The 54,952-nt window shown below is 72.9% G+C and carries 52 protein-coding genes (1 of these 52 cut by a window edge); 22 read left to right on the top strand and 30 right to left on the bottom strand.

All coding sequences use genetic code 11. From position 1 onward, the window contains the following. A protein-coding gene (locus tag ACFOY6_RS07895) for a monovalent cation:proton antiporter-2 (CPA2) family protein (protein WP_379650005.1) crosses the window boundary here: on the top strand, positions 1-853 show its 3' portion. The gene continues 926 nt to the left of window position 1, outside the view; only the last 853 of its 1,779 coding nucleotides appear in the window; the start codon falls outside the window, past its left edge; the stop codon is at positions 851-853. A 43-nt stretch (positions 854-896) separates the two neighbouring features. On the opposite strand, the gene ACFOY6_RS07890 is transcribed toward ACFOY6_RS07895, so the two are convergent. Beyond that, positions 897-1,259, bottom strand: coding sequence for a DUF1428 domain-containing protein (locus ACFOY6_RS07890; protein WP_379632656.1), 363 nt, complete (start codon positions 1,257-1,259; stop codon positions 897-899). A 71-nt stretch (positions 1,260-1,330) separates the two neighbouring features. Between ACFOY6_RS07890 and ACFOY6_RS07885 the strand changes: the two genes are divergently transcribed. Next, entirely contained in the window at positions 1,331-1,783 is a 453-nt protein-coding gene (locus ACFOY6_RS07885; protein ID WP_109516773.1) for a MarR family winged helix-turn-helix transcriptional regulator, read from the top strand. 26 nt (positions 1,784-1,809) lie between these two features. On the opposite strand, the gene ACFOY6_RS07880 is transcribed toward ACFOY6_RS07885, so the two are convergent. Continuing rightward, on the bottom strand, positions 1,810-2,907 hold the full coding sequence (locus ACFOY6_RS07880; RefSeq protein ID WP_379650003.1) for a M20 family metallopeptidase: 1,098 nt from the start codon (positions 2,905-2,907) through the stop codon (positions 1,810-1,812). 54 nt (positions 2,908-2,961) lie between these two features. Between ACFOY6_RS07880 and ACFOY6_RS07875 the strand changes: the two genes are divergently transcribed. Genes ACFOY6_RS07875 through ACFOY6_RS07865 form a run of 3 tightly spaced genes read left to right on the top strand, consistent with a single transcriptional unit; the run spans position 2,962 to position 6,709 of the window. Then, entirely contained in the window at positions 2,962-4,098 is a 1,137-nt protein-coding gene (locus ACFOY6_RS07875; protein WP_379650001.1) for a threonine synthase, read from the top strand. Then, the gene (locus ACFOY6_RS07870) at positions 4,095-5,609 is read left to right on the top strand and encodes a M81 family metallopeptidase (protein WP_379649999.1); all 1,515 of its coding nucleotides are present in this window, start codon (positions 4,095-4,097) and stop codon (positions 5,607-5,609) included. The genes ACFOY6_RS07875 and ACFOY6_RS07870 overlap by 4 nt, the downstream gene beginning before the upstream one ends. After that, entirely contained in the window at positions 5,606-6,709 is a 1,104-nt protein-coding gene (locus ACFOY6_RS07865; protein WP_379649997.1) for an alanine racemase, read from the top strand. The genes ACFOY6_RS07870 and ACFOY6_RS07865 overlap by 4 nt, the downstream gene beginning before the upstream one ends. A gap of 34 nt (positions 6,710-6,743) precedes the next feature. Here the strand turns inward: ACFOY6_RS07865 and ACFOY6_RS07860 are convergent, their stop codons facing one another. The 7 genes from ACFOY6_RS07860 to ACFOY6_RS07830 all read right to left on the bottom strand — a co-directional run bounded on the left by ACFOY6_RS07860 (position 6,744) and on the right by ACFOY6_RS07830 (position 12,761). Beyond that, entirely contained in the window at positions 6,744-7,397 is a 654-nt protein-coding gene (locus ACFOY6_RS07860) for a trimeric intracellular cation channel family protein (protein WP_379632665.1), read from the bottom strand. A 1-nt stretch (position 7,398) separates the two neighbouring features. After that, entirely contained in the window at positions 7,399-8,658 is a 1,260-nt protein-coding gene (locus ACFOY6_RS07855; protein WP_109516778.1) for an MFS transporter, read from the bottom strand. A 76-nt stretch (positions 8,659-8,734) separates the two neighbouring features. Further along, positions 8,735-9,583: a LysR family transcriptional regulator gene (locus ACFOY6_RS07850; RefSeq protein ID WP_109516779.1), complete on the bottom strand. Its 849-nt coding sequence runs from the start codon at positions 9,581-9,583 to the stop codon at positions 8,735-8,737. A 113-nt stretch (positions 9,584-9,696) separates the two neighbouring features. Further along, positions 9,697-10,440 (bottom strand): DUF2076 domain-containing protein, encoded by a 744-nt coding sequence (locus tag ACFOY6_RS07845; RefSeq protein ID WP_379632668.1) that lies wholly within the window; start codon positions 10,438-10,440, stop codon positions 9,697-9,699. A 170-nt stretch (positions 10,441-10,610) separates the two neighbouring features. Beyond that, positions 10,611-11,042 carry a CoA-binding protein gene (locus ACFOY6_RS07840; protein WP_379649994.1) on the bottom strand — a complete coding sequence of 144 codons (432 nt, stop codon included), beginning with the start codon at positions 11,040-11,042 and terminating at the stop codon, positions 10,611-10,613. Between the two features lie 16 nt (positions 11,043-11,058). Then, positions 11,059-11,541 (bottom strand): hypothetical protein, encoded by a 483-nt coding sequence (locus tag ACFOY6_RS07835; protein ID WP_379632672.1) that lies wholly within the window; start codon positions 11,539-11,541, stop codon positions 11,059-11,061. 110 nt (positions 11,542-11,651) lie between these two features. Then, complete coding sequence (locus tag ACFOY6_RS07830) at positions 11,652-12,761, bottom strand: S-(hydroxymethyl)glutathione dehydrogenase/class III alcohol dehydrogenase (RefSeq protein WP_379632674.1); 1,110 nt, start codon at positions 12,759-12,761, stop codon at positions 11,652-11,654. 84 nt (positions 12,762-12,845) lie between these two features. Between ACFOY6_RS07830 and ACFOY6_RS07825 the strand changes: the two genes are divergently transcribed. Next, positions 12,846-13,652: a S49 family peptidase gene (locus tag ACFOY6_RS07825; RefSeq protein WP_379649992.1), complete on the top strand. Its 807-nt coding sequence runs from the start codon at positions 12,846-12,848 to the stop codon at positions 13,650-13,652. An 84-nt stretch (positions 13,653-13,736) separates the two neighbouring features. After that, positions 13,737-14,261 (top strand): GNAT family N-acetyltransferase, encoded by a 525-nt coding sequence (locus ACFOY6_RS07820; protein ID WP_379632678.1) that lies wholly within the window; start codon positions 13,737-13,739, stop codon positions 14,259-14,261. 26 nt (positions 14,262-14,287) lie between these two features. Here ACFOY6_RS07820 and ACFOY6_RS07815 read toward each other — a convergent pair whose 3' ends face one another. Further along, a complete protein-coding gene (locus tag ACFOY6_RS07815; protein ID WP_379649990.1) occupies positions 14,288-15,115 on the bottom strand; it encodes a carbonic anhydrase in 828 nt (275 codons plus the stop codon). Between the two features lie 230 nt (positions 15,116-15,345). Between ACFOY6_RS07815 and ACFOY6_RS07810 the strand changes: the two genes are divergently transcribed. From ACFOY6_RS07810 to ACFOY6_RS07800, 3 genes are all read left to right on the top strand, one after another. After that, a complete protein-coding gene (locus ACFOY6_RS07810) occupies positions 15,346-16,506 on the top strand; it encodes a DUF2252 family protein (protein WP_379649988.1) in 1,161 nt (386 codons plus the stop codon). A 156-nt stretch (positions 16,507-16,662) separates the two neighbouring features. Then, positions 16,663-17,922 carry an aminopeptidase gene (locus tag ACFOY6_RS07805; RefSeq protein ID WP_379649986.1) on the top strand — a complete coding sequence of 420 codons (1,260 nt, stop codon included), beginning with the start codon at positions 16,663-16,665 and terminating at the stop codon, positions 17,920-17,922. 155 nt (positions 17,923-18,077) lie between these two features. After that, positions 18,078-19,562 (top strand): argininosuccinate lyase, encoded by a 1,485-nt coding sequence (locus ACFOY6_RS07800; protein ID WP_379649984.1) that lies wholly within the window; start codon positions 18,078-18,080, stop codon positions 19,560-19,562. 120 nt (positions 19,563-19,682) lie between these two features. Here the strand turns inward: ACFOY6_RS07800 and ACFOY6_RS07795 are convergent, their stop codons facing one another. Beyond that, positions 19,683-20,279, bottom strand: coding sequence for a DsbA family protein (locus tag ACFOY6_RS07795; protein WP_109516789.1), 597 nt, complete (start codon positions 20,277-20,279; stop codon positions 19,683-19,685). Next, positions 20,279-20,890, bottom strand: a complete 612-nt coding sequence (locus tag ACFOY6_RS07790) for an NAD(P)-dependent oxidoreductase (RefSeq protein WP_379649982.1) — start codon at positions 20,888-20,890, stop codon at positions 20,279-20,281. Before ACFOY6_RS07790 ends, ACFOY6_RS07795 begins: the two co-directional genes overlap by 1 nt. Positions 20,891-20,998: 108 nt before the next feature. Between ACFOY6_RS07790 and ACFOY6_RS07785 the strand changes: the two genes are divergently transcribed. Beyond that, positions 20,999-21,472 carry a winged helix-turn-helix transcriptional regulator gene (locus tag ACFOY6_RS07785; RefSeq protein ID WP_379632687.1) on the top strand — a complete coding sequence of 158 codons (474 nt, stop codon included), beginning with the start codon at positions 20,999-21,001 and terminating at the stop codon, positions 21,470-21,472. On the opposite strand, the gene ACFOY6_RS07780 is transcribed toward ACFOY6_RS07785, so the two are convergent. After that, entirely contained in the window at positions 21,361-22,020 is a 660-nt protein-coding gene (locus tag ACFOY6_RS07780) for an HAD hydrolase-like protein (RefSeq protein WP_379649980.1), read from the bottom strand. The genes ACFOY6_RS07785 and ACFOY6_RS07780 overlap by 112 nt on opposite strands. Next, complete coding sequence (locus ACFOY6_RS07775; protein WP_109516793.1) at positions 22,013-22,417, bottom strand: ketosteroid isomerase-related protein; 405 nt, start codon at positions 22,415-22,417, stop codon at positions 22,013-22,015. Before ACFOY6_RS07775 ends, ACFOY6_RS07780 begins: the two co-directional genes overlap by 8 nt. A 90-nt stretch (positions 22,418-22,507) precedes the next feature. On the opposite strand from ACFOY6_RS07775, the gene ACFOY6_RS07770 reads away from it, so the two are divergent. From ACFOY6_RS07770 to ppdK, 3 genes are all read left to right on the top strand, one after another. Beyond that, positions 22,508-23,410: a glycine--tRNA ligase subunit alpha gene (locus ACFOY6_RS07770; protein ID WP_379632691.1), complete on the top strand. Its 903-nt coding sequence runs from the start codon at positions 22,508-22,510 to the stop codon at positions 23,408-23,410. Between the two features lie 87 nt (positions 23,411-23,497). Further along, positions 23,498-25,669 carry a glycine--tRNA ligase subunit beta gene (glyS, locus tag ACFOY6_RS07765; RefSeq protein WP_379649978.1) on the top strand — a complete coding sequence of 724 codons (2,172 nt, stop codon included), beginning with the start codon at positions 23,498-23,500 and terminating at the stop codon, positions 25,667-25,669. Positions 25,670-25,681: 12 nt separating this feature from the next. Continuing rightward, positions 25,682-28,351, top strand: a complete 2,670-nt coding sequence (ppdK, locus tag ACFOY6_RS07760; protein ID WP_109516795.1) for a pyruvate, phosphate dikinase — start codon at positions 25,682-25,684, stop codon at positions 28,349-28,351. A gap of 58 nt (positions 28,352-28,409) precedes the next feature. Here ppdK and ygfZ read toward each other — a convergent pair whose 3' ends face one another. Next, positions 28,410-29,231 carry a CAF17-like 4Fe-4S cluster assembly/insertion protein YgfZ gene (gene ygfZ, locus ACFOY6_RS07755; RefSeq protein WP_379649975.1) on the bottom strand — a complete coding sequence of 274 codons (822 nt, stop codon included), beginning with the start codon at positions 29,229-29,231 and terminating at the stop codon, positions 28,410-28,412. Positions 29,232-29,323: 92 nt separating this feature from the next. Between ygfZ and ACFOY6_RS07750 the strand changes: the two genes are divergently transcribed. Continuing rightward, positions 29,324-30,262: a glycosyltransferase family 9 protein gene (locus ACFOY6_RS07750; RefSeq protein ID WP_379632697.1), complete on the top strand. Its 939-nt coding sequence runs from the start codon at positions 29,324-29,326 to the stop codon at positions 30,260-30,262. A gap of 17 nt (positions 30,263-30,279) precedes the next feature. Here the strand turns inward: ACFOY6_RS07750 and ACFOY6_RS07745 are convergent, their stop codons facing one another. Next, a complete protein-coding gene (locus tag ACFOY6_RS07745) occupies positions 30,280-31,320 on the bottom strand; it encodes a glycosyltransferase (protein ID WP_379632699.1) in 1,041 nt (346 codons plus the stop codon). Positions 31,321-31,384: 64 nt separating this feature from the next. Next, positions 31,385-32,671: an O-antigen ligase family protein gene (locus ACFOY6_RS07740; protein WP_379649972.1), complete on the bottom strand. Its 1,287-nt coding sequence runs from the start codon at positions 32,669-32,671 to the stop codon at positions 31,385-31,387. A 289-nt stretch (positions 32,672-32,960) separates the two neighbouring features. Here ACFOY6_RS07740 and asnB point away from each other — a divergent pair, with 289 nt between their 5' ends. Further along, positions 32,961-34,718, top strand: coding sequence for an asparagine synthase (glutamine-hydrolyzing) (gene asnB, locus ACFOY6_RS07735; protein ID WP_379649970.1), 1,758 nt, complete (start codon positions 32,961-32,963; stop codon positions 34,716-34,718). A gap of 99 nt (positions 34,719-34,817) precedes the next feature. Here asnB and ACFOY6_RS07730 read toward each other — a convergent pair whose 3' ends face one another. Continuing rightward, positions 34,818-35,459 (bottom strand): TenA family protein, encoded by a 642-nt coding sequence (locus ACFOY6_RS07730; protein WP_109516801.1) that lies wholly within the window; start codon positions 35,457-35,459, stop codon positions 34,818-34,820. A 121-nt stretch (positions 35,460-35,580) separates the two neighbouring features. On the opposite strand from ACFOY6_RS07730, the gene ACFOY6_RS07725 reads away from it, so the two are divergent. The 5 genes from ACFOY6_RS07725 to ACFOY6_RS07705 all read left to right on the top strand — a co-directional run bounded on the left by ACFOY6_RS07725 (position 35,581) and on the right by ACFOY6_RS07705 (position 41,957). Then, positions 35,581-36,900, top strand: coding sequence for a dihydroorotase (locus ACFOY6_RS07725; RefSeq protein WP_379632709.1), 1,320 nt, complete (start codon positions 35,581-35,583; stop codon positions 36,898-36,900). Between the two features lie 121 nt (positions 36,901-37,021). Then, on the top strand, positions 37,022-37,696 hold the full coding sequence (locus ACFOY6_RS07720; protein ID WP_379649967.1) for a tetratricopeptide repeat protein: 675 nt from the start codon (positions 37,022-37,024) through the stop codon (positions 37,694-37,696). Continuing rightward, complete coding sequence (locus tag ACFOY6_RS07715; protein WP_379649965.1) at positions 37,696-39,036, top strand: outer membrane protein assembly factor BamB family protein; 1,341 nt, start codon at positions 37,696-37,698, stop codon at positions 39,034-39,036. Before ACFOY6_RS07720 ends, ACFOY6_RS07715 begins: the two co-directional genes overlap by 1 nt. 121 nt (positions 39,037-39,157) lie before the next feature. Beyond that, complete coding sequence (gene der, locus ACFOY6_RS07710) at positions 39,158-40,495, top strand: ribosome biogenesis GTPase Der (protein WP_109516804.1); 1,338 nt, start codon at positions 39,158-39,160, stop codon at positions 40,493-40,495. A gap of 109 nt (positions 40,496-40,604) precedes the next feature. Then, positions 40,605-41,957 carry a hemolysin family protein gene (locus ACFOY6_RS07705; RefSeq protein ID WP_379632716.1) on the top strand — a complete coding sequence of 451 codons (1,353 nt, stop codon included), beginning with the start codon at positions 40,605-40,607 and terminating at the stop codon, positions 41,955-41,957. Between the two features lie 51 nt (positions 41,958-42,008). Here ACFOY6_RS07705 and ACFOY6_RS07700 read toward each other — a convergent pair whose 3' ends face one another. Then, a complete protein-coding gene (locus tag ACFOY6_RS07700) occupies positions 42,009-43,070 on the bottom strand; it encodes an aspartate-semialdehyde dehydrogenase (protein WP_379649962.1) in 1,062 nt (353 codons plus the stop codon). A gap of 268 nt (positions 43,071-43,338) precedes the next feature. Between ACFOY6_RS07700 and ACFOY6_RS07695 the strand changes: the two genes are divergently transcribed. Beyond that, a complete protein-coding gene (locus tag ACFOY6_RS07695; protein ID WP_379632724.1) occupies positions 43,339-43,818 on the top strand; it encodes a GNAT family N-acetyltransferase in 480 nt (159 codons plus the stop codon). Positions 43,819-43,842: 24 nt separating this feature from the next. Here ACFOY6_RS07695 and ACFOY6_RS07690 read toward each other — a convergent pair whose 3' ends face one another. The 11 genes from ACFOY6_RS07690 to ACFOY6_RS07640 all read right to left on the bottom strand — a co-directional run. Then, positions 43,843-44,562: an SDR family NAD(P)-dependent oxidoreductase gene (locus ACFOY6_RS07690; protein WP_109516996.1), complete on the bottom strand. Its 720-nt coding sequence runs from the start codon at positions 44,560-44,562 to the stop codon at positions 43,843-43,845. Positions 44,563-44,570: 8 nt separating this feature from the next. Beyond that, on the bottom strand, positions 44,571-46,058 hold the full coding sequence (gene purF, locus ACFOY6_RS07685; protein ID WP_379649959.1) for an amidophosphoribosyltransferase: 1,488 nt from the start codon (positions 46,056-46,058) through the stop codon (positions 44,571-44,573). A gap of 28 nt (positions 46,059-46,086) precedes the next feature. After that, a complete protein-coding gene (locus ACFOY6_RS07680) occupies positions 46,087-46,671 on the bottom strand; it encodes a CvpA family protein (RefSeq protein WP_379649957.1) in 585 nt (194 codons plus the stop codon). A 37-nt stretch (positions 46,672-46,708) separates the two neighbouring features. Further along, positions 46,709-48,157 carry a DNA repair protein RadA gene (radA, locus tag ACFOY6_RS07675; RefSeq protein ID WP_109516810.1) on the bottom strand — a complete coding sequence of 483 codons (1,449 nt, stop codon included), beginning with the start codon at positions 48,155-48,157 and terminating at the stop codon, positions 46,709-46,711. Between the two features lie 58 nt (positions 48,158-48,215). Next, on the bottom strand, positions 48,216-48,989 hold the full coding sequence (locus ACFOY6_RS07670; protein WP_379649955.1) for an ABC transporter ATP-binding protein: 774 nt from the start codon (positions 48,987-48,989) through the stop codon (positions 48,216-48,218). Next, a complete protein-coding gene (locus ACFOY6_RS07665; protein ID WP_109516812.1) occupies positions 48,986-49,771 on the bottom strand; it encodes an MlaE family ABC transporter permease in 786 nt (261 codons plus the stop codon). Before ACFOY6_RS07665 ends, ACFOY6_RS07670 begins: the two co-directional genes overlap by 4 nt. A gap of 15 nt (positions 49,772-49,786) precedes the next feature. After that, entirely contained in the window at positions 49,787-50,914 is a 1,128-nt protein-coding gene (alr, locus tag ACFOY6_RS07660) for an alanine racemase (protein WP_379649953.1), read from the bottom strand. Further along, complete coding sequence (locus tag ACFOY6_RS07655) at positions 50,895-52,412, bottom strand: replicative DNA helicase (RefSeq protein WP_109516814.1); 1,518 nt, start codon at positions 52,410-52,412, stop codon at positions 50,895-50,897. The genes alr and ACFOY6_RS07655 overlap by 20 nt, the downstream gene beginning before the upstream one ends. Before the next feature lie 132 nt (positions 52,413-52,544). Further along, positions 52,545-53,861: an SAM-dependent methyltransferase gene (locus tag ACFOY6_RS07650; protein WP_109516815.1), complete on the bottom strand. Its 1,317-nt coding sequence runs from the start codon at positions 53,859-53,861 to the stop codon at positions 52,545-52,547. Positions 53,862-54,036: 175 nt separating this feature from the next. Continuing rightward, on the bottom strand, positions 54,037-54,606 hold the full coding sequence (gene rplI / locus ACFOY6_RS07645) for a 50S ribosomal protein L9 (RefSeq protein ID WP_109516816.1): 570 nt from the start codon (positions 54,604-54,606) through the stop codon (positions 54,037-54,039). Between the two features lie 16 nt (positions 54,607-54,622). Next, on the bottom strand, positions 54,623-54,952 hold a 330-nt coding region (locus tag ACFOY6_RS07640; protein WP_456316932.1), incomplete at its 5' end, for a hypothetical protein.

The following is a 54,952-nucleotide window of genomic DNA, read 5'->3' as shown; positions in this document are numbered from 1 at the left end:
GAAGGCGCTGGCCACCTATGGCGCGGCGCGTGCCTTCGGCCACCCGCCGGCCACCGCGCTGCGCGTCGGGCTGGTGCTGGCGCAGGGCGGCGAGTTCGGCTTCGTGCTCTATTCGGCGGCCGCGGCGGCGGGCGTGATGGCGCCCTCGCTCGCCAGCCTGCTGGTGGCGCTCGTCACCCTCTCCATGGCCACCACCCCGCCGCTGCTGCGGCTGGCGCCGCGCCTGCTGGCGCTGTGCCGCCGCCCGATGCCGGAGGAGGACTACTCCGACGCGCGCGGCAGCGTGCTGGTGGTGGGCTTCGGCCGCTTCGGCCAGCTTGTCTCGCAGGTGCTGCTGCGCCAGGGCCTCTCGCTCACCCTGCTCGACAACGACACCCACCGCATCCAGGAGGCGGGCCGCTTCGGTGCCCGCGTGCACTACGGCGACGGCACGCGGCTCGACGTGCTGCGCGCCGCCGGCGCCGGGCGGGCGCGGATGATCGTGGTCTGCACCGACCGGCCGGAGGTGACCGACCGCGTGGTGGCCGTGGTGCAGGAGGCCTTCCCCGAGACGCCCTGCCTGGTGCGTGCCTATGACCGGGTGCACGCCCTGGCGCTGATGGCGCGCGGCATCGAGGCCCCGGTGCGCGAGACGGTGGAATCGGCGCTGCTGCTGGGGCGGGAGGCGCTGCTGGCGCTCGGCCTGCCGCGCGAGGAGGCGCAGACAGCGGAGCACGCGGTGCGGCTGCGCGACCGCGAGCGGCTGGCGGCTCAGGCGATGGGCGGCCCGTTCATCGGGCCGGAGCCGCTGACGCCGCCGCGGCCGCAGCACGCCCCCGGGCAACCGGCCCCCGAGGCCGTGCCGGGGGAGTGAGGCGCCCGCGCGGCCCCGGCAGGCCTGCCGCCGGAGGGCGGCCTCAGCTGTCGAGGAGGGTGGTGAAGCCGCCATAGATCATGCGCTTGCCGTCGAAGGGCATGGGCGTCTCGCCGCTCATCATGGCCTTCATGCGCGGGTCGGACATGACGCGCGCATGCACCGTGTCGCGCACCGCCTTGCTCGGGAACTCCATCCAGCTGAAGACAACGGTCTCGCCCGCCTCCGCCTTCACCGCGCCGCGGAAGTCGGTGACCTTGCCATCCGGCACGTCGTCGCCCCAGCATTCCACCACGCGGGTGGCGCCGAACTCGCGGAACAGCGCCGCCGCCTCGGCGGCGTGGCGGCGATAGACCTCCCTGTTGCCGGCCGGCACGGCCAGGACGAAACCTTCCACATACTGCATGCCTGCTTTCCTTCCCTGCTCTCCGGGCGTTGCGCCCTTGATTTTTACGTTGATATCAACATAAACACCGCATGTCAAAACATGTGCCCTACGCAACGACGCTGGAGGTGCGGGATGCCTGCCTCTGCCTGCATACGCAGCGCGCGGCGCGCGCCCTGGCCCGCCGCTTCGACGAGGCGCTGCGCCCGCTGGGGCTGACCAGCGGCCAGTTCTCCCTGCTGATGGCGCTGAACCGGCCGGAGCCGCCGCCCCTCGGCCCGGTGGCGGCGCTGCTGGCCATGGACCGCACCACCCTGACCGCAGCACTGAAGCCGCTGGAGCGGAACGGGCTGGTGGCCATCGGCACCGACCCGCAGGACCGCCGCAGCCGCCGCCTCTCGCTGACGGAGCAGGGGCAGGCGGTGCTGGCCCGCGCCGTGCCGGCCTGGCGCGCGCTGCATGGGGTGGTGGAGGCGGAGCTGGCCGCCGCGCCGGCGCCGGTGCCGCCCGATGCGCTGCGCGCGGCGCTGCGCGCGCTGTCCTGAGGCCCCAGCCGCCCGTCAGCCGCCCGTCAGCCGCCCATCAGCCGGTGGAACACCGGCACCGCCGCCGCCAGCCGCGCCAGGTGGGCGCGCTCGCGCGGGGAGTGGGCGGTGTCCATCACATCCGGGCCCAGGATCACGCAGGGGGCGATCTCCTGCAGCTCGCTGGCATCGGTGCCGAAGGGGCGGGTCTCGGCGGCGTGGCCGGTGGCGGCCTCGGCGGCGCGGATGAAGGGGTGGTCGGCAGGCGTCTCGGGCGGGCGGCCCTGGCGGATGACGTCGAGCGTCACGCCGGCCCGCGCGGCGGCCGCCTCCACCGCCGCCACGATGGGGCTGGGGTCGATGCTGCGGCTGTAGCGGAACTTGATGCGCGCGGTGGCCTTCGGCACCGTCACGTTCATCGCCGCGCCGTGGTTGTCGAGCACCAGGTTGAAGTCGCTGAAGGGGGGCGCGTAGGCGGCGTCGTGCAGGCTGGCGTCCGCGCGCAGCCGCTCGGCCAGCGCCTGCATCTCCACCAGGAAGGGGATCAGCGCCCAGTTGGCGTTGCGGCCCACGCCGAGCGAGGAATGCGCCTGCACCCCCTCCGCCACTGCGATGAAGTCGATGTTGCTGCGGTGGCCGCGCACCGGCAGCATCCCCGTGGGCTCGGCCACCACGATGCCGCGTGGCGCCGCCTGGCGGGCGAGCGCGGAATGGTCGGCGATGCGGCGCGCGCCCATCTTGGTGGTCTCCTCGTCGGTGGTGATGAGGAGGGTGGCGGGCAGGTGCGCCGGCAGGGTGCGGGCGGCCACGATGCAGGCGGCGAGCGGCCCCTTCATGTCGGCCGCGCCGAGGCCGTGCAGCACGCCTTCCGCGTCGATGCGGCCCGAGAAGGGGTCGTCCGTCCAGCCGGTGTCCGGCACCGTGTCCATATGGCCGGACAGCGCCACCCCGCCGGGCGGGCCGCGATGCGCGACGATCACCTGCTTGGCCACGCCGGCGGCGTCCGCATAGTCGAGCCGCTCCAGCGCGAAGCCCTCCAGCTCGGCCGCGATGCGGTCGGCCACCGCGCGGTTGGAGACAAAGCTGCGGCTGTCCAGGCGGACGAGGTCGGCGGCGAGGCGGGCGACGGCATCGGCGTGTTGCATGGGGCAAGGGGGTACCCTTGCCGGGCGCGCCTGCGCAAGCCAGGGTGTCTCATCATGCCGAACGCCGCCTATCTCGACCCCCGCTCCGGCCGCACCTGGCCGCTCGACACCCCCCGCTGGTGTGGCCCCGAGGGCCAGCCCCTGCTGCTGACCGACCTGCCCGGCATCACCCGGGCCGACATCGCCGGCGGGGAGCGCAGCCTGTGGCGCTATGCCGCCGCGCTGCCCTTCATGCCCGCGGCGCCGATCAGCCTGGGCGAGGGCTGCACCCCCCTGCTGCAAGGGGAGTGGGCCGGCGCGCCGGTGCGCTTCAAGTGCGAGTGGTTCATGCCGAGCGGCAGCTTCAAGGACCGGGGCGCCTCGGTGATGCTCTCGCTGCTGCGCGACCAGGGCATCGAGGCGGTGCTGGAGGACAGCTCCGGCAATGGCGGCGCCGCCATCGCCACCTATGCCGCCGCCGGCGGGATGCGCGCCAAGATCATGGTGCCGGCCTCGACCAGCCCGGCCAAGACCGTGCAGTCCCGCGCCATGGGCGCCGGCATCCAGCTGGTGCCGGGCAGCCGGCAGGATTGCGCCGACGCGGCGCTCGCTGAGGGCAGCGACCCGGCGGCGGAGATCTTCTACGCCAGCCACAACTGGCACCCCTTCTTCCTGCACGGCACCAAGACACTGGCCTACGAGCTGTGGGAGGATCTCGGCTTCCGCGCGCCGGACAATGTCATCGTCCCCTGCGGTGCCGGCTCCAACGTGCTGGGCTGCGGCATCGGCTTCGGCGAGCTGATGCGGGCGGGGGAGATCGGACGCCTGCCGCGCATCTTCGCCGCGCAGCCGGAGAATTGCGGCCCGATCGCCCGCGAATGGCTGGGCGAGGACGCCGCCGACCCGATCCCCACCATCGCCGAGGGCACCGCCATCGCCCAGCCGCTGCGCCGGGCCGAGGTGCTGGCGGTGCTGCGCGAGAGCCGGGGCGGCGCCGTGCTGCTGAGCGAGACCGAGATCGTCCGCGCCACGCGCGGCTTGGCGCGGCGCGGCCTCTACGTCGAGCCGACCTGCGCCCAGGCCGCCGCCGCCTTCGGCCGGCTGCTGGAGGACGGCACCATCCGCGAGGAGGAGACCACCGTGGTGGTGCTGACGGGCAGCGGCCTGAAGGCCACGCAGCGCCATGCCGAGCTGGCGGGGGTGAGCCTGTGACCGCCGCCCCGCGCATCGCCCTGCTGGGCTTCTCGATCGAGTGCAACCGCTTCGCCCCCGTGGCGCGGCGGGAGGATTTCCGCTGCTGGCTGGAGGGGGAGGCGATCCTGGAGGATGCCCGCTCCGCCACCCCCGTGGCGCTGGCCGAGATGCCGGGCTTCGTGGCGGAGATGGACGCCGCCGGGCCGTGGCGGCCGCTGCCCCTCCTGCTCGCCATGGCCGAGCCGAACGGGCCGGTGGAGCAGACGCTGTTCGACGCCATGCTGGCACAGTGGCGCGCCGGGCTGGAGGCGCTGCGCGGCGCGGTGGATGGCGTCTATTGCGTGATGCACGGCGCCGGCCTCGCCACGGAGATGGACGACCCCGAGGGCGCGCTGCAGGCGCTGATCCGCGACGTGCTGGGCGAGGGCGTGCCGCTGGTGTGCAGCTACGACCTGCACGCCAATGTCTCGGACGGCATGGTGCGCGACTGCGACGCCTTCGTGGGCTACCGCACCAACCCGCATCTGGACATGCGCGAGCGCGGCGCCGAATCCGCGCAGCTGATGCGCCGGCTGCTGGCGGGCGAGCGCTTCCACCGCGCCTTCCGCCGGCTGCCCATCGTGGCGCCCACCGTCAGCCTGCTGACCGCCCACGGCCCCTATGCGGAGGTGATTGACCTCGGGCAGGAGCGGCTGGCGGAACTGGGGGCAGAGCGCGTGGCCAATGTCTCGGCCATGGCGGGCTTCGCCTATGGCGACACGCCCGTCAACGGCTTCGCCGTCATCGTCACCGGCCCGGACGCGGCGGCCTGCGAGGCGCTGGCCACCGAGCTGGCCGAGGCCGCCTGGGCGCGGCGCGACCGCTTCGTGGCGAAGCTGACCTCGCTGGCCGAGGCGGTGGAGCGCGCGCAGACCTCCGAGGTGCCGCTGGCCTTCGCCGATGTGGCGGACAACCCGGGTGGCGGCGGTGGCGGCAACACCATGTTCATCCTGCGGGCCTTCCACGAGGCGGGGGTGCAGGGCGCGATCTTCGGCGTCATCCACGACCCCGCGCTGGCCGCCGAGGCGCATGCGCTGGGGCAGGGCGCCCGCTTCACCGCCCGCTTCAACCGGGGCAAGGCGGGCGAGGGCTTCGCCCACCCCTTCACCGCCGAGGCGGAGGTGGTGGCGCTCTCGGACGGGCGGGTGACAGGGCGGCGCGGCATCTTCGCCAACACCGCCATGCGGCTCGGCCCCACCGCCGCGCTGCGGATGGGCGGCATCACCGTGGTGGTCATCAGCCGCCGCACGCAATGCGCGGACCCGGCCTTCCTCGAGCATCTGGGCCTCGACATCGGCGCGGCGCGGGCGGTGGTGGTGAAGTCGCGCGGGCATTTCCGCGGCGGCTTCGACGAGTTCTTCTCCAGCAGCCGGATCGTCGAGGTGGACGCGCCCGGCCTGACCTCTCCCATCCTCGACCGCTTCGCCTGGACCAGGCTGCCGCGCCCCGTGCTGCCGCTGGACCCCGAGACGCGCTGGAGCCCCGCATGACCACGCTCGACGACCTGCCCACCCCGGCCCTGGTGCTCGACCTCGGCATCCTGAAGCGCAACCTGGCGCGCATGGCGGCGGCGGTGGCGCGCCACCCCGGCGTGGTGCTGCGCCCGCACATGAAGACCGCCAAGAGCCTGGAGGTGGCGGCGCTCGCCGCCCCCGGCCACGGCCCCATCACCGTCTCGACGCTGGCCGAGGCGCGCTACTTCGCGGAAGGCGGCTACCGGGACCAGATCTACGCCGTGGGCGTCACGCCGCGGAAGCTCGATGCCATCGCCGCGCTGAACGCCGCCGGCGCCGCCGTGAAGGTGATCCTGGACGATGCCGAGGTGGCGCGCGCCGTGGCCGCGCATCCCGGCCCGCTGGCGGCGCTGGTCGAGGTGGATGTGGGCGAGGGCCGGGGCGGCGTGGCGCCTGATTCCGCCCTGCTGCCGGAGCTGGCGGCGATCCTCGGCCCGCGCCTGGCCGGCGTGATGACCCATGCCGGGCATTCCTATGCCGGGCGTTCGGCGGCGGAGATGGCGCGTATCGCCGAGACGGAGCGGGCGGGCGTCACCGGGGCGGCGGAACGGCTGCGCGCGGCCGGGCACAGGGTCGGCATCGTCTCGCTCGGCTCCTCCCCCACGGTGCTTTATGCCGAGCGGCTGGATGGCGTGACCGAGGTGCGGGCGGGCGTCTACATGTTCGGCGACCTGTTGCAGATGCAGCTCGGCGTGCATGAACCGGAGGACATCGCGCTGACGGTGCTGGCCAGCGTCACCGGCCGCAAGCCGGAGCGGCAGGCGGTGCTGCTCGATGCCGGGGCGCTGGCGCTGTCGAAGGACCGCAGCACCCAGGCCGCACCGCGCGACTACCAGTTCGGCCGGGTACTGGGCGCGGATGGCACGCCGTGCTTCGGCGAGGCGCTGGTGGTGCGCACCCACCAGGAGCATGGCGAGGCGCGCGGCGGCGAGGGCCTGCTGGACCTGCACCTGGGCGACCTGGTCCGTGTTGCCCCCAACCATGCCTGCCTGACGGCGGCGGCCTTCGACCGCTACCACGTGGTCGATGGCAGCCGGCAGGTCGTGGCGGTATGGAACCGCATCAATGGCTGGTAAAAACTGACAGAAAAAAGAAGGGGTCCAGGGGAATTCATTTCCCTGGCCTTTGGTCCGGATAATCCCGCCCCGCCCTGGATTTATAGGTGGGCAGCGACCAGCTCCGCCGCAGCGCCGCCGCCCGGATGAGGAAGGCGGCGCCCATGCCCGCGCACACCGCCAGGGCGCGGTCGGTGCCGGCCAGGGTGAGCGCCACGAACAGCGCGGCCCCCGCCGCCGCCGCCGTGGCGTAGATTTCCTTCCGCAGGATCAGCGGCAACTCGCCGCAGATCACGTCGCGCAGGGCGCCGCCGAAGGTGGCGGTGATCATGCCGAGCAGGATGGCCGCCCAGGGGCTGGCGCCCGCGCCGAGCGCCGCCTCCGCCCCCAGCACGGCGAAGAGCGCCATGCCCACCGCATCGGCCCAGAGCAGCGGCACGAAGCGCCGCTCCACCCGGTGCGCGGTGAAGAACACCGCCAGCGCCAGCAGCGCCACCATCAGCGCCAGCCCCGGCGTGCCGAGCCAGGCCGCGGTGCGGCCCAGCAGCACGTCCCGCACCGTGCCGCCGCCGAAGGCGGTGGTGGCGGCGATCAGGATGAACCCCACCGGGTCCAGCTGCTTGCGCGAGGCCACCAGCGCGCCGGAGATGGCGAAGGCCGCCGAGCCGGCCCAGTTCAGCACCTCCAGCAGGAGGCCGAGGCCGGACACGCTACTCGGCGGGGGCGGCGGTGGGGGCGCGGCTGGCGCGGACGCTGCCGCGCGCCCCGCCCATGCAGAGCAGCGAGAGGCCGAGCAGCACCGCCACCAGCGGCAGCACCAGATGCGGCAGCCCGGCATCGAGCAGCAGGCCGAAGGGCACCGGCGTCAGCGCGCCGCCCAGCGGCAGGCCGGCGGAGATGAAGCCGAACACCTTGCCGATCTGCCCGGGCGGCGCCGCGTCCTTCACCATGACGTCGCGCGGGGTGCGGCTGGCGCCCAGCGCGAGGCCCGCGCCGAGGGCCAGCGCCACGGCCAGCGGCCCGGGGATGGGCAGCGCGCCGAGCGCCAGGATCAGCGTCATCGCCACCAGGGTCAGGCCGATGACGAAGGCGCCGTGCCGCGTGTAGCGGTCGGCGAACCAGCCGCCCACCAGCACGCCGCCGGTGGCGCCCATCATGTAGCCGGTGAGCGCCATGGAGCCCATGGCGATGGGGATGCCCCAGAGCTGGTCCAGCACCGTGATGACGAAGGCCTGGATGCCCGAGCCCGCCATGGAGGAGAGCAGGAAGAAGGCGAAGAACAGCAGCATGGGGCGGGAGAGCAGCACCGCCGCGCCGCCCTCGGCCGCCTTGGCCCCGCGCGCCTTCGGCTGGTCGGCCAGGATGCGGCTCTGCAGCAGGATGGCGCCCACCACCGGCAGGCCGAGCAGCCCCACCAGCATCAGCCCCCAGCGCCAGCCCATGGTGGCGGCCAGGGCCACGATGATGGGCGGCGCCAGCGCGAAGCCGAGATTGCCCGTCAGCGTGTGCCAGGCGAAGGCGCGGCCCATGCGCGCCTTGTTGATGGAGCCGGCGAGGATGGCGTAGTCGGCCGGGTGGATGACGCTGTTGCCGATGCCCGAGAGCATGGCCAGCCCCAGGATCACCCAGTAGCTGGGCGCGAAGGCCATGGCGGAGATGGAGAGCGTCATCAGCAGCGTGCCGCCGATGAGGTAGGGGCGCGCCCCGTGCCGGTCCACCAGGAAGCCGACCGGCGTCTGCAACAGGGCGGTGACGCCGCTCATCAGCGCGACCGACAGGCCGAGCGCCGCGTAGGAGACGCCGAACTCCTCGCGCCAGATGGGGAAGAGCGGCGCCAGGCACAGCATGTAGAAATGCGACAGGAAATGGCCGGTGCCGATCAGGCCGATGATGCGCCAGTCCCGGTCGGGCGGCGGCGGGAGAGGCTCTCCGGGGCGTGGATGCGACGTGTCGGGGCCGGGCGTGGCCATGGTGTTTCCTCGGGCGCGGACTGCCGGGCAAGGCTGCGCCCGGGCCGCGTGGCCTGTCAAACCGGCGGGGCGCCGTTCAGCCGCCCAGGCTCTCGCGGATCAGCGCGATCAGCGGCTCGACGAGCTGTGTCTGGTTGGTGGCGTCGCCGAACACCGCCATCTCGGCCACGCCGAGGCCGGGCAGGCCGGAAAGCTCGGCCAGCCCCTCCGGCAGGCCGGAGCGGCCGAGCACCGTGGCGGCCAGCCCCGCCTGCGCCGCCGCCGCCACGCCGAGCAGGCTGGCCGAGACATAGACCACCTCGAAGGCCAGCCCGGCGCGGGCCAGCGCGGCCAGCGCCCGGTCGCGGAACATGCAGCCCTGGGGCAGCATGGCCACGGGGAGCGGGCGGCCCTCGGGCGGCATCCAGCCGGGCGGCGCCACCCAGACGATCGGCTCAGTCCAGATCGGGCGGCCCTCCGTCTCGCCCTCGCGCCGCTTGCCCAGCACCAGGTCCAGCGCGCCGCGCTCCTGCGAGGCGCGCAGCTCGTGGCTGCGGCCCACCTCGATCTCCAGCCGCAGCTCGGGGAAGGTGCGGGCGAAGCGGGCCAGGATCGGCGCCAGGTTGCGCGGCACGAAATGGTCCGCCACGCCGAGCCGCAGCCGGCCCGTCACGGGCGGTGCCACCAGCCGGCGCACCGCCTCGTCGTTCAGCGCCAGCATGCGGCGGGCATAGGCCAGCAGCGTCTCGCCCTCCCGCGTGAGCGCGATGCTGCGGCTGGTGCGCTCCAGCACGCGCTTCTGCAGCAGCTCCTCCAGCCGCTTCACCTTCAGGCTGACGGCCGATTGCGTCAGGCCCAGCGCCGCGGCGCCGGCGGTGAAGCCGCCGCGCTCGGCCACCTGCACGAAGCAGCGCAGCAGGTCGAGGTCGAGATCGGGGATGCGCATGGCGCCAGCTTTCGCCCGTGCCGGCGCCGGCGGCAAGCGGGCATGAAAAAAGGCCGGGGGATCGCTCCCCCGGCCCCATCGTTCCTCCGAGGCCGCGCCGCGCGGGGCGCGGCTCAGATCTCGTCGTCGAACCCGCTATCCTCGGCGCCGGCATCGTCGGCATAGCCGCCCGTGTCGCCATAGGCGTCATTGCCGTAGCTGTCGCTGGCCGGCGCGGCATCCTGCGCGGCCGGGTCGGTCCAGGGGCTGGAGGTCGGCACGGCATCCTGCGCGAAGCTGCCGGCCGCGTCCGTCGCGGCGGTGGCCGCCTCGGCCGCGCCGCCGGAGAAGGCACCCATCAGCATGTTGCCCAGCACCATGCCGCCGGCGACGCCCGCCGCCGTGGTCAGCGCCGAGCCGAGGAAGCCGCCGCCGCGGCTCTGCTGCATGGCGCCCGGCGGCACGTATTGCGGCGGCTGCACCGGCTGCGGGCGGGGGCTCATCGGCACCGGGCGCGGCTGGCCGCCGCCGAACATGCCGCCGAACAGGCCGCCCCGGCCCTGCTGCTGCGACGCCTCGGCCTGGCGCTGGGTGTTCTCCAGCTGCCACTCCAGCTCCTGGATGCGGTTCTGCGCCTGTACCAGGGCGTGCTCCTGCACGAAGGCGGTCTGCGTGAGCCGGTAGCGCGCCTCGGGGTAGCGGGCGAACAAATCGGCGATCAGGCGGTCGGCCTCCGGGTCGACCGGTGGCAGGGGCGGGCGGGACTGGGTGGCCGGCACGCTGCTGCCGCCCCAGGGCGAGGGCGCCGGCTGCGGGGCGGAGACCCCGGCCATGCGCTCCACGAAGGCGGAAATGATGCGGCGTTCTTCTTCGGTCATGTCCGATCCCCGAGGCGGGGCCTTTCCAGACGGGTTGTCATCCGCACCCGGCACATATGCACAGGGCGCGAGGCAGGCATCTGGCCTGCCGGGGGCTGGCTTTCAAGCGGAATTAAAAACCGGACATGTTTTGTCACGAAACGCCGCGCCCGCGCTATGCCCGGAACCGCTCAGGCGGCGGTGGAGAGCCGCAGGCGCGCCCATTCGATCACCGGGCAGCGGTCCATCACCGCCACCAGCCCGGCAGCGCGCGCCCGTTCCGCCGCCGCCTGGTCGACGACGCCGAGCTGCATCCACACGCAGCGCGCGCCGAGGCGGATCGCCTCGTCCACCACCGCGCCGGCTTCCTCGCTGCGGCGGAAGATGTCCACCATCTCGAGCGGCCCCGCCGCCTCCAGCGAGGCGGCGACGGTGCTGCCGTGCAGCACCTGCCCGGCCAGGCCGGGGTTGACCGGCGTCACCTCGAAGCCGCGCCCCACCAGGAAGCGCGTTACCTCGTTGGAGGGGCGGGCCGGGTTTGCCGAGGCACCCACCACGGCGATGCGCCGCGTGTTCAGCAGCACCTCGCGGATCGTCTCGTCGCTCAGTCCGTCGATGGCCATGGCGGCCTCCTTTGCTTCAATCCGCGTCCTCGCGGTGCAGGATGCGCAGGCTGTCCTGCTCCAGCGTCAGCGTATAGTCCTGTCCGTCGCTGGCGCGGGCGCGCGCCACGCGCCACAGCCCGTCCTCCAGCGCGACGCGGCCGAAATCCGTGTAGCCGAGGTGGCGCAGCGCCGCGCCGATCTCCGCCCTCTCCTCCGCGCCCGCCGGCCGGTTTTCGGGATCGGTGGCGATGCTGCGCAGGGCGTCGGGCGTCAGGCGCAGATCGCGGCGCGTGCCGTCGCCGGCCACGGCGCCTTCCACCGTCCAGACGCCATCCTCCAGGCCGACCCTGCCCCAGTCCTGGTAGCCCTCGGCCCGCAGCGCCGCCTCCAGCCGGGCGCGCTCGGCTCCGGTGGGGTCGCGGGCCAGGGCAGGGGCCGCGCACGGCGCCAGGGTCAGGAGCGGTGCCAGGAACAGGGCCAGGAGCAGGGCCGGCGGGGCGGCGGGGCGGTGGGTCACGGGGCGCGGCTCCTCGGGCTCGGGACCAGTGCAACGCGCGGCCGCCCCGGCCGGTTGAGCCGCGCGGGGCAGGCACCCGCCCCGCGCGGCCCGCTTCACTAGACCCCGCCTCAGTAGATGACGACGCCGCGGATGCTCTCGCCCCGCGTCATCAGGTCGAACCCCTCGTTGATGCGCTCGAGCGGCATGGTGTGGGTGATCAGGTCGTCGATGTTGATCTTGCCGTCCATGTACCAGTCGACGATCTTCGGCACGTCCGTCCGCCCGCGCGCGCCGCCGAAGGCGGAGCCGATCCAGCGCCGGCCGGTGACGAGCTGGAAGGGCCGGGTGGAGATCTCCTGCCCCGCCGCCGCCACGCCGATGATGGTGGAGACGCCCCAGCCCTTGTGGCAGCATTCCAGCGCCTGGCGCATCAGCGTGGTGTTGCCGACGCACTCGAAGGAATAGTCGGCGCCGCCCTTCGTCAGCTCGACGAGGTGGCCGACCAGGTCGCCCTGCACCTCCTTCGGGTTGACGAAGTGGGTCATGCCGAACCGGCGGGCCATCGCCTCGCGCTCGGGGTTGATGTCCACGCCCACGATCATGTCGGCCCCCACCATCCGCGCGCCCTGGATGACGTTGAGCCCGATGCCGCCGAGGCCGAACACCACGACATTGGCGCCCGCCTCCACCTTGGCGGTGAACAGCACGGCGCCGAGCCCGGTGGTGACGCCGCAGCCGATGTAGCAGACCTTGTCGAACGGCGCGTCTTCCCGGATTTTCGCGAGCGCGATTTCCGGCACCACGGTGTGGTTGGCGAAGGTCGAGGTGCCCATGTAGTGGTGGATCGGCTTGCCGTTGCAGGAGAAGCGGCTGGTGCCGTCCGGCATCAGCCCGCGGCCCTGGGTCACGCGGATCTTCTGGCAGAGGTTGGTCTTCTGGCTGAGGCAGTAGTCGCACTCGCGGCATTCCGGCGTGTAGAGCGGAATGACGTGGTCGCCCTTGCGGAGCGACTTCACCCCGGGGCCCACATCGACGACGACGCCCGCCCCCTCATGGCCGAGGATGCTGGGGAAGATGCCCTCCGGGTCGGCGCCGGAGAGGGTGTACTTGTCGGTGTGGCAGAGGCCGGTGGCCTTCACCTCCACCAGCACCTCGCCCTCGCGCGGGCCTTCGAGGTCCACCTCCTCGATGGACAGCGGCTTGCCGGCTTCCCAGGCAATCGCGGCGCGGGTCTTCATGGGCGGCTTCTCCTCAGGCCGTGGGTGGGGCGCGCGTTCGTCGCACTTCTTGCCCCGGCGGAAAAGGTGGTCATCTCTTGGCCCATGCAAATCCCCTTTCTGAGCCGCCCCCCGCAGGTGGCGCTGGTCCGCCTCTCGGGCGTCATCGCCGCGCGGGGCGGCCTCGGCCCGGGCGGGCTGAGCCTCGAGGGCATCGCGCCCGTGCTGGAGCGCACCTTCGGGCTGAAGCGCCTCGCGGGCGTGGTGCTGGCCATCAACTCGCCCGGCGGCTCGCCGGTGCAGTCCAGCCTGATCGGCCAGCGCATCCGCGCCCTGGCCGAGAAGCACAAGGTGCCGGTCGTCGCCTGCGTCGAGGACGCGGCGGCCTCGGGCGGCTACTGGATCGCCTGCGCGGCGGACGAGATCGTGGCCGACCCGTCCTCGATCGTGGGCTCCATCGGTGTCATCTCGGCGGGCTTCGGGCTGGAAGGGCTGGCGGAGAAGCTCGGCGTCGAGCGGCGGCTGACCACGGCGGGGGGGCAGAAATCCTTCCTCGACCCGTTCCGCCCCGTCGAGCCCTGGCAGCAGGCGCGGCTGGAGGCGCTGCTCTCGGCGCTGCACGCCGAGTTCGCCGGTTGGGTAAAGGCCCGGCGCGGCGCCCGTCTGGCGGCGCCCGAGGACGAGCTGTTCACGGGCCGCTTCTGGACCGGGCGGGAGGCGCTGCCGCTCGGCCTGATCGACCGGCTGGGCGACGCCAGGGGCGAGATCCTGCGCCGCTTCGGCGAGAAGGCGCGGGTGGTGCCGCTCGGCCAGCGCCGGCCGCCGCTGCCGCTGCGCCTGCTGCGCGGCGCCACGGCCGAGGGGCTGGCCCTGGTGGAGGAGCGCGCGGCCTGGGCGCGGCTCGGGCTGTAGGCCCGGGACCTTCCCGGAACCCTCGCTGGACCGGGAGGCCGGGCCGCGCGTAACGACGCCCTCCACCCTGTCCCGGAGTCTCCCATGTCCGGTTCCGCGATCCCGACCCTGACGACGCCCCGCCTGATCCTGCGCCCGCCGGTGGCAGCGGATTTTCCGGCCTATGCGCGGCTGATGGCCTCGCCGCGCGCGGCCGGCATGGGCGGCCCCTTCGGCCCCCGGGCAGCCTGGGGCCTGTTCTGCCACGACGTGGCGCAGTGGGCGCTGTTCGGGCACGGGGCGCTGATGCTGGCGCTGCCCGGCTCGGGCGAATGCGTCGGGCAGGTGGGCATCAACCATGGCCCGCTCTTTCCGGAGAAGGAGCTGGGCTGGCTGCTCTATGAGGGGCAGGAAGGCCGGGGCTACGCCACCGAGGCGGCCCGCGCGATGCGCGACTGGGCCTTCGGCACGCTCGGCCTTGCCACCCTCGTCAGCTATGTCGGCCCCGGGAACCGCCGCTCCGCCGCGGTGGCGGAGCGGCTGGGGGCCGCGCTGGACCCGCTGGCGCGGCGGCCGGAAGCGGGCGACCTCGTGTACCGCCATTCCGCCCCGCTCCGGATGCCGGGCTGAGGCCGACTGGGGATGGCCGGGGGCGCTCAGAGATCCTCGAACCAGCTGACATCGCCATCATCCAGATCGTAGCGCGCGGCGACGATCTTCAGCCGGCCCGAATGCGAGGCCGCCTGCAGCACCGGGCTCTGCGTCTTCAGCCGGGCGGCGACGCGGCGGGCATTGGCCTCCACCGCCGCGTCCAGCCCCACCGTGCCGTCCGCCGCGCGCGCGGCGAGGATGGCCGGGATGATCGGCTGCACCATCTCGCCGATCACGCCGGGGAAGGTGGCGTTGCGCGCCACCACCTCCAGCGCGGCGGCGACGGCGCCGCAGCTTTCATGCCCCAGCACGACGACCAGCGGGCAGCCCAGCACCCCCACGCCATACTCGATGCTGCCCAGCGCCGCCGTGTCCACCGTGTTGCCGGCGTTGCGGACGATGAACAGCTCGCCCAGGCCACGGCCGAACAGAAGCTCCGGCGACACGCGGCTGTCGGAGCAGCCCACCAGCACGCAGAAGGGCGCCTGCCCCACCGCCAGCTTCACCCGGTCCTCGCGGCCCTGGGCGGAACGGTAGGGGGCGTCGGTGCGGAACTGGTCGTTGCCCTGCTTCATCAGCTCGAGCGCCTGCTGGGCGGTCAGGCTCGTCTGCGGCATGGCGCCGGCGGCGCGGGGCCGGCCCGGCAGGGCGCCGGCGACCAGCCCGGCGGTGGCGGCCAGCAGGCCGCGCGGCGCCAGCCCACCCGCCGCCCGCGGCGGGAACGGGCCTGAGGGGAACGGGCTTGGCGGGAACGGGCTTGGCGGGGAGGAAGCGGCGGGAAGGCCGGGGTGGCAGGTGCATCCGGGCCGGTTGCGGGGGGTGTGGGGCGGCATGGCGCTGGCTCCGTAGGGGAGGGGGTAGGGGGCGGCCGGCGCTTGCACCTCCTGCCCGCCCGGTGGCCCCCATGAAGGACCACGCGGCGAGCAGCCGGTTCCCGTCGGCGCGCCGGCTTTTTCGCTTGCCGGAGGCGGCGGCCGGCCCGACCCTCGGCCCGGCGCCCCCTGCCCTCTGATTCCTGCCCCCTGACCCCCGCCCCTTGGCCTTGCCCTTGTGAGGAGCCTGCATGGACATCCTGGCCTCGAACGCCGCCTACGAAGCCTTTCTGCGCCACGAGCTGGGGCATGAGCTGGTGGAGGAGGGACTGGCCGAGAAGCGGCGCGAGATGGCGGGGGATGCCTTCGGCTTCCTGCGCGCCACCTATTTCCGCTGGGCCGAGACGGCGCTGGCGCTGTTCCCGGAACTGGCCGATGCCCCCACCGTGCTGGCGGTGGGCGACATCCACCTGGAGAATTTCGGCACCTGGCGGGATGCCGAGGGCCGCCTCGTCTGGGGCGTGAACGACTATGACGAGGCGGCCGAGATGCCCTATGCGCTCGACCTGGTGCGGCTGGCCACCAGCGGACTGCTGGCCAGCCCGGAGCCGGACTGGCGCGAGGCGGAGCCGATCGCCGCGCATCTGCTGGCCGGCTACCTCAAGGGAGTCCGCAAGCCCGGCCCCACCCTGCTGGACCGCGACCACCGCTGGCTGCGCCGCACCGTGATGGTACCCGACGAGCACCGCGACGCCTTCTGGGAGAAGCTGAAGCGCAAGCGCCGCCGCTTCGAGAAGCGCGACGGGGCGGAGCGCCCTGTTTTCTTCCCGCGCTACGAGGCCGCGCTGCGCGCCGCCCTGCCGCAGGGCGCCACTGAGCCGCGCTTCTGGTACCGCAGCGCCGGGCTCGGCAGCCTCGGCCGGCCGCGCTGGGTGGCGCAGGCACGGTGGCGCGGCGACTGGGTGCTGCGCGAGGCCAAGGCGGTGCTGCCCTCCGCCTGGGTGCGGCTGCACGGCCGGCATGGCCGCGCCGTGCGCTGCCTGGAGATCGCCACCGGCCGCCACCGGGCGCCAGACCCGTGGTACCGCGTGACGGATGGCGTGGCCGTGCGGCGCCTTTCCCCGAACAACCGCAAGATCGAGACCGACCGCCCCATCTCGCCCGACTGGGACCACGGGCCGGACGAGACGCTGGGCCGCGAGGTGCTGCTGGGCGAGAAGATGCTGAAGGCGATGGGGCGGGAGATGGCGGCCATCCATCTCGGCACCGGCGACCACGCGGCGGCGATCCGCGCCGACCTGGCGCAGCGCCCCGAGGGCTGGCTGCGCGAGGCCGCGCTGCGCGCCGCCCAGGCCATGACGGCCGAGCACCGGCAGTTCGCCAGCCACATGGAGGCGCAGGCGGAGAGCTGAGCCGCGCCCCTTGACAGCCGGCCCCGCCGGGGCCGCATTGGCGGGAGCCGCGCCCCTCCCAGCGGGGCGGCGCATCGCCGATCCGGTTTTCCCCGGGCCGCGCGCCGGGCCAGCCCTTCTGCCCCGCGCGCGCCCCAACCGCCGAGGACCCGCCGCATGGACCAGCCTGTGCCAACCACCGCCTCCCTGGCCGAGGACCCGCGCCTGGACCGTCTGGCGGAGCTCGCCGTGCATGTCGGCCTCGGCGGCATGAAGCCGGGGCAGGAGCTGGTGATGACCGCCTCCATCGAATCCCTGCCCCTGGTGCGCCGCATCGTGGCCGAGGCCTACAAGGCCGGCGCTTCCCTCGTCACGCCGCTGCTCTCGGATGACGAGACGGCGCTCGCCCGCTACCGCCACGCCGCGCCCGAGAGCTTCGACGTGGCGGCGGGCTGGATGTACGAGGGCATGGCCGCCGCCTTCCGCGGCGGCGCCGCGCGCCTGGCCGTGGTGGGGGATGACCCCAACCTGCTGGCGGGCCAGGACCCCGAGAAGATATCCCGCGCCAACCGCGCCCGTTCCAAGGCCTACCGGCCGGCGCTGGAGCTGATCACGGCGTCCGCCATCAACTGGACGCTGGTGCCCTTCGCCTCCGCCGCCTGGGCGCGCACCGTCTTCCCCGAACTGCCGGAAGCGCAGGCGGTAGCGAAGCTGTGGGACGCGATCTTCGCCGCCACCCGCGCCGACACGCCGGACCCGCGCGCCAACTGGGCGGCGCACAACGCCGCGCTGATGACGCGCCGGAAGATGCTGAACGAGCGCCGCTTCCGCGCGCTGCGCTTCCAGGGGCCGGGCACCGACCTCACCGTGGGCCTGGCCGACGAGCATTCCTGGATGGGCGGCTCCTCCAAGGCGCTGAACGGCATCACCGGCAACCCCAACATCCCGACGGAGGAGGTGTTCACCACCCCCCACGCGGCGATGACCGAGGGCACCGTCGCCGCCACCAAGCCGCTCGCCCATGCCGGCACGCTGATCCGCGACATCCGCGTGCGCTTCGAGGGCGGGCGGATCGTCGAGGCGCAGGCCAGCAGCGGGCAGGACGTGCTGCAGAAGATGATCGGCACCGACGAGGGCGCGCGGCGGCTGGGCGAGGTGGCGCTGGTGCCGCATTCCTCGCCCATCTCGCAGACCGGGCTGCTGTTCTTCAACACGCTGTTCGACGAGAACGCGGCCAGCCACATCGCCCTCGGCCAGGCCTACAAGAAGTGCTTCACCGACGCCGAAGGCATGAGCGACGAGACCTTCGCGGCGCGCGGCGGCAATTCCAGCCTGATCCATGTGGACTGGATGATCGGCTCGGCCGAGGTGGATGTGGATGGCATCGGCTTCGATGGCGCCGCCACGCCGGTGATGCGCAAGGGTGAGTGGGTGTAAGGGAAATCTTCTTTTTCTGAAGAAAAAGAAGCAAAAAGACTTTGTCAGTCTGGCGTCCCGCCTCTCCCCGGAGTGCGCCAACCGACAAAAGTTTTTTGGTTCTTTTTTCCAAAAAAGAACAACTTCCCTGACATGCAAAAATCGGGAGAAACACCATGAAGGTATGGCTCGGGGCCGTGCTGGCCTGCGCCATCGCGCTGCCGGCGGCGGCGCAGACGCGGCGCGACGAATTCTACTGGCTGGGCGAGATCAACAAGGCCAGCGCCGTCATCAACAGCCAGGAAGGGCTGCTCGACCCGGCGGCCGCGCCGCGCATTGCCGCCGGGCTGCGGACGGTGCTGCAGGCGGGGGAGCAGCCGGGCGGCAAGCGGCCCACGACCGTCATCACCTTCGAGCCGCTGCTGATCGAGGCCGCCGGCGTCGAGGCCACGCTGCTGCATGCGGGGCGCTCCAGCCAGGACATGCTCTCCACCGTGCGCGCCGCCATCCTGCGCGACGAGCTGCTGAAGCTCGCCACCCAGCTCCACAAGACCACCGCCGCCATGCTGCGCCTGGCCGAGCGCAACACCGGCACCATCGTGCCCAACTACACCAATGGCGTCGCCGCCCAGCCTAACAGCTACGCGCACATGCTGCTCGGCCACATCGCCGGGCTGGAGCGGGACGCGGAGCGGCTGCGCCAGGCCTATGCGCGGCTGGACCGCTCGCCCATGGGCACCACGGTGCTGAACGGCACGAGCTGGCCGCTGAACCGCGAGCGCATGGCGCGCTATCTCGGCTTCCCCGCGCTGGTGGACAATGCCTACGACGCCGCGCAGATCACCGCCGCCGAGATGCCGGTGGAGATCGGCGCCGTGGCCGGCAGCATCGCCATCCATGCCGGCGCCTTCGTCGAGGACGTGATGACGCAGTATGCGCAGCCACGCCCCTGGATCCTGCTGCGCGAAGGGGATGGCAATACCTATGTCTCCAGCGCCATGCCGCAGAAGCGCAACCCCGGCCTGCTGAACGACACCCGCGCCGAGGCCTCGCGCGCCGTCTCGCTCGGCATCGGGCGGCTCATCCAGGCGCACAACATCCCGCCCGGCATGAGCGACCCGAAGGCCGTGCGCGACAACACCGCCGTCGTCGCCGCCGCGCTGCGCACGCTGGCGAGCTGGGAGCGGGTGCTGAACGCCGTGGTCATCAGCCCCGAGCGCGCGCTGGAGGAGCTGAACAGCGACTGGACCGCCTCGCAGGAGGTGGCGGACGTGCTGATGCGGAAATACCGGCTGCCCTTCCGCGTCGGCCACCACTTTGCCTCCGAGGTGGTGGACCATGCCAAGGCGCATGACATCCGCCCCAGCGACTTCCCCTATGCCGAGGCGCAGCGCATCTACGCGCACACGCTTCAGGAGATGAAGGTGGAGGGCGGTGCCCTGCCGATGAGCGAGGCGGAGTTCCGCGCCGCGCTGGACCCGGTGGCGATCATCCGCGACCGCGCCACCTCCGGCGGCCCGCAGCCGGCCGAGCTGACGCGGATGCTGGAGGCGGCGAAATCCTCCCTCGCGGCGCAGGAGGGCTGGATCGTCGAGCGGCGCGGCGCGATCGACGCGGCGCTGTCCGCTCTGGACAAGGACTTCGCGGCGTTGATGAAGTGACCTTCTTTTTCTGAAGAAAAAGAAGCAAAAAGACTTTGTCAGTTTGGCGTCCCGCTTTGTGTTGGCGCACCCCAAACTGACAAAAGTTTTTTGGTTCTTTTTTCCAAAAAAGAACGTCTCCTACAGCCTTGCCACGAATGCCGCCGGATCCTCGTAGCAATCCATGTGCGGCACGATCTCGATGTTGCCGTCCCGCTCCGCCAGGAAGGTGGGGAAGCTGGTGGCGCCCACGCGCTGCATCAGCCGGCGGGTGGTGTTGATGTGCGCCTCCACCGGCGCGGCGGCGAGGCTGGCGCGGAACTCCGCCTCATCGAGCCCCAGCTCCATGGCGAGGGCGGCGAGCACGCCATCCTCCACCACCCGCAGCCCTTCCACATAGTGCGCGCGCTGGATGGCGCGCAGCATGGCCGGCGCCAGCGGCTCCGGCACCGCCAGCAGGGCGGCGATGGTGGGGCGGGAGTGGAACACCGTCTCCGGGTCCGCCAGCAGCGCCCGGTAGCCCGGCCCGAAGACTTGGCCGGTCAGGGCGCCGATGCGCGCATCGGCTTCCAGGATGTGCTGGCGCTGCCCCTCCCGCAGCCGGGCGGCGGGGTGCCAGAGGCCCCCGCCATGCATGCGCAGCCGGATCTCGGGCCGCGCGCGGGCGGCCTCCAGCAGGGCGGTGGCCGCGTAGCACCACCCGCAGAGCGGGTCGTGGATGTAGTGCAGGATGGTCATCAATATCCCACGGTGAAGCGTCGGCGCCGGTGGGCCGGGTGCTCGATTTCGTCGGCGAGGGCCACGGCGTAGTCCTCAAAGGAAATGGTGCTGCTGCCGCTTGCGTCCAGCAGCAGCCGGTCGGCGCCGAGCCGGAACCTGCCTGTGCGCTCGCCGGGGACGAACATCGCGGAGGGGGAGAGGAAGGTCCAGTCGAGCAGCGCCTCCTGCTTCAGCCGCTCCAGGAAGGCGCCGCCCCGGCGGGCCTCCTCCCGGTAGATGGCCGGAAAATCGGGCGTGTCGAACAGCTTGAGGCCGGGGGCCACCTCCAGGCTGCCGGCGCCGCCCACCACCAGGTAGCGCGCCACGCCGGCCTGCTTCACCGCGCCGATCAGCGCCTCGGGGTCGCTGGCGGTGAAGTGGACGCTGCTGATCGCCACATCGTGTCCGGCGAGCCGGGCGGCGAGGGCCGGGATGTCGTGCAGGTCGGCGGCGCGCGGGGTGACGCCGGGCAGCGCCGCGATCCTGCCGGCGTCGCGGGCGATGGCGGTGACGGCGTGGCCACGCCGGGCCAACTCGGCCAGGATGCGGGAGCCGGCCTGGCCGGAGGCGCCGATGAGGGCGATACGCAAGGTCGAGGTTCCTTCGGGAATGTGGTATCCGTTGGAAACCAGATAGGCTGAGGACACGCCGGGGCGGAAGAAGGCACTTTCCGCCCATCTGGTGACCGTGAGGTAACCATGGCCGATGACGACACCGCCGGGCCCTGCCCGGGCGACCTGTTCAACCCCGACTGCCCGACCCGGCTGGTGCTGGACCGAATCGCCGACAAATGGACGGTGATGCTGCTGGTGCTGCTCTCCCGCGGCCCCTGGCGCTTCGGCGCGCTGCGCCGGGCCACCGGCATCTCGCAGAAGGTGCTGGCCCAGGCGCTGCGCCGGCTGGAGCGGGACGGGCTGGTGAGCCGGCGGGTCTTCGCCACCATGCCGGTGACGGTGGAATACGCCATCACCCCGCTCGGCACCGACCTCGCCCGTGCGCTGGAGACGCTGCGCCACTGGGCGGAGGCGCATATCGGCGAGGTGCTGGCCGCCCAGCGCCGCTACGATTCAGCCGAGGAAGCGGCGCTGCCCGCACAGAACGGGGCGATCTCCGCCACCGAGCGGAACAGCGCCAGCGGTGCGGTGGCGGCCAGGGCCTCGGGCCGGGCATAGCCCCAGGAGACGGCGGCGAAGCCCATGCCGACGGCACGGGCCGCCTCGGCGTCCCGCAACTCGTCGCCGATATAGAGGGCCTGGGCGGGGGCGAGCCCCGCCTGCCGCAGCAGGCCGCGCAGCCGGGGCGGCTTGCCGAAGAGCGAGGCGCCGCAGGCATAGGCGCCGATCCGCCCCGCCTCCGGCCCCAGCGTCATGCGGATGGAAGCCTCCGAATCGGAGCTGGCGATGGCCACGGGCAGGCCGGCCAGCCGCAGCGCCGCCAGCATCTCCGGCACGCCCGGGAACAGGGGAATCTCGCCCGCCGCCGCCCGCTTGCGCGCGCGCAGATGCGCCACGATGGCCGGCAGGCGCCAGGCCGGCACTGCCAGCCGGCGCAGGATCTCCCGCGAGTCGCAGCCGCGCAGCGTCTCCAGTTCCGACGCCGCCGGGCTGTGGAAGCCGAAGCGGGCGGCGGTCTCCGGCAGGGCGGCGCGGAACCAGGGGAAGCTGTCGGCCAGCGTGCCGTCGAAGTCGAAGACCGCCAGCCGCCAGCGGGCCTCAGCCACCGACCTGGGCGATCCAGTCTGCCAGGTTGTAGGTGTTCGACACGCGGGCGATCTTCTCCCCCCGCACCTCGAAGAAGGCGCCGGCGGGCAGCACATAGGTCTGGCCGCGCGCCTCCGGCAGGCCGGCATCGGTGGCGAGATAGGTACCGTGCACGGTGAACTCGGCCGCCGCGCGGGCGCCGCTCTCGCCCACCATCACCACGATGTCCTTCAACTCCTCGCGGTAATGCGCGTTCATCCGGGCCATGAAGGCGCGGAAGGCGGGGATGCCGGTCTCCCGCGCGCCCTGGTTGATGTCATGCGCCACATCCTCGGCGAGCAGGGCCAGCATGCCCTCCACGTCCCCCGCGTTGAAGGCGGCGTAGTAGCTGCGGATCAGGGTCTCGGTGGCGGCCATGATGGTGTGCCCTTCCTTGCCGGGGGGGTGTGGCGGGTCTTATGGTGCGCCGCGCAACACGGCCGCAAGCCCCAGGCACGCCCAGAACAGATGACCGAGACGCAGCAGATCACACACGCCCCCGCGCCGCCTCCCGCCGGGAAGCCGCTCAGCTTCCAGGACATCATCCTGACGCTGCACCGCTTCTGGAGCGCGCAGGGCTGCGTGATCCTGCAGCCCTACGACATGGAAATGGGCGCCGGCACCTTCCACCCGGCCACCACGCTGCGCGCGCTGGGGCCGAAGGACTGGAAGGCGGCCTATGTGCAGCCCTCCCGCCGCCCCTCGGATGGCCGCTACGGCGAGAACCCGAACCGGCTGCAGCACTACTACCAGTACCAGGTCATCCTGAAGCCGAGCCCGGCCGACCCGCAGGCGCTGCTCATCGAGAGCTACAAGGCGCTCGGCATCGACCCCGCCCTGCACGACATCCGCTTCGTCGAGGACGATTGGGAGAGCCCGACGCTGGGCGCCTGGGGCCTCGGCTGGGAGGTGTGGTGCGACGGGATGGAGGTGACGCAGTTCACCTATTTCCAGCAGGTGGGCGGCATCCCGGTGGAGAAGCCCTGCGCCGAGCTGACCTACGGGCTGGAGCGGCTGGCCATGTACATCCAGGGCGTCGAGAATGTGTACGACCTGGATTTCAACGGCCAGGGCGTCACCTATGGCGATGTGTTCCTGCGCGCCGAGAAGGAATTCTCCGCCTACAATTTCGAGCACGCCGACACCGCCCTGCTGTTCCAGCACTTCCGGGACGCCGAGGCGGAGTGCGCCGCGCTGGTGGAGAAGGGGCTGGCCCTGCCGGCCTATGACCAGTGCATCAAGGCCAGCCACGCCTTCAACCTGCTCGATGCCCGCGGCGCCATCAGCGTGACGGAGCGGGCGGCCTATATCGGCCGGGTCCGGGCGCTGGCGAAGCGCTGCTGCGAGACCTGGATGGCCCCCGGCGGCTGAGCCGCCCATCCGCCCCGCCGAACTGCCATGCTGGCGCCCGAATTCCGCGCCAGCCTTCCTTCCGGCCCTTTCCCCGCAAGGCCCACGATGCCCGAACTCCTGCTCGAACTCTTCTCCGAGGAAATCCCCGCCCGCATGCAGGCGCGCGCGGCCGAGGACCTGGCGCGCCTGCTGGGCGAGGCGCTGAAGGGCGCGGGCCTGCCGGCGGAGGGGCTGCGCACGCTGTACGGCCCCCGCCGCCTGGCGCTGGTGGCCGAGCTGCCCGCCGGCACCAAGGCCGTGGAGGAGGAGCGCCGCGGCCCGCGCGCCGACGCCACCGGCCCGGCGCTGGAAGGCTTCCTGCGCTCCACCGGCCTGACGCGGGAGCAGCTGGAGGCGCGCGAGGGCAAGGGCGGCACTTATCTGTACGCTGTCATCCGCCGGCCCGGGCGGCCGACGCCGGAGGTGCTGGCGGAGATCATTCCTGGTCTCCTGCGCCGCTTCCCCTGGCCGAAGTCGATGCGCTGGGGTGGCACCAGCACCTTCGTCTGGGTGCGGCCGCTGAAGCGTATCCTCTGTCTGTTCGATGGCGCGGTGGTGCCCTTCACCCTTGTGCAGGGGGAGGATGACGGGCACGGGCTGGCCAGCGCCGACCGCACCGAGGGGCACCGGATTCTCTCGCCGGGTGACTTTTCGGTTAGAAATTTCTCGGATTATGCGACGCAACTCGCCGCACGGCACGTTGTTATCGACCCCGTTGAGCGCGCCAGGCTTGTGCGTGACGGTATCGCGGCGCTGGCCGCGCGGGAGGGGGTCGAGGTGGTGCCGGATGAGGGGCTGGTGGCGGAGGTGGCGGGGCTGGTCGAATGGCCCGTGCCCCTGCTCGGCCGCATCGACGACGCCTTCATGGACCTCCCCCCCGAGCTGATGCGCACCACCATGCGGGTCAACCAGCGCTACTTCGCGCTGCGCCGGCCGGAAGGCGGGGCGGCGCCCTGCTTCGCGGTGGTGTCCAACATCGCCGCCCATGATGGCGGCAAGGCCGTGGTCGGCGGCAATGAGCGCGTGCTGCGCGCCCGCCTGTCGGACGCCCGCTTCTTCTGGGACCTCGACCGCAGGCAGGCGCTGGAAGCCTTCCTGCCGAAGCTGGAGAGCGTGGTGTTCCACGCGAAGCTTGGCACCCAGGGGCAGCGCGTGGCGCGGCTGGCACGGCTGGCCGAGTGGCTGGCGCCGCGCGTCGGCGCCGAGCCGGCGCTGGCCGCCCGTGCCGCGAAGCTGGCCAAGGCCGACCTCGCCACCGGCCTCGTGGGCGAGTTCCCCGAATTGCAGGGCATCATCGGCCGCTACTACGCGCTGAAGGATGGCGAGGATGCGCGGGTGGCCGAGGCCATCGCCGCGCATTACCGCCCCATGGGCCCGGGCGACTCGGTGCCCGACGAGCCGGTGGCGATCGCCGTGGCGCTGGCCGACAAGCTGGACCAGCTCGCCGGCTTCTTCGCCGCCGATGAACGCCCCACCGGCTCGGGCGACCCCTATGCGCTGCGCCGCGCGGCGCTTGGCGTCATCCGCATCCTGCGCGAGAACGGGCTGCGGCTGGACCTGGCGGACGCGCTGGCCGAGGCCTTCTTCGGCTACCCGCAGGCCGTGGGCGCCACGGCCGAGCCTGAATTCGGCATGGCGGTGGCGCAGGAGGCGATGAAGGCCGGCTTCCAGCCCGGCCCGAAATCCGCCCACCCGCCGATGGTGGCCGCCTTCGCCGCCGGGCTGCTGGACTTCCTGGCCGACCGGCTGCGCGTGCAGCTGCGCGCCGAGGGCGAGCGGCACGACGTGCTGGCGGCCACGCTGGGAGCGGGTGGCGGCGCCGATCTCGTCCGGGTGCTGGCCCGCGCCGCGGCGCTGCGCGCCTTCCTGGAAGGGGAGGATGGCGCCAATCTGCTGGCCGCCTACCGGCGCGCCGCCAACATCCTCCGCATCGAGGACAAGAAGGACGGGCCGCACCGTCCCGAGACCGACCCCGCCCGCTTCACCGCGGCGGAGGAGGCGGCGCTCTCCGCCGCGCTGGACGGCGCGCTGCCGGAAGCGCAGGCGGCGCTCGCCGCCGAGAACGACATGGCCGCCATGGAAGCCCTGGCGCGCCTGCGCGCGCCGGTGGACGCCTTCTTCGAGAAGGTGGTGGTGAACGATGCGGATGCGCAACTCCGGCGCAACCGTCTAGGTTTGTTGGCCCGACTCCGGGCCGCGATCGACCAGGTGGCCGATTTCTCCAAGATCGAAGGCTGAGGAAGACCCGAGATGCAGAAGTGGGTGTATGGTTTCGGCGCCGGCCGCAATGACGGCAAGGCCGAGATGCGCAATCTGCTGGGTGGCAAGGGGGCCAACCTGGCGGAGATGGCCTCGATCGGCCTGCCCGTGCCGCCGGGCTTCACCATCACCACCGAGGTCTGCACCTACTACTACGACAACGGCAAGCAGTACCCCGCCGAGCTGGAGGCCCAGGTGGCCGAGGCGCTGGCGCGCATCGAGCAGGCCGTCGGCCTCTCCTTCGGCGACGAGGCGAAGCCGCTGCTGGTCTCCGTCCGCTCCGGCGCCCGCGTCTCCATGCCGGGCATGATGGACACGGTGCTGAACCTCGGCCTGAACGACCGCACGGTGGAGGGGCTCGCCACCGCCTCGGGCGATTCGCGCTTCGCCTGGGACAGCTACCGCCGCTTCATCCAGATGTACGGCTCCGTGGTGCTGGGCGTGGACCACCACCGCTTCGAGGAGATCATCGAGGACGCCAAGCTGGACAAGGGCGTCTCCGAGGACACGCAGCTGACCGCCGAGGACTGGAAGCAGGTCGTCGCCCACTACAAGGCGATGGTGGAGGAGGTGCTGGGCAGTCCCTTCCCGCAGGAGCCGAAGGCGCAGCTCTGGGGCGCCATCGGCGCCGTGTTTGGCAGCTGGATGAACCAGCGCGCCAACACCTACCGCCGGCTGCACGACATCCCGGCCAGCTGGGGCACGGCGGTGAACGTGCAGGCCATGGTGTTCGGCAACATGGGCGAGGATTGCGCCACCGGCGTCTGCTTCACCCGCGACCCCTCCACGGGCGAGAACATCTTCTACGGCGAGTACCTGATCAACGCCCAGGGCGAGGATGTGGTGGCCGGCATCCGCACGCCGCAGCCCATGTCCAAGGCCCGCTCCAAGCCGGGCGAGCGCAGCATGGAAGAGGCCATGCCCGCCGCCTATGCCGAGCTGGTGCAGGTCCGGCAGACGCTCGAGCAGCACTACACGGACATGCAGGACATCGAGTTCACCGTGCAGCAGAACAAGCTGTACATGCTGCAGACGCGCAACGGGAAGCGCACCGCCGCCGCCAGCCTCAAGATCGCCGTCGACATGGCGCGCGAGGGGCTGATCGACGAGCGGGAGGCGGTGAAGCGCGTGGCCCCCGGCTCGCTCGACCAGCTGCTGCACCCGACGCTGGACCCCAAGGCGCCGCGCAACCTGATCTCGAAGGGCCTGCCGGCCTCGCCCGGCGCCGCCTGCGGCACGGTGGTGTTCTCGGCCGACGAGGCGGAGACGCGCGCCGCCAAGGGCGAGAGCGTCATCCTGGTCCGCATCGAGACCAGCCCCGAGGACATCCACGGCATGCACGCCGCCAAGGGCATCCTCACCACGCGCGGCGGCATGACCAGCCACGCGGCGGTGGTGGCGCGCGGCATGGGCCGGCCCTGCGTGGCCGGTGCCGGCGGCGTGGTGGTGGACTACAACAGCCAGCAGCTCCGCGCCGGCGGCCAGACCGTGCAGGCGGGCGAGACCATCACGCTGGACGGCGCCACGGGCGAGATCTTCCTCGGCGCCGTGGCGATGGTGGAGCCGCAGCTCTCCGGCGACTTCGCCACGCTGATGGGCTGGGCCGACAAGGTGCGCCGCCTGAAGGTGCGCGCCAACGCCGAGACGCCGCTGGACGCCGACACCGCCCGCAAGTTCGGCGCCGAGGGCATCGGCCTCTGCCGCACCGAGCACATGTTCTTCGACCCCGAGCGCATCGGCGCCGTGCGGCAGATGATCATGAGCGAGAGCGAGGGCGGGCGGCGCGACGCGCTGGCCAAGCTGCTGCCCTTCCAGCGCGCCGACTTCATCGAGCTGTTCCGCATCATGGCCGGGCTGCCGGTGACAATCCGCCTGCTCGACCCGCCGCTGCACGAGTTCCTGCCCCACCGGGAGGAGGAGCTGGCCGAGGTGGCGGCGAGCCTGGGCGCCGACCTCGCCACCATGCAGCGCCGTGCCGCCGACCTCTCGGAAGCCAATCCGATGCTCGGCCACCGTGGCTGCCGCCTCGGTGTGACCTTCCCCGAGATCTACGAGATGCAGGCGCGCGCCATCTTCGAGGCGGCGGTGGCCACCGCCCAGGAGACGGGCAAGGCGCCGGTGCCGGAGATCATGATCCCGCTCGTCGCCGCGAAGAAGGAGCTGGAGATCACCCGCGCCCAGGTGGACAAGGTTGCGAAGGAGGTCTTCGCCGAGGCCGGGCTGGAGATCGAGTACCTGGTCGGCACCATGATCGAGCTGCCGCGCGCCTGCCTGACGGCCGATGCCATCGCCGGCACGGCGGATTTCTTCTCCTTCGGCACCAACGACCTGACGCAGACCACCTTCGGCCTCTCGCGCGACGATGCCGGCAAGTTCCTGCCCTACTATGTCGAGAAGGGCATCCTGCCGAAGGACCCCTTCGTCTCGATCGACCCGGAGGGCGTGGGCGCGCTGGTGCAGATCGCCGCCGAGAAGGGCCGTGGCGTGAAGCAGGACCTGAAGCTCGGCATCTGCGGCGAGCATGGCGGCGACCCTGCCTCGATCCAGTTCTGCGAAAGCGTCGGGCTGGACTACGTCTCCTGCTCGCCCTACCGCGTGCCGGTGGCGCGGCTGGCGGCGGCCCAGGCCGCCCTGGCCGGCGGCACCGATCGCACCGCGTAAACAGACAGAAAAAAAGATGGGGGCCCGGGGGAATTCCTTCCCCCGGCCTTTTCTTTTTCTACGGCGCCGCCTTCTCCGGCAGCCGCATCCAGTGCGGAATACGCGGCATGAGCGTGGCCTCGCCGCAGGTCAGCGCCTCATCCCCCAGGATGGGCAGCCGCAGCAGCGCCAGCCCCAGCCCCTCGGCATGGCCGGAGCGCATCTCCCCCACCTCCGCCTCGCCGCGCCGGATGGGCGTGCCCGGCGCCGGCAGCGGCCCCTGCACATCGACCGGCACCAGCCGCCGCTTCAGCAGGCCGCGATACTTGGTGCGGGCCGTCAGCTCCTGACCCATGTAGCAGCCCTTGCTCCAGGAGATTCCGTCCAGCTCGTCGAAGCCGGCCTCCAGCAGCACGGATTTCTCCGGCTCCAGGTCCGGCGCGCCGTCCGGCAGGCCAAGGGCGAGGCGGTGGCGGGCATAGTCGCCATTCCCGGCGGGCAGGTCGGCGGCGGGCAGGATGGCGCGCCAGCCGGCCTCCGGCAGGCGCGGGTCGGGCGCCGCGATGGCGCCTTGCGGCACGGCCGCGCCGCCCCAGCCGGCCAGCACGCCGAGATCGGGCCGCGCCGCCAGCGCCACCTTCGCGCGCAGGCGGAAGCGGGAGAGGCGCTGCGCCAGCATCTCCGCCTGGGCGGCGGCGCAGTCGAGCAGCAGGGCCTCCGGCGTGGCGAGGATGAAGAAGTCGGCCAGCCACTTGCCTTGCGGCGTCAGCAGCGCGGCCCAGACCGCATGGCCGGGGGTGGCGCGCGCCACGTCGTTCGAGACGAGGCCCTGGAGGAAGCTGACACGGTCCTCGCCGGTCAGTTCCACCACGGCGCGGTCGGGGAGGGGGGCGATGGGCATGATATGAGATTTGGCGTTCCGGCGGCCCGAGGCAAGCGGCGGCATGTCCCTCTGCGCGCGGCGCGGAAACCGTGCTAGAGCCGCGCCCGACCATGCGCATCCTGTTCGTGACCGCCACCCGGATCGGGGATGCGGTGCTCTCCACCGGCCTGCTGGACCATTTGCTGCGGACCTATCCCGGCGCGCGGATCACCGTGGCCTGCGGGCCGGTGGCCGAAGGCGTGTTCGCCCGCATGCCGAACCGGGAGGCCACCATCCTGCTCGCCAAGCAGCGCTTCTCGGGGCACTGGTTCTCGCTCTGGGGGCAGGTGGCGCGGCAGCGCTGGGACCTGGTGGTGGATCTGCGCGGCTCCGCCCTCTCCTGGCTGGTGCGGACGCGGCGCCGCGCGGTGATGCGCGGCGGGCGGCGGCCCGGCCACAAGCTGCTGCAACTGGCGGGCGTGCTGGGGCTGCACCCGGCGCCGCGCCCGGTGGCCTGGTTCGGCCCGCAGGATGCGGCGAAGGCCGCGGCGCTGCTGCCGGGGGAGGGGCCCTATCTCGCCCTCGGCCCCAGCGCCAACTGGGCGGGCAAGGTGTGGCCGCCGGAGCGCTTCGTGGCGTTGTTCCAGGCGCTGACGGCGCCGGGCGGGCGGCTGGAGGGCGCGCGCCCCGTGGTGCTGGCCGGACCCGGCGCCACCGAGGCCGCCATGGCGGCGCCCGTGCTGGCCGCGCTGCCGCAGGCGGTCGACCTGGTGGGGCGGCTGGAACTGCCGGAGGCGGCGGCGCTGCTCTCCCGCTGCGCGCTGTTCGTGGGCAATGATTCGGGGCTGATGCACCTCTCGGCGGCGGCGGGCACGCCCACGCTGGGGCTGTTCGGCCCCACCCCGGCGGCGGAATACGCGCCGGTGGGGCGGCGGGCGCGGGCGGTGCTGGCGCGTGGCCTGCCGGGCCGGGCGCCGATGGAGGCGCTCGGCGTCGAGGCGGCGCTGGCGGCGGCGGTGGCCCTGCTGGACACACCAGGGGACGCACCAGGGGAACCGCCGGAAGGCTGAGACCGGAAGCCGGGGCCTCAGCCCGCGCCGGGCGAGACCCGGCGCAGGAAATCCTGCCACTGCGCCACCACGGCGGTCTCGGAGAAGCTGGCCTCGTAGGCGGCGCGGCCGGCCGCGGCCAGCGTGGCGCGGCGCCCGGGGTCGGCCAGCAGGGTAGCCAGGGCGCGGCCCAGCGCCTCCGGCTGGTCGCGCGGCACCAGCAGGCCCGTCTCGCCGTCGCGGATCAGCTCGGCGGGGCCATCGGCATCGGTGGCCACCACGGGGCGGGCGGCGCTCCAGCCTTCCAGCACCACATTGCCCAGCGGCTCGTGGCGGGAGGGGCAGACCATCACATCGCAGGCCGCCAGCAGCGCCGCCGTGTCCTGCCGCCAGCCGAGGAAGCGGACGCGCTCCGCCACGCCCAGTTCGCCGGCCAGGCGGGTGAGGGTCTCGCGCTCCGGCCCCTCGCCGGCCAGCAGCAGCACGGCGCCCGGCACATGCGGCAGGGCGCGCAGCAGCGTATCGAAGGCCTTGTTGGCGTGCAGCCGGCCGAGCGCCAGCAGGCGCGGCGCGCCCTCCGGAACCGCCGGCTCGGCGGGCAGCTCGGCGGGCAGGGCGCCGGCCATGTCCTCGGCGAAGTTGGGCAGGTGGTGCACCCGCGCCTCCGGCCAGCCCTGCTCCAGCATCCAGCGGCGCAGGCCGCGCGTGTTGCCCACCAGGTGGTCGCAATGGCGGTAGTGGCGCAGGTCGTAATAGCCGCCGAGGCGGCCGACCAGAGTCCAGGGGCCGCGCGGGGTGAAGCCGGCGGCGCGGTTCATCCAGGCCACCACCGCCTGGGGCTGGAAGGCGTGCAGGTGGCGGCGCATCTGGAGATGGGTAGGCAAGTCCAGCCAGCGCTGGCCGAAGCGCAGCTGCACCGGCGTGAGTCCCCGCACCGAGAGCCGCGCCGCGCGGGCCGGGTTGGCGCGGATGAGCGGCAGCACCTCCTCCCCCGCGGCGTGCAGGGCGCAGCAGAGGCGCTCATAGAAGCTCTCGGCGCCGCCCATCGGGGCGCCCGCCATCACCTGGGCCAGCCTCATGCCATTCTCCCGGGAGGTTCCGGCGGGGACAATGCGCCGCCGCGGCCACCGTTGCCGCCGGGCCTCACGGCGTGGCGCGCAGCCGGGCGAGGGCGGTGAGGCCCACCGCCAGCAGCAGCAGCACGCCGATCCACCAGGCCTGCCACACGCCGTAGCTGAGCATGCCCACCACCCCGCCCGATGTCAGCAGCCCGGCGGCGGCGGGGGCGTGCAGCGCCGCGCCATGCCAGCCCAGCCACAGCAGCAGCCCCGCCGCCAGCAGCGCGCCCACCGCGCCCAGCTCCAGCCAGATCTGCAGCGGGGCGTTGTGCGGGTGCAGCGGCAGGCGCTGCGCCCGCACCCCCTCGAACCAGGCGCGCGACACGGCGCCGCCGAGGCCGAAGCGTTCCAGCGCCTCGGGCGTGAAGGTGTCCCGCCCGCCGGGCAGGCTGCGGCTGGACTCGCCGCCCCAGCCGAGCAGCGGCCGCTCGCCGATCCGCTCCAGCACGAACTCCCAGATCAGCACGCGGTGCGCGGCGGAGGGCGGGATGGCGTCCAGCGCCGGCAGGCGGGGCAGTGCGGCGCTGAACATCAGCGGCGCCGCCAGCACGGCAACGGCCAGCAGGGCACCGGCGGCGCGCGCCACCCAGGCGCCCAGCAGCCAGGCCGCCGCCATCGCCGCCAGCCCGGCCAGCACGGCGATCTTGGCGGATTCGGCCGGCAGCCACAGCACGGTGAGCAGCCCCGCCGGCAGCAGCGCCCAGCGCAGCGCGCGCGGCAGCACCGCCGGGTGGGCATGGGGCAGGCACAGCGCCAGCGGCAGCAGCACGGCAATGATGGAGACCGCCGGCTTCAGCCCGAAGGGCAGGTTGGGCGGCGCCTCGGCCGGGCTAATGCCGCGCACCGCCGCGCGCAGCCAGTTGCCGCTGGCATGGTCGAGCAGGGCCAGGGCGATGCCCGCCGCCAGCCCCCAGCCCAGGCAGCGCAGCACGGCGCGCAGCCGGTGCGGCGGCTGTTCCGCCACCGCCCGCGCCGCCATGGCGCCGAGCAGGATGTAGAGGCCCAGGGTGAGCGCGGTGGTGGCGGCGCGGCCCGGCTCGATGGACCAGGCGGCGCTGGCCAGCAGCCAGCCCATCGGCAGCAGGACCGGCGCCAGCACGGCGGGGCGCGGCCAGGGCAGCAGGCCGGGGCCGCGCGCGCCCGGCAGGCGCCGCCGCTCCCATCCATGCAGCGCCACGGCGGCGAGGAAGCCCAGCACGGTGAGCAGCGCCACGGCGCGGAACTGGAGCACCGCCACCGCGGGGGCTATGGCCAGCATCAGCCCGATCGGCAGGCTCGCGCCGCGCAGGCCGCGCGTGTCGGAAGGGGGCATGGGCGGGGCAACTCCCGGCGGGGGCGGCAAGAAGGGCGCGGGAAAGAACCATGCCGCCCCGGGCGAGGCAAGAACGCAGCCTCCGGCCCGCCCCGCCTTGTCGTGCCTTGACAGGAACCCCCCCGAGCCGCTTGGTAGGGTTGAGAATTTCATGCGCATGGCCCCGATGCTGCCGCAGACCCAGCCCCGCCCGGGGCGGCCGGGACCGATGCTCCGGCCCCCACGGGCGGCTCCTTTCCCGTTGTCCCGACGCTTCGCCGCCATGCCACGCGGCCAAGAGAGCTGAGCCATGTGCGGAATCGCCGGCCTCTCGCTGCATGGGCGCGCCGTTCCGGATGCGGCGCTGCTGCAACGCCTGACCGACGCGCTGGCGCATCGCGGCCCCGATGGCGCCGGCCACCATGTGGCGGCCAATGTGGCGCTGGCGCACACCCGGCTGGCCATCATCGACCTGGCGGGCGGCGACCAGCCGCTCTTCGCCGGGCCCGCCGCGCTGGTCGGCAATGGCGAGGTCTACAACTACCGGGAGCTGCGCACCGAGAACCAGCTCCTCTGCGCCACCGGCAGCGACTGCGAGCCGCCGCTGCACCTGTTCCGGCGCGACGGGCTGGCCTTCGCCGAGCGGCTGCGCGGCATGTACGCGCTGGCCGTGCACGACCGCGCCACCCGGCAGGTGGTGCTGGCGCGCGACCCCTTCGGCATCAAGCCGCTCTACACCGCCGAGCTGCCGGGCGGCATCGCCTTCGCCTCCGAGCCGCAGGCGCTGATCGGCGCCGGGCTGGTGGCGCCGAGGCTGCGCCCCGAGGCGCGGGCCGAGCTGCTGCAGATGCAGTTCACCACCGGCGCGGAGACCATCTTCGAGGGCATCCGGCGCGTGCTGCCGGGCGAGACCATCGCCATCTCGGAAGGCAAGGTGCTGGAGCGCCGGCGCCGCGCCGCCCTGCCCGAGGGCGGGCCGGTCGCCACCACCGAGGCCGAGGCGCTGGCGCGCTTCGAGGCGGCCTTCCGCTCCAGCGTCGAGCTGCACCAGCGGAGCGACGTGCCCTACGGCATGTTCCTCTCGGGCGGCACGGACAGCGCCGCGGTGCTGGCGATGATGGCGCGGCTGAACGAGGCGCCGGTGCGCGCCTTCACCGCCGGCTTCGACATTCCCGGCGCCGCCGATGAGCGCGAGCGCGCCGCCACCCTGGCCCGCGCCGCCGGCGCCCGGCACGAGACGGTGATGGTGGGCGAGGCCGATGTGTGGCGCCACCTGCCCGAGATCGTCGCCGCCATGGACGACCCGGCGGCGGACTACGCCATCATCCCCACCTGGTTCCTGGCGCGGCGGGCGCGGCAGGCGGTGAAGGTGGTGCTCTCCGGCGAGGGGGGGGACGAGCTGCTCGGCGGCTATGGACGCTACCGCGCCGCGATGCGCCCCTGGTGGCTGGGCGGCAAGGCGCCCCGCACCCGTGGCGCCTTCGACCGGCTGGACGTGCTGCGCGCGGCGCCGACCGGCTGGCGGGACGGCATCGCCGCCGCCGAGGCCGCCGTGGCCTTGCCCGGCCGCACCCGGCTGATGGCCGCCCAGGCGCTCGATGTCGCCGACTGGCTGCCCAACGACCTGCTGATCAAGCTCGACCGCTGCCTGATGGCGCATGGCGCGGAAGGCCGCACCCCCTTCCTCGACAGCGCCGTGGCCGAGGCGGTGTTCCGCCTGCCGGACGGGCTGAAGGTGCGTAAGGGCGCCGGCAAGTGGCTGCTGCGCGAGTGGCTGGCGCGGAACTTCCCCGCCGCCGAGCCGCACCGGCCGAAGCAGGGCTTCACCGTGCCGGTGGGCGCCTGGATCGGTGCCCGGGGCGAGCAGCTCGGCCCGCTGGTGGCGGCGCAGCCGGGGGTGATGGAGATTGCCCGCCCGGAGAAGGTGGTGGCGCTGTTCAAGGCCGCCGCCGGCAAGCGCGAGGGCTTCGCCGCTTGGCACCTGCTGTTCTACGCGCTCTGGCACCGCCGGCATGTGGAGGGGGTGATGCCGGAGGGCGACACCTTCGCCTACCTGGCCGCGCGATAAGGGAAGCGTCCGGGCGGCACGCCGCCCACCCACGTATCGCTCAACCGGCAGAAAAAAGATGGGGGCCCGGGGGAATTCCTTCCCCCGGCCTTTTTCTTCCTACGCGTACAGATCGTCGAAGAACTGCCGCTCCAGCCGCACCGCCCGGCGGAACAGCGTGGCGCAGGCGGCTTCCTCCGCCGGCCCCACCCGGTCCAGCTCGGAGCGCAGCCAGCCGACGAAGCCCCGGAAGAAGTCGTTGTCGTGCAGGGTGATCCACTCGGCATGGACGAAATCCGGCGGCAGGGGGCCGCTGCGGCGGCTGGCCCAGGCGAGGTAGAGCCACTCCGCCACCACGAGCACGGAGAGCGCCCGGGCGTAGGAGCGGCTCTCCGCCGCCTCCCGCATCAGATCCTGGAAGGCGCGGGTGGTGCCGCTCAGCACGGGGGCGGTGCGCTCGGCCTCCGGCACGCCGAGCGCGTCGAAGGCGCGCTGGAAGTAGGTGTTCTCGTCGCTGGTGATCATCGCCAGGAAGCCGGAGAGGCGCAGGCGGGCGGCGTAGCTGTCGGCGCTGGCGATGGCGGCGCCGAGGAGGGCCACGAAGCGGTCGATGAACTGGTAGTCCTGCACCAGGTAGGCCCGCATCCGCGCCGGCTCGGCCGTGCCGTCCAGCATGGCGTCGACGAAACGGTGGCGGATGGCGGCGTTCCAGTCCTCGGCGCAGGCGCGGCGCAGCGCCTCGGAGAATCCGGTCTGGGGCATGGCGTTGGTCTCCCGGTCGTGCCGGATGCGGATAGCAGAGCCGCGGTCGGGGGTCGCCCCCGGGGCGGAAACTGCCTAGAGAGAAGGCCACGACCGGCCCCATCCGAGAGGAATGCTCCGCATGACCAGCTACGATCTCATCCTGCGCGGCGGACGCTGCGTGCTCCCCTGGGGCGAGGAGGAGGTCGATGTCGGCGTGCGCGCCGGCCGCATCGCCGCGCTCGGCGACCTGCGGACGGCCGAGGCGGCCGAGGTGCTGGACTGCGCCGGGCTGCACATCCTCCCTGGCCTGATCGACCCGCATGTGCACCTGCGCGATCCTGGTGACCCGGCGGTGGAGACCATCGAGACCGGCACGAAGGCCGCCATCCTCGGCGGCATCACGGCGGTGTTCGACATGCCCAACACCAGCCCGGCCATCACCGGCCAGCAGGCGCTGGAGGACAAGCGCGCCTATGTGAAGGGCCGCGCCTGGTGCGACATCGGCTTCTATGTCGGCGCCGCGCGCTCCAACATCGGCGCCCTGGCGGCGCTGGAGGCCAACCCGGATGTCTGCGCCATTAAGGTGTTCGCCGGCTCCTCGACCGGCGACCTGATGGTGGAGGACGATGCCTCGCTGGAGCGGGTGATGCGCTCCGGCCGCCGCCGCATCGCCTACCACTCGGAGGACGAGTACCGGCTGCAGGGGCGCAAGCCGCTCTACGCCGCCGGCGGCCCGCACCGCCTGCATGCCGAGTGGCGCGACGTGGAATGCGCCTTCCTCGGCACCCGCCGGCTGATGGCGCTGGCGCGCGAGACCGGCCGCCCCGCCCACATCCTGCACGTCTCCACCGCCGAGGAGCTGGGCTACCTGAAGGATTTCCGCGACGTCGCCACGGTGGAGGTGCTGGTCAACCACCTCAGCCAGACGGACGAGGCCTATGACCGCCTCGGCGGCTACGCGGTGATGAACCCGCCGATCCGCGACGCCCGCCACCAGGAGGCCGCCTGGGCCGCCGTGCGCGACGGCACGGTGGACTGCATCGGCTCCGACCACGCGCCGCACAGCCGCGCCGCCAAGGAGCGCCCCTGGCCGGCCACCGCCGCCGGCCTGACCGGCGTGCAGACCCTGGTGCCGCTGATGCTGGACCATGTGAATGCCGGCCGCCTCTCGCTCGGCCGGCTGGTGGACCTGATGGCCGCCGGCCCGGCCCGCGTCTATGGCGCGGTGGGCAAGGGGCGGCTGGCCGCCGGCTACGATGCCGACTTCACCATCGTGGACATGAAGCGCGCCCGCACCATCGAGGAGAGCTGGATCGCCTCACCCTGCGGCTGGACGCCCTTCGCCGGCCAGCGCGTCACCGGCTGGCCGGTGATGACGGTGGTGCGCGGCCATGTGGCGATGCGCGACGACACGGCGCTGGGCGCCCCGGAAGGCCGCCCCGTCAGCTTCCACAGCTGAGGCCCCGGGGCCGGGGCGGGGCGGGGCCGCCCGGCCCCGCCGCCGAAGCTCCGCCGCCAGAGGCTTAACGTGGCGCGCCGCTGCCGCTATGGTCCGCGCCACTTTTCACAGAGGCCGGACCTTGCCGGATATCTTCGACGAAGTGCAGGAGGAGCTGCGGGCCGAACGGGCCCGGCAGCTGGGTGTGCGATATGGCGGCATGCTGGCCGGCGTGGCGCTGCTGGTTCTGGTCGGCCTGGGCGGCTGGCAGGGCTGGCGGTGGTACGAGCAGCGGCAGGCCAGCCAGGCGGCCACGACCTTCCTGGAGGCGCACCGCGCCGCCGAGGCGCAGGGCGCCGACCTGAAGGCGGTGGGCGACCGCTTCGCCGCCCTCGCCGCCGAGAGCCCGGCCGGCTACCGCCTCCTCTCCCTGCTGCGCGCCGCCGCGCTGAAGGCCGAGACGGGCGACCGCGCGGCCGCCCTGGCGATGTGGGACCAGGTGGCGTCCGACAGCGCCGCGCCGCAGCTCTACCGCGACCTCGCCAGCCTGATGTGGGCGCTGCACGGCATGGACAGCCAGGACCCGGCGCTGCTCGCCGCCCGGCTGGAGCCGCTGGCCCAGGCGGGCGGGCAGACGGGCAGCCAGTCGGGCAGCCCCTGGCGCGCCTCGGCGCGGGAGCTGCGGGCGCTGCTCGCCATCCGGCGCGGCGAGACCGCCGAGGCCAAGCGTGACCTGGAGGCCCTGGCGGCCGATGTGAACGCGCCGCGCGGCCTGCGCGACCGCGCCAGCCGCCTCGCGGCGGGATTGGGGGTATGATGCGGGACAGGAAGATCTGGACGCGGCGCGCCGCGCTGCTGGGTGGCGCCGGCCTGCTGAGCGGCTGCGGCCTGCTGGACGGCGTTTTCGGCGACAGCAAGCCGCCGCTGCCGGGCGAGCGCCACTCGGTGCTGACGGCGCAGCGGGAACTGGCGGCCGATGCCGGCATCGCCGGCCGCCCCGTGGCGCTGCCGCCGCCCCAGGCGCGGGCCGAATGGCCGCAGCCCGGTGGCGGCGCCACGCACGATGCCGGCCACAACGCCGTGGGCCCGCGCCTGGCGGAAGCCTGGCGCGCCTCGGTGGGCACCGGCAGCTCCTACCGCCGGCGCATCACCGCCGGCCCCGTCATCGCCCAGGGCACGGTGTTCGCGGCCGACGCCTATGGCGTGGTCTCGGCCTTCGACCTTGCCTCGGGCGGCCGCCGCTGGCGCTTCGACACGCGGCCCGAGGATGACGACACGGGCGCCGTCGGCGCCGGCTGCGCCTTCGCCGACGGCACGCTCTACGTCGCCACCGGCATGGCCGAGATGCTGGCGCTGGACCCCGCCACCGGCGCCGTGCGCTGGCGGGTGCGGCTGCCGGCGCCGACGCGCGGCGCCCCCGCCGTGGCCGATGGCCGCATCTTCATCCCCACCATCGAGAACCAGCTGCTCGGCCTCTCGGCGCAGGACGGCAAGCGGCTCTGGGCCTATCGCGCGCAGCCGACCACGGCGGTGCCGCTCGGCCTGCCGGCGCCGGCGGTGGAGGGCGAGTTCGTCGTCGCCGGCTTCCCCTCGGGCGAGCTGGTGGCGCTGCGGCCCGAGGATGGCCGCGTGCTCTGGACGGAGAGCCTGGCCGGGCAGGGCCTGCGCGGCCTGGGCGACATCTCCGGCGTGCGCGGCCTGCCGGTGATCCACCAGGGCCGCGTCTATGCCATGGGCATGGGCGGCACCTCGATGGCGGTGGACCTGCGCTCCGGCCGCCGGCTGTGGGAGCGCGAGGTGGGCGGCACCGCCAGCCCCGTCGCCGCGGGGGAATGGCTGTTCCTGGTGGGCGCCAATGGCGAGCTGCTGGCGGTGGGGCGCGAGGATGGCCGCATCCGCTGGATCAGCGAGCTGAACGCGCCCGCGCCGGGCCAGAAGAAGCAGGACCCGGCCTATTTCGCCACGCCCATCCTGGCGGGCGGGCAGGTCGTGCTGCCCGGCAGCGGGGGCGAGGCGCTGCTGGTCGATCCGGCGGAGGGGCAGGTGGCGGGCCGTCTGCGCCTGCCCGGCGGCACGCTGCTGCCGGGCGCCGTGGCGCAGCAGACCCTGGTGCTGCTGACCGATGACGGCACCCTCGTCGCCTATCGCGGCGGCTGAGATCCAGGCCCGGGGGGCGGTGTCCCCCCGGTGTCCACCCCGGTGTCTCGGCGGGCGGGGGGCCGGCATGCGCCGCAACATGGTTTCGCCGGGGCGCGATCTGCTCTAAAGCGGCGGTATCATGCTCCCCCGTATCGCCATCATCGGCCGGCCCAACGTCGGCAAGTCCACGCTGTTCAACCGCCTCGCGGGGCGGAAAATCGCCATCGTGGACGACACGCCGGGCGTCACCCGCGACCGCAAGGAGGTCGAGGCGCGCATCGGCGGCCGTCCCGTGCTGCTGCTCGACACGGCGGGGCTGGAGGAGGCCCCGCCCGACACCGTGGCCGGCCGCATGCGCGCCAGCTCCGAAGTGGCGGTGCGGCAGGCCGACCTGGTGCTGTTCGTCATCGACGCCCGCGCCGGCATCACCCCCTCCGACCGCGCCTTCGCCGCCTGGCTGCGCCGCCAGCCGGCGCCGGTGCTGCTGGTCGCCAACAAGACCGAGGGGCGGGGCGGCGGCATGGCCGCCTACGAGGCCTATGAGCTGGGCCTTGGCGACCCCGTCGCCATCTCGGCCGAGCATGGCGAGGGCATCGCCGACCTCTACACCACCGCGCTGCCGATGCTGCCGGAGGAAGAGGACCCCGAGGTGCGGGACCGCGACCGGCCGCTGCGGCTGGCCATCGTCGGCCGCCCGAATGCCGGCAAGTCCACCCTGCTGAACGCCCTGCTGGGCGAGGAGCGCATGATCACCGGCCCCGAGCCCGGCCTGACGCGCGACGCCGTGGCGGTGGAGTGGATCGACGAGACGGGCGGCAAGGTGCGGCTGGTGGACACCGCCGGCATGCGCAAGAAGGCCCGCATCATCGAGAACCTGGAGCAGATGTCGGTGGGCTCCACCATCGCCGCGCTGAAGGAGGCGGAGGTGGCCGTGCTGGTGCTCGACGCCCTGCTGGGGATGGACGAGCAGGACCTCCGCATCGCCCGCCTGGCCGAGCGCGAGGGCCGCGCCGTGGTCATCGCGCTGAACAAGTGGGACGCGGTGGAGGACCGCACCGCCGCCCGCCGCGCGCTGGACGACGTGCTGATGGCCTCGCTGGCGCAGCTCAAGGGCGTCAGCGTCGTCACCCTCTCGGCGATCACCGGCAAGAACGTGAACCGGCTGATGCCCGCCGTGCGCGAGACGCTGGAGCGCTGGAACCGCCGCATCCCGACCGGCGAGCTGAACCGCTGGTTCGAGGCCGCCGTGGCCCGCCATACCCCGCCGCTGGTCGATGGGCGGCGCATCAAGCTGCGCTACGCCACCATGCCCAAGGCGCGGCCGCCGACGATCGCCGTGTTCGGACCCCGCGCCGAGGACCTGCCGGAGGATTACCGGCGCTACCTTGTCAACAGCTTCCGCGAGGCGTTCGACATGCCGGGCGTGCCGATCCGCCTGCATGGGCGCGGCGGCAGGAACCCCTTCGTCGAGGAATGAGGCCAGCCGCCGCCACCGCATCGTCATGCGGGGGGGCGGCGCAAAGGGCCACGGCCTGTGGCATCCTGCCGGCGACGTGTGACACCGTGCTGACCGGAAGGCCCCTCCCGTGGATATCCTGCTCGCCCTGCTGCTGATCCTCCTGCTGAGCGGGGTGGGCGCCCTCATCTCGCTCTCGGAGATCGCCTTCGCGGCGGCGCGGGAGACAAGGCTGCGCCTGCTGGCCGATGGCGGCGAGGCCCGCGCCACCCGCTTCCTGGCGCTGCGCCAGGACCCGGCGGCGGTGGTCACGGCGCTGCAGATCGTGGTCAACGCGCTCGGCGTGCTGGGCGGCGTGCTGGGCGAGGGGGCGCTGACACCGGTGCTGACCCCCGCGCTGGAGCGCCTCGGCGCCGGGGAGTGGGCCGCGCCCGCCGCCTCAGCCTTCTCCTTCGTCACCGTCACCACCCTGTTCGTGATCTTCTCCGACCTGGTGCCGAAGCGGGTGGCGATGATGCAGCCGGAGCGCATCGCCGTGCTCACCGGCTGGTTCCCGGCGCTGGCGGTGCGGCTGCTGCGGCCGCTGGTCTGGGTGTTCTCGGGGCTGGCGGATGCGCTGATGCGGCTGCTCGGCCTGCCCACCGCCGTGGTGCACGAGACGGTGACGCCCGAGGAGCTGCGCGCCACCCTGGCCGCCGGCGCCGAATCGGGCGCGCTGGACGCCGCCGAGCACCGGCTGATCGAGAACGTGCTGGCGCTGCGCGAGCGCACCGTCACCTCCGCCATGACCCCGCGCGACGAGATCGTCTTCCTCGACCTGAAGGAGACGCCGGAGGCGTGGCGCGAGAAGGTGCGGCGCCAGCCCTATTCCCGCTACCCTGTCTGCGATGGCGGGCTGGACCATGTGGTGGGCTACACCCGCGCCGAGGACGTGCTGGCCGAGGTGCTGCAGGCCGGCGTCGGCGCGCTGAAGCCCGAGTCGCTGAAGCCGGACACCACCAAGCCCGGCGCCGCCGCCCCCGGCCCGATGCGGCGGGACGTGCCCTCGGTGCCCGAGACGCTGGACCTGTGGGAGGTGCTGGCGCAGTTCGAGGCGCAGAAGGCGGGCTTCGCGCTGGTGGTGAGCGAATACGCGGTGGTGACCGGCCTCGTCACCTACAAGGACGTGCTGGCGGCGCTGGTGGGTGGCCTGGCCGACCCCTTCGAGGAGCGTGCCATCCTGAAGCGGGACGCCGATTCCTGGCTGGTGGACGGCATCGCGCCGATGGCCGATGTCTCCGTGGCGCTGGGCACCGAGGCGCTGCCGGTGGATGGCCCCTACCACACGGCGGGCGGCTTCGTGATGCATCGGCTGCGCCGCGTGCCGCGCAAGGCGGACAAGGTGGAGGCGGCCGGCTTCGTCTTCGAGGTGGTGGATGTGGAGGGTTTCCGCGTGAACCAGCTCCTGGTCACCCGCGTCCTGACTCCCGACCCGGAAAACTGACAGAAAGAAGATGGAGGTCCGGGGGAATTCCTTCCCCCGGCCTTCACCCCCTCACCGGGGCAGCAGCGCCTCGGCGATCTGCACCGCGTTGAGCGCCGCCCCCTTCAGCAACTGGTCGCCCACGACGAACAGGCTGAGCGAGCGGCCCGAGGGGTCGCCGCTGTCCGGCCGGATGCGGCCCACCAGCACGTCATCCTGCCCCGAGGCGTCGCTCGGCATGGGGAAGTAGTTGCGGGCGCGGTCATCCACCAGCTTCACGCCGGGCGCGGCGGCGAGCAGGGCGCGGGCTTCCTCGGCGGAGACCACCGTGTCGAACTCCACCGTCAGCGCCATGCCGTGCGCCCGCAGCACCGGCACGCGGATGCAGGTGATGCCGATGGGCAGCGCCGGCGTGCCCATGATGCGCCGCGTCTCGGCCACCACCTTGGTCTCCTCGCCGTTGTAGCCGCTCTCCGGGTCCATCTCGGCGTTGTGGCTGAACAGGTTGAAGGCGTAGGGGTGCGGCAGAACCTTGGGCTCGAAGCTCTCGCCGCGCAGATGGGCGGCGGTGGATTCGCGCAGTTCCTCCATCGCCGCCGCCCCGGCGCCGGAGGCCGCCTGGTAGGTGGCGGCGTGCAGGCGGCGGATGGGGTGCGCCCGGTGCAGCGGCGCCAGCGCCACGGTGGCGATGGCGGCCACGCAGTTGGGGTTGGCGATGATGCCGCGGTGCTGCGCGATGGCGGCGGCGTTCACCTCCGGCACCACCAGCGGCACGTCCGGGTCCATGCGGAAGGCGGAGGAATTGTCCACCACCACGGCGCCCGCCTTCACGGCGGCGGCGGCGTAGCGCTTGGAGACGCCGGAGCCGGCGGAGAACAGCGCCAGGCCCACGCCCTCGAAGCTCTCCTCGGTGAGGGCCTCGACCGGCAGCTCCTCGCCGCGGAAGGTCATGGTGCGGCCGGCGGAGCGGGGGGAGGCCAGCAGGCGCAGGCGGGAGAGCGGGAAGTTCCGCGCCTCCAGGCAGTGCAGCAGCTCGACGCCGACCGCGCCGGTGGCGCCGACGATGGCCACCACGGGGCTGGCGGCCACGTTCAGGTGCGGCTGGGCTTCGGCGGGGTCTTGAAGGGTGAGCATGGGGTCTCTGTCCGGTGGTGCCGGGAGAGACGGGCGCCGGCGTGTCCGGCTTTGGCCCCGTCCGTCTCCGGCGGGGCCTTCTGGTGATTTATGCTGCGGCGACCCGCGCATGCACCAGAGGACGCCCCGCCGGAGCGGTCGTCTTGGTAATGCGCTTGATGATGATCGGGGCGAACATGCTGCGTATTTCGCCCCGGAACCCCCTGTGCGTCAAGATGGCGCGAGGCCGAGGGGGCGGTACTGCCCCCGCAAGGAGGAAAGAGCCGGCATGACCATCGAGATCGTCAGCCTGAACCGGCGGCCGGATCTGGCCCCGCAGGTGGCCACCTGGCTGTGGGAGGCCTTCTGGCGGGCGCAGGGGCACGGCCCGGAGGCGGTGATGGCGATGCTGGCCCTGCCGCAGGCATCGGCTGCCCTGCCGCAGAGCTTGGTGCTGCTGGCGGAGGGGCGGCCGCTCGGCACCGCCTCGCTGGCGGCGGGCGACCTGGAGGCGCGGCCGCTGCTGACGCCCTGGCTCGCCGGCCTCTACGTGGTGCCGGAGGCACGCCGGCAGGGCCATGCCAGCCGGCTGGTGCGGGCGGTGCAGGCCCTGGCGCAGGAGCAGGGGGCGGCGACGCTGTGGCTCTACACGGGTTCGGCCGAGCGGCTCTACACGCGGCTCGGCTGGGTGTGCGAGGAGCGGCTGGCGCATGGCGCGGGCGAGGTCGCGCTAATGCGCCGCGCGCTGGCGCCGCTCACCGGAGCGTAGCGGCGCCCCCAGGCGGCGGCCCCTTCAGCGGCGGAACAGCACCGTCTCGCCCTGGCGCGTCTCGGCGGGCATGCAGAGATCGGCCAAGGCGGGGGCGACATCGGCCGGCTGGGCGATGGTGGCGGGGTCCTCGCCCGGCATGGCCTGGGCGCGCATCTTGGTGGCCACCACGTCGGGGTCGAACAGGTTCACCCGCAGGCGGCTCTCCGCCACCTCCATGGCCCAGGTCTTCACCAGATGCTCCATGCCGGCCTTGGTGGCGCCATAGGGGCCCCAATAAGGCTTCGGGCGCTGCACCCGGCCGGTGGTGACGAACACCGCCCGGCCCGCCGGCGCCGCGCGCAGCGGCGGGTCGCAGGTGCGGATCAGCCGCCAGGTGGCGTTCATGTTGACGCCGACAAGCTGCGTCCAGTCGCGCGGCTGGATATGCGCGACGGGAGTCAGGCTGCCCAGCGCGCCCGCCACATGGGCCAGGATGTCGAGCCGGCCGAAGCGCTCCACCAGGGAGGGGCCGAAGCTGTCGATCTTGTCGGCTTCCTTGCCCGCCAGGTCGAAGGGCAGCAGCGTGGCGCTGCCGCCTTCCGCGCGGATGGCGTCATCGGTTTCCTCGAGGCCGCCCTGGGTGCGGGCCACCAGCACGCAATGCGCGCCGCGCCGGGCCAGCTCCAGCGCCAGCGCGGCACCGAGGCCGCGGCTGGCGCCGGTGACGAGGGCGACCTGGCCGGCCAGCGGCTTTCCCGCCATCGCCGCGCTCACTGGCCGTTTGCCGCCAGCAGCGCGGGCACGCGCTCGGGGTGGCCTTCCAGGTCGGTCAGCGGAATGGCGTAGTCGCCGGTGAAGCAGGCGTCGCAATAGCCGGGGTTGCCGGCGTCGCGCTTCGCATGGCCCAGGGCGCGGTAGAGCCCGTCGAGCGAGATGAAGGCCAGGCTGTCGGCGCCGATGATGCGGGCCATCTCCTCCACATCGTGCTTGGCGGCCAGCAGCTTGTCCCGCTCCGGCGTGTCGATGCCGTAGAAGCAGGAATGCGTCGTCGGCGGCGAGGAGATGCGCATGTGCACCTCCTTGGCGCCGGCCTGCCGCACCATCTCGACGATCTTCCGCGAGGTGGTGCCGCGCACGATCGAGTCGTCCACCAGGATGACGCGCTTGCCCTCGATCATCGGCCGGTTGGCGCTGTGCTTCAGCTTCACGCCGAGGTGGCGGATCTGGTCGGTCGGCTCGATGAAGGTGCGGCCGACATAGTGGTTGCGGATGATGCCGAGCTCGAAGGGGATGCCGCTCTCGGTGGCGTAGCCCATGGCGGCGGGCACGCCGGAATCCGGCACCGGCACGATCACGTCGGCCTCCACATGGCTCTCGCGCGCCAGCTCGGCGCCGATGCGCTTGCGCGTGCCATAGACGGGCGTGCCCTCCATGACGGAGTCGGGGCGGGCGAAATAGATGTACTCGAAGATGCAGAAGCGGCTCTGGCCGCGGCCGAAGGGCTTGATGCTGCGCAGCCCGCCATTGTCGATGACGACGATCTCGCCCGGCTCGACGTCGCGGATGAACTCGGCGCCGACGATGTCGAGGGCGCAGGTCTCGCTGGCCAGCACATAGGCGCCGCCCTCGCCCTCGCCGAGGCGGCCGAGCACCAGCGGGCGCACGCCCATCGGGTCGCGCGCGCCGATCAGCGCGCCGTCATGCAGCGCCACCAGGGAGTAGGCGCCCTGCACCTGCTTCAGCGCGTCGATCAGCCGGTCCACCACATTGGCGTAGAGGCTGATGGCGATGAGGTGGACGAACACCTCCGAATCGGTGGTGCTCTGGAACAGGCAGCCGCGGCGGACGAGCGCGCGCTTCAGCGTGGCGGCGTTGGTCAGGTTGCCGTTGTGCGCGACGGCGAGGCCACCGAACTCGAAATCGGCGAAGAGCGGCTGCACGTTGCGCAGCGCCGTCTCGCCCGTGGTGGCGTAGCGGTTGTGGCCGACGGCGCAGCGGCCCTTGAGGCCGGCCATCACCTTCACGTCGCCGAAGATGTCCCCCACCAGGCCGAGGCCGCGATGGGCGTGGAAGGCGCCCGCCTCGGAGAGGGTGACGATGCCCGAGGCCTCCTGCCCACGGTGCTGCAGGGCGTGCAGGCCGAGCGCGGTCAGCGCCGCCGCGTCCGTGGCATTCCAGACGCCGAAGACGCCGCATTCCTCATGGAAGCCGTCGTCTTCATCCCAGGGATTGGTGGAGGGCAGGGGCTGCATCGGCATCCTCGTTACCGGCCTCGGGCCGGCGTGCTCATGTCCGGCCTCTGGCCGGGGGTCGCAGCAGCTCGTCCATGCTGGGCATGCTGCGCTGCGGCAGGTCGGGAAGTCGCGGGCGATACTCCGGTGGCAGGCGCGAGACAAGCGCCGCCGCCGCATCCGCCACCACGGGCAGGGTCCGCGCCTCGCGCACCGGCTCCGGCCAGCGATCCACGGCGGGGAGGAACAGCCCGCCCACGATATAGGCGAGGACCACCAGGAAAGCACCCCGCGCGAGGCCGAACACCATGCCGAGGGCGCGGTCCAGACCCCCGAGGACGGAGTCCCGCACCCGGTTGGCGAACCAGGCGATGAGCAGCTTCAGCACCAGAAGCGCCAGCAGGAAGGCGCCGCCGATGGCGATCAGCTCGGCCAGCCATTCGGGCTGGATGTAGCCCACAGCCAGCGGCCGCAGCCCCGGCAGGATGGTGATGGCGAACAGGGCCGCGCCGATCCAGGCGCCGACGCCCAGCACCTCGCGCACCAGGCCGCGGAAGAAGGCGATGAGCGCCGAGAGGGCGAGCACCGCGAGGACAATGCCGTCCACCCAGGTCATCGGGGGCAGCGTATAGCCAAGCACCGGGCGGGAGTCACGCAATGGCGGCGGCGGGTGGCTCTCATTCCGCCGCCGGCTTCTCCGCCTTCTCGGGGGCCCTCTCCCTGGCCTTCTCCTTTTTCGCCGGCGCGGCGGCGGCGAGCGGCGCCACGAGGTCGGCCAGATGGCCGATCTCGGCCAGGCGCAGCCCGTCATGCGCGGCGGCCGCGCGGCCGCCGCGCGCCACGCGGCGCGGCAGCATGGCGGCCAGGAAGCCGAGCTTGGCGGCCTCGCGCAGGCGCAGGTCGGTCTGCGCCACCTGCCGCACCTCGCCCGAGAGGCCGACCTCGCCGAAGAACACCATGCCCGGATCGGTGGGGCGGTCGGTCGCGGCCGAGACCAGGGCGGCAGCGACCGCGAGGTCGGCCGCCGGCTCGTTGATGCGCAGGCCCCCGGCGATGTTCAGGTAGACATCGTTCTGCCCGAGGCTGACGCGGCAGCGGGATTCGAGCACCGCCATCAGCATGGCCAGCCGCCCCGAATCCCATCCCACCACCTGCCGCCGCGGCGAGCCGCCGGAGGCGGAGGGGGAGAGCAGCGCCTGGATCTCCACCAGCACCGGCCGCGTCCCTTCCATCCCCGCGAAGACGGCACTGCCGGAGATGTTGCCGCGCCGCTCGGCCAGGAACAGGGCGGAGGGGTTGGCCACCTCCATCAGCCCCCGGTCCGTCATCTCGAAGACGCCGATCTCGTCGGTGGCGCCGAAGCGGTTCTTCACCGCGCGCAGGATGCGGAACTGGTGGCCGCGGTCGCCCTCGAAGTAGAGGGTGGCGTCCACCATGTGCTCCAGCACGCGCGGGCCGGCCAGCGTGCCTTCCTTGGTGACATGCCCTACCAGCACCACGGCGAAGCCGCGCGTCTTGGCCAGCCGGGTCAGCTCGGCGGCGCAGGCGCGCACCTGGCTCACCGTGCCGGGGGCGGAGTCGAGGCTGTCCAGCCACACTGTCTGGATGGAGTCGACGATGACGAGGGTGGCCTCCTTCTCCTCCTCCAGCGTCGCCGCGATGTCACGCAGGCTGGTGGAGGCGGCGAGGCCGAGCGGGCTTTCCGAGAGGCCGAGGCGCAGCGCCCGCAGCCGCACCTGGTCGATCGCCTCCTCGCCCGAGATGTAGAGCACCCGCCGCCCGGCGCTGGCGATGCGCGCCGCCGCCTGCAGCAGGATGGTGGACTTGCCGATGCCCGGGTCGCCGCCCACCAGCACCACCGAGCCGGGCACGAAGCCGCCGCCCAGCACGCGGTCCAGCTCGGCCATGCCGCTCTCGGTGCGCGGCGGCGGCGCGGCCCGGCCCTTGAGGCTGACGAATTCCACCCGCCGGCCACCGGCCGACTTGCCGGCGGGGCCGGGGGCGCGGACCTCCACCACCTCCTCGGTCAGGGTGTTCCATTCGCCGCAGGAATCGCAGCGGCCCTGCCATTTGGGCGCGATGGCGCCGCAGCTCTGGCAGACGAAACGGGCGGTGGGTTTGGCCATGCCCCCTATATGGGGCAAACCGGGAACGAAGGGGAGGGGGCGAGCCCCGCCCCTGGCGCTACTTGCGCAGCTCCATGGTGATCGGCCCCTCGCGGGAGCCGTTGGCGAACTGGTCCACCATGGCGTTGCCGCTGTGGCCGAGCGTGGCGGCCGGGCCGGTCCAGACGATGCGGCCCTTGTGGATCATCGCCGCCGTGTCGCCGATGCGGCGGGCGCTGGCCATGTCGTGGGTGATGGAGACCGCCGTGGCGCCGAGGCGCTTGACGCAATCCACGATCAGCCCGTCGATCACCGCGCCCATGATCGGGTCGAGGCCCGTCGTCGGCTCGTCGAAGAAAATGATCTCCGGCTCGGCGGCGATGGCGCGGGCCAGGCCCACGCGCTTCTGCATCCCGCCCGAGAGCTCAGAGGGGGAGAGGTCGCCGACGCTGGCGGCCAGCCCCACCTGGGCCAGCACCTCGGCCGCCTTGTCCCGCGCCTTCGCGCGGGTGATGCGCTTCTGCGCCAGCAGCTTGAAGCAGACATTCTCCCAGACGGGCAGGCTGTCGAACAGCGCGCCGTTCTGGAACAGCATGCCGATGCGGTCGTTCAGCGCCTCGCGCTCGCGGCGTGGCATGGCGAGCACGTCGCGGCCGTCGATCTCGATGCTGCCGGCATCCGGCGTGATGAGGCCGAGGATGCACTTGATGGTGACCGACTTGCCCGAGCCGGAGCCGCCCAGGACCACCATGCCCTCGCCGGCCGCCACGTCGAGATCGACGCCATCCAGCACCGTCTTGGCGCCGAAATGCTTGGTCAGGCCGCGCAGGCGGATTTTCGGGGTGCTGCTCATGAGCCGAAGAACGCCGCCGTCAGGACATAGTCCAGCGCCAGGATGAGGATGGAGGAGGAGACCACCGCCGTGGTGGTGGCAGCCCCCACGCCCTGCGCGCCGCCGCGGCTGGTGTAGCCGCTGTAGCAGCCCATCAGCGTGATGACGAAGCCGAACACCGCCGCCTTCACCAGGCCGGAGATGACATCCATCGGCTGCAGGAAGTTCAGGGTGGAGGTGAGGTAGGAGGCGGAGGTGAAGCCGAGCTGCGCCGTGCCGATCAGCCAGCCGCCCATGACGCCCAGGATGTCGGCGATGACCACCAGCAGCGGCATGGCGATGGTGCCGGCCAGCAGGCGGGGCGCCACCAGGTACTTCATCGGGTTGGTGGAGAGGGTGGTGAGCGCGTCGATCTGGTCGGTGACGCGCATGGTGCCGATCTCGGCGGCGAAGGCGGCGCCGATGCGGCCCGCCACCATCAGCCCCGCCAGCACCGGCCCCAGCTCCCGCGTGATGGAGAGCACCACCACATTGGCGATGGCGCTCTCCGCGCCGAAGCGGGAGAAGCCGGAATAGGATTGCAGCGCCAGCACCATGCCGGTGAACACCGCCGTCAGCGCCACCACCGGCAGCGAGAAATAGGCGATCTCGACGAAGGCGCGGCCGATCAGCCGGGGATAGAAGGGCGGGCGGAGGATGTGCGAGACGCCCTCCAGGGCGAACAGCACCACCGCGCCGAGGACGCGGCAGGCGCCGAGCACGCCGCGCCCGATGGCGGCCAGGACGTTCAGGATCAGGGTCAAGTCAGCCGCGCCGCTTCATGCCGCCGCGCCGGAAGGCCGGCCTGGCTCGAGGTGGCGCCGCCGGTAGCGGGCGCCGAGGGAGGTAAGAATCTCGTAGCCGATGGTGCCGGCGAGCGCCGCCACCGCATCCGGCGTCTGCGCCGGGCCGATCAGCTCGACCCTGTCGCCCAGCCGGGCTTCCGGCACATCCGTCACGTCGAGAGTGATGAGGTCCATCGATACCCGGCCCACCAGCGGCACAGGGCGACCGGCGAGAATGCCGATGCCCCGGCTGGACAGGCACCGTAGGTAGCCATCGGCATAGCCCGCGGCAATGGTGGCGATGCGGCTTTGCCGCGGCGCGGTCCATGTGGCGCCGTAGCCGACCGTGGCGCCGGCCGGCACGTCGCGCAGCTGCAGGATGGGAATGGTGAGGCGCAGCACCTGCCGCATCGGGTTCGGCCGGCCCGGCGCCGGGTTGATGCCGTAGAGGGCGCAGCCGGGGCGGGCGAGGTCGGAGGCGAAGTCCGGTCCCAGGAACAGGCCGGAGGAATTGGCGAAGCTGGCCGGAACCCCCGGCAGCGCCGCCCGCGCGGCGGCGAAGCGCACGGCCTGGGCGGCGTTCAGCGGATGCGCCGGCTCGTCGGCGCAGGCCAGGTGGGTCATCACGTAGCGCAGGCCGAGGCCCGCGAGGCCGCCCAGCCCCGCCAGCTCGGCGGCGTTGACCCCAAGCCGCTCCATGCCGGTGTCCACATGCAGGATGGCGCCGCGCAGCCCCGCGGCGCGTGCCGCCGCCACATCCTCGGGCGTGTTCAGCACGGGGGTGAGGGCCGCGCCCGCATCGGCGCCGGGCGGGAAGCCGCCCAGCACGGCGATCATTGGGCCGTGGCCGAGGGCCTCCCGCAGCGCCAGCCCCTCGGAGAATTGCGCGACGAAGAAATGCCGGCAGCCGGCATCGGCCAGGACGCGCGCCACGGGGGCGGCGCCGAGGCCGTAGCCATCCGCCTTCACCACGCCCGCCACCGGGCCGGAGGGGTGCCGCGCGCCGAGGTCGCGCCAGTTGGCGGCGATGGCGCCGAGATCGACCACCAGCTCGCCCGCGAAATCCGCCGCGGCGCGGGCCGGGAAGGCGGCGGCTTCCGCCTCAGTAATCGCTGCCGCCATGCATGTCCCCGTGCACGATGTCGAGATCGCCGAAGCGGGTGAACTCCGCCTCGAAGAAGAGCGGAATGGTGCCGGTGGGGCCGTGGCGCTGCTTGGCGACGATCAGGTCGGCGCGGTTGTAGGCCTTTTCCATGCGGTCCTTCCAGCTGGCCAGGGCCGCCTCGTACTTCTCGGCGTTGTCGAAGTTGGTCTGCTTCGGCTCCTGCATCTTCAGGTAGTAGTCGTCGCGGTAGACGAACATCACCATGTCGGCATCCTGCTCGATCGAGCCGGATTCGCGCAGGTCCGAGAGCTGCGGGCGCTTGTCCTCGCGGTTCTCCACCTGGCGGGAGAGCTGCGAGAGGGCGATGACCGGCACCGCCAGCTCCTTGGCGATGGCCTTCAGCCCCTGGGTGATCTGGCTGATCTCCTGCACCCGGTTCTCCGGCTTGCTGCCGGCGGCGGGGCGCATCAGCTGCAGGTAGTCCACCACGATCAGGTTCAGGCCGCGCGTGCGCTTGAGGCGCCGGCAGCGGGTGCGCATGGCCGAGATGGTGATGGCGGGCGTGTCGTCGATGAACAGCGGCAGGCGGGCCAGCTCGCGGCTGACCTCGACGAAGCGGTCGAAGTCGCGCTGCTGGATCTCGCCGCGGCGGATGCGGTCGCCCGAGACGCGGCTCTCCTCGGAGAGGAGGCGGGTGGCGAGCTGGTCGGCGCTCATCTCCAGCGAGAAGATGGCGCAGCCGCCCTTCGGCACCGCGCCCGGCCCGTGCTCGTCCTCGGCGTCGCGCAGCAGGGACTTGGCGGCGCCGAAGGCGACCTTGGTGGCCAGCGCCGTCTTGCCCATGCCGGGGCGGCCGGCGAGGATGACGAGGTCGGAGGGGTGCAGGCCGCCGGTCTTGGCATCCAGGTCGCGCAGGCCGGAAGGCAGGCCGGAGACGCCGCCGCCGCTGGTGAAGGCCTTCTCGGCCATGCTCACCGCATCGGTCAGCGCCCGGCTGAAGGTGACGAAGCCGCCCTCCGAGCCGCCATCCTTGGCGAGGTCGAACAGCGCCTGCTCGGCCGCCTCCAGCTGCTCGCGCGCCTCCAGCTCGGCATCGGCGCCGAAGGCGCGGTTCACCACCGTCTCGCCGAGGTCGATCAGCTGCCGGCGCAGCCAGCAATCATGGATGACCTTGCCGTACTCGCCGGCATTGATGATGCCGACCATGGCGCCGAGCAGCTTGGCCAGGTAGCCGGCGCCGCCCACCTCGTCGAGCAGGCCGGAATGCTCGAACTCGGCGCGCAGCGTGACGGCGTCGGCCAGCTGGCCGGCCTCGATGCGGCGCTGGATGGCGGCGAAGATGCGGCCGTGCAGGGCATCGGCGAAATGCTCCTGCGCCAGGAATTCGGAGACGCGCTCATAGGCCTTGTTGTTGGCCAGCAGCGCGCCGAGCAGGGCCTGCTCCGCCTCCAGGTTCGAGGGTGGCAGGCGCTGCGAGAGGCCGAGCACTTCGCCGGGCGGGGGTACGCTGTTCATGGGGCCAATCTAGCCCCTCCCGCCCGGGCTGTGCGAGGCCCGGGCTGTGGATAGCGGGGATGATACGCGGCTGTCACCGGCAGGACACGGCGGCGGCGGCAGCCCCGCCAGCGATTCCTCCTGCCGGCCCCTTCAGCCCTTGCGCCGCAGGCTGACCGGCGAATCGTGCCGTTCCGCCCCCGGCTCCGCCGGGCCGGCGGCCTCGGCCGGGTGGCGCGCCCGCGCCTCCGCCTCGGCCTGCGCCATGTAGTCCCGGGTCAGCGGCAGGGTGCCGATGTCGCGGGTGAGCTGCAGCTGCCAGTTCATGTGCCCCATGCGGCGGAAGGCCAGCTCCGAGCCCACGAGGTAGAACTCGAACATGCGGCAGAAGCGCTCGTCATAGAGGCTCTGGATGGCGTCGCGGTTGGCGGCGAAGCGGCGGCGCCAGTGGGCGAGCGTCTGCGCGTAGTGCAGGCGCAGGATCTCGATATCCGTCACCCAGAGGCCGGACCGCTCCGCCGCCGGCAGCACCTCGGAGAGGGCGGGGGAGTAGCCGCCGGGGAAGATGTACTTGCTGATCCACGGATTCGTGCTGCCCGGCCCGTCGCTGCGGCCGATGGCGTGCACCAGCGCCACCCCGTCCGGCTTCAGCGCCCCCTTCAGCGTGCGGAAGAAGCGGCGGTAATGGTCGATGCCGACATGCTCGAACATGCCGACCGAGACGATGCGGTCCACCGGCCGGGTCCAGTCCCGGTAGTCCATCAGCTCGAAGCGGACGCGGCCATCCAGCCCCGCCTCGGCGGCGCGGCCGCGCGCCACCGCCAGCTGTTCGGTGGAGAGGGTGATGCCGGTGACGCGCGCCCCGTGCTCGCGCGCCAGGTGCAGCGCCATGCCGCCCCAGCCGCAGCCGATGTCCAGCACCTCGAGGTCGGGCCGGTCGAGCTTCAACTTGGCGGCGATGTGGCGCTTCTTGGCCAGCTGCGCCTCCTCCAGCGTCTCCTGCCCGGTGGCGAAGTAGGCGCAGGAATACTGCCGGTCGCGGTCGAGGAAGAGGGCGTAGAGGCGGCTGTTGAGGTCATAGTGGTGCGCCACGTTGCGGCGCGCGCGGCCGGCGGGGTTGAGCTGGTCGATGTGCCGGCGCAGCCAGCGCAGCTTCTCCATCAGCGTCTCGGCCGGGTGGCCATGCGCCATCATGTTCAGCACCAGCAGGTCCGCCAGCGCGTAGAGGGAGCAGTCCAGCGGCGCGATCTCGCCATCCATGTAGGCCTCGCCGAAGCCCAGGCCGGGATTCAGCAGCAGCCGGCGCAGCGCGCGGGGGGTGCGGATGTGCATGCCGGCCACAAGGCCGGCCCGGGGGCCGCCGTCGCCCGGGCCATCCGTGCCGCGATAAAGGCGCATCCGGCCATCCGGATAGCGGACCGTCAGGGTCCCGCAGCGGATCATGCGGGACAGAACGCGATCGAACAGCATCGTCCGAGCCCTCCATCAACCCCAGCGGCGAAATGGTTGGGTCTCCTTCGCTGACCTGTCCAGTCACGCGGACGGGAGCGGGGCAATGCGGAAGCGGGCCGGAAATGCAGAAAGGGCGCCCCAGGGGGCGCCCTTTCCGGTTTCCATCCTCCGGCCGGCAGGCCGGGGGGCGGGATCAGTCCTCGCTCGCGGCGCCCAGCTCGGACAGCTCGGCGGCCAGCTCGGCCTCCAGGCTCTCCTCCTCGGCCTGCTGCTCGGCGCGCAGGTCCTCACCGCGCGCCTGCTTGTCGGCCTCTTCGACCGAGCGGGCGACGTTGACGGTCAGCGGCAGGAACACCTCCGGGTGCAGCTCGACGCGGACGGTGGTGAGGCCCAGCGTCTTGATCGGCTGCTCCAGCAGCACCTGGCTGCGGGAGACGGTCAGGCCGGCTTCCTTCGCCGCGTCCGCGATGTCGCGGCCGGAGACGGAGCCGTACAGGCCGCCGGACTCGCCCGCCTGGCGGATGATGACGACGGTGAGGCCGTCCATCCGCTCGGCGATGCGCTCGGCTTCCTCGCGGCGCTTCAGGTTCTGCGCCTCGAGCTGGACGCGCTCGCGCTCGAAGCGGGCGAGGTTGTCCTTGTTGGCGCGGATCGCCTTGCCCTTGGGCAGCAGGAAGTTGCGGGCGTAGCCCGGGCGGACCTTCACCAGCTCGCCCATCTGGCCGAGCTTGTCGACCCGCTGCATCAGGATGACTTCGATCATCGGTGTAACCCCGATCTCACATGTTGGCGGGCGGGTTGCGGCGCCCGTACTGTTCGAGGAGGCCGAGCGCCACAAGGATCAGGGCGCCCGGCAGGCTGAAGACGAGAAGCAGGACATAGAGCAGGATCAGCAGTGGCAGCCGGAAGCTGACGCGCGCCAGCCGCGTGTGCATGGCGGCCAGCCCCTGCAGCAGCAGCGGCACGGAGAGCACCAGGCACAGCGACAGCGGCAGCAGCTCCGCGGCCGGGTCGGCCAGCAGCCAGGCCACCGCTGCGAGCGCCGGCAGCGCCGGGTACCAGCGCGGCAGCCGCGAGCAGCGCCAGCGCGGCGGCGGCGCGGGCGGCAG

Source organism: Teichococcus aestuarii (assembly GCF_042651065.1).
Taxonomy (GTDB): Bacteria; Pseudomonadota; Alphaproteobacteria; order Acetobacterales; family Acetobacteraceae; genus Pseudoroseomonas; species Pseudoroseomonas aestuarii.
This window is presented reverse-complemented; position numbering and strand designations above follow the sequence as displayed.

What these genes read in the sequence shown, in the direction of transcription:
- ACFOY6_RS07890 (WP_379632656.1), bottom strand. Translation starts at nt 1,259, where the DNA reads ATGCAGTATGTGGAAGGTTTCGTCCTGGCCGTGCCGGCCGGCAACAGG.
- ACFOY6_RS07885 (WP_109516773.1), top strand. Translation starts at nt 1,331, where the DNA reads ATGTCAAAACATGTGCCCTACGCAACGACGCTGGAGGTGCGGGATGCC.
- ACFOY6_RS07880 (WP_379650003.1), bottom strand. Translation starts at nt 2,907, where the DNA reads ATGCAACACGCCGATGCCGTCGCCCGCCTCGCCGCCGACCTCGTCCGC.
- ACFOY6_RS07875 (WP_379650001.1), top strand. Translation starts at nt 2,962, where the DNA reads ATGCCGAACGCCGCCTATCTCGACCCCCGCTCCGGCCGCACCTGGCCG.
- ACFOY6_RS07865 (WP_379649997.1), top strand. Translation starts at nt 5,606, where the DNA reads ATGACCACGCTCGACGACCTGCCCACCCCGGCCCTGGTGCTCGACCTC.
- ACFOY6_RS07855 (WP_109516778.1), bottom strand. Translation starts at nt 8,658, where the DNA reads ATGGCCACGCCCGGCCCCGACACGTCGCATCCACGCCCCGGAGAGCCT.
- ACFOY6_RS07850 (WP_109516779.1), bottom strand. Translation starts at nt 9,583, where the DNA reads ATGCGCATCCCCGATCTCGACCTCGACCTGCTGCGCTGCTTCGTGCAG.
- ACFOY6_RS07845 (WP_379632668.1), bottom strand. Translation starts at nt 10,440, where the DNA reads ATGACCGAAGAAGAACGCCGCATCATTTCCGCCTTCGTGGAGCGCATG.
- ACFOY6_RS07840 (WP_379649994.1), bottom strand. Translation starts at nt 11,042, where the DNA reads ATGGCCATCGACGGACTGAGCGACGAGACGATCCGCGAGGTGCTGCTG.
- ACFOY6_RS07830 (WP_379632674.1), bottom strand. Translation starts at nt 12,761, where the DNA reads ATGAAGACCCGCGCCGCGATTGCCTGGGAAGCCGGCAAGCCGCTGTCC.
- ACFOY6_RS07825 (WP_379649992.1), top strand. Translation starts at nt 12,846, where the DNA reads ATGCAAATCCCCTTTCTGAGCCGCCCCCCGCAGGTGGCGCTGGTCCGC.
- ACFOY6_RS07820 (WP_379632678.1), top strand. Translation starts at nt 13,737, where the DNA reads ATGTCCGGTTCCGCGATCCCGACCCTGACGACGCCCCGCCTGATCCTG.
- ACFOY6_RS07815 (WP_379649990.1), bottom strand. Translation starts at nt 15,115, where the DNA reads ATGCCGCCCCACACCCCCCGCAACCGGCCCGGATGCACCTGCCACCCC.
- ACFOY6_RS07810 (WP_379649988.1), top strand. Translation starts at nt 15,346, where the DNA reads ATGGACATCCTGGCCTCGAACGCCGCCTACGAAGCCTTTCTGCGCCAC.
- ACFOY6_RS07805 (WP_379649986.1), top strand. Translation starts at nt 16,663, where the DNA reads ATGGACCAGCCTGTGCCAACCACCGCCTCCCTGGCCGAGGACCCGCGC.
- ACFOY6_RS07800 (WP_379649984.1), top strand. Translation starts at nt 18,078, where the DNA reads ATGAAGGTATGGCTCGGGGCCGTGCTGGCCTGCGCCATCGCGCTGCCG.
- ACFOY6_RS07795 (WP_109516789.1), bottom strand. Translation starts at nt 20,279, where the DNA reads ATGACCATCCTGCACTACATCCACGACCCGCTCTGCGGGTGGTGCTAC.
- ACFOY6_RS07785 (WP_379632687.1), top strand. Translation starts at nt 20,999, where the DNA reads ATGGCCGATGACGACACCGCCGGGCCCTGCCCGGGCGACCTGTTCAAC.
- ACFOY6_RS07775 (WP_109516793.1), bottom strand. Translation starts at nt 22,417, where the DNA reads ATGGCCGCCACCGAGACCCTGATCCGCAGCTACTACGCCGCCTTCAAC.
- ACFOY6_RS07770 (WP_379632691.1), top strand. Translation starts at nt 22,508, where the DNA reads ATGACCGAGACGCAGCAGATCACACACGCCCCCGCGCCGCCTCCCGCC.
- glyS (WP_379649978.1), top strand. Translation starts at nt 23,498, where the DNA reads ATGCCCGAACTCCTGCTCGAACTCTTCTCCGAGGAAATCCCCGCCCGC.
- ppdK (WP_109516795.1), top strand. Translation starts at nt 25,682, where the DNA reads ATGCAGAAGTGGGTGTATGGTTTCGGCGCCGGCCGCAATGACGGCAAG.
- ygfZ (WP_379649975.1), bottom strand. Translation starts at nt 29,231, where the DNA reads ATGCCCATCGCCCCCCTCCCCGACCGCGCCGTGGTGGAACTGACCGGC.
- ACFOY6_RS07750 (WP_379632697.1), top strand. Translation starts at nt 29,324, where the DNA reads ATGCGCATCCTGTTCGTGACCGCCACCCGGATCGGGGATGCGGTGCTC.
- ACFOY6_RS07745 (WP_379632699.1), bottom strand. Translation starts at nt 31,320, where the DNA reads ATGAGGCTGGCCCAGGTGATGGCGGGCGCCCCGATGGGCGGCGCCGAG.
- ACFOY6_RS07740 (WP_379649972.1), bottom strand. Translation starts at nt 32,671, where the DNA reads ATGCCCCCTTCCGACACGCGCGGCCTGCGCGGCGCGAGCCTGCCGATC.
- asnB (WP_379649970.1), top strand. Translation starts at nt 32,961, where the DNA reads ATGTGCGGAATCGCCGGCCTCTCGCTGCATGGGCGCGCCGTTCCGGAT.
- ACFOY6_RS07730 (WP_109516801.1), bottom strand. Translation starts at nt 35,459, where the DNA reads ATGCCCCAGACCGGATTCTCCGAGGCGCTGCGCCGCGCCTGCGCCGAG.
- ACFOY6_RS07725 (WP_379632709.1), top strand. Translation starts at nt 35,581, where the DNA reads ATGACCAGCTACGATCTCATCCTGCGCGGCGGACGCTGCGTGCTCCCC.
- ACFOY6_RS07715 (WP_379649965.1), top strand. Translation starts at nt 37,696, where the DNA reads ATGCGGGACAGGAAGATCTGGACGCGGCGCGCCGCGCTGCTGGGTGGC.
- der (WP_109516804.1), top strand. Translation starts at nt 39,158, where the DNA reads ATGCTCCCCCGTATCGCCATCATCGGCCGGCCCAACGTCGGCAAGTCC.
- ACFOY6_RS07700 (WP_379649962.1), bottom strand. Translation starts at nt 43,070, where the DNA reads ATGCTCACCCTTCAAGACCCCGCCGAAGCCCAGCCGCACCTGAACGTG.
- ACFOY6_RS07695 (WP_379632724.1), top strand. Translation starts at nt 43,339, where the DNA reads ATGACCATCGAGATCGTCAGCCTGAACCGGCGGCCGGATCTGGCCCCG.
- ACFOY6_RS07690 (WP_109516996.1), bottom strand. Translation starts at nt 44,562, where the DNA reads ATGGCGGGAAAGCCGCTGGCCGGCCAGGTCGCCCTCGTCACCGGCGCC.
- purF (WP_379649959.1), bottom strand. Translation starts at nt 46,058, where the DNA reads ATGCCGATGCAGCCCCTGCCCTCCACCAATCCCTGGGATGAAGACGAC.
- radA (WP_109516810.1), bottom strand. Translation starts at nt 48,157, where the DNA reads ATGGCCAAACCCACCGCCCGTTTCGTCTGCCAGAGCTGCGGCGCCATC.
- ACFOY6_RS07670 (WP_379649955.1), bottom strand. Translation starts at nt 48,989, where the DNA reads ATGAGCAGCACCCCGAAAATCCGCCTGCGCGGCCTGACCAAGCATTTC.
- alr (WP_379649953.1), bottom strand. Translation starts at nt 50,914, where the DNA reads ATGGCGGCAGCGATTACTGAGGCGGAAGCCGCCGCCTTCCCGGCCCGC.
- ACFOY6_RS07655 (WP_109516814.1), bottom strand. Translation starts at nt 52,412, where the DNA reads ATGAACAGCGTACCCCCGCCCGGCGAAGTGCTCGGCCTCTCGCAGCGC.
- ACFOY6_RS07650 (WP_109516815.1), bottom strand. Translation starts at nt 53,861, where the DNA reads ATGCTGTTCGATCGCGTTCTGTCCCGCATGATCCGCTGCGGGACCCTG.
- rplI (WP_109516816.1), bottom strand. Translation starts at nt 54,606, where the DNA reads ATGATCGAAGTCATCCTGATGCAGCGGGTCGACAAGCTCGGCCAGATG.